This is a genomic window from Serratia sp. Ag1 (assembly GCF_000743355.1).
GTDB lineage: Bacteria > Pseudomonadota > Gammaproteobacteria > Enterobacterales > Enterobacteriaceae > Chania.
The window spans coordinates 54,127-99,771 of the sequence record NZ_JQEI01000021.1 but is presented as its reverse complement, the minus strand read 5'-3'; the positions used below and the strand labels follow the sequence as shown (position 1 = coordinate 99,771).

The window sequence follows — 45,645 nt, the reverse complement described above, 5'->3', positions numbered from 1 at the left end:
TATGCCGGAGGATATTTATTGATTACTTTCAATTAATTACCGTTTACTAATCTCGTCAAACGCGCCGCCAGTAGCAAAATGCACCTTCTGTGCGTTGGTCCAACCACCAAACGTATCATCTACGGTGAATAACTTCAGTTTCGGGAACTGCTCGGTGAATTTAGCAGCGATCGCCTCATCGCGAGGGCGATAGTAATTCTTCGCTGCAATGGTCTGGCCTTCATTGGAGTACAGGTACTTCAGATAGGCATTGGCCACGTCACGCGTCCCACGCTTATCAACCACTCTGTCCACCACCGACACGGTCGGTTCGGCCAAGATCGACTCGCTCGGCGTAATGATTTCAAATTTGTCCTTACCCAGCTCTTTCTCAGCCAACAGCGCTTCGTTCTCCCAAGCGATCAGCACATCACCGATCCCGCGCTCAACAAAGGTATTCGTTGCGCCACGTGCACCGGAGTCCAGCACTTCAACGTTCTGGTACAGGTTTTTGACAAATTCCTGCGCCTTGGCTTTATCGCCATTATGGTGATGCAACGCATAACCCCAGGCCGCCAGATAGTTCCAACGGGCGCCACCAGAGGTTTTAGGATTCGGCGTAATCACCGACACACCGGGCTTCACCAGATCGGACCAATCCTGAATCTGCTTTGGATTGCCTTTGCGTACCAGAAATACGATGGTGGAAGTATAGGGTGCTGAGTTGTCTGGCAAGCGCTTAATCCAGTCTTTTTCGATACGGCCCCGCTCGGCGATCGCATCCACATCATAGGCCAGCGCCAACGTCACCACATCGGCTTCAATACCATTAATCACCGAGGTGGCTTGCTTGCCGGAGCCGCCGTGTGATTGGCGCACCGTGACCTTATCGCCGGTCTGTTGCTGCCAGTATTTACCGAAAGCGGTATTGTATTCCTGATAAAACTCGCGGGTTGGATCGTATGAAACGTTCAGCAATTGAATATCTTTTGCCGTGGCACCGGATGCCAACAGCAGTAAAACCACACCTGCACCCCATTTACGCATTGCACACTCCCCCAGAAAAATGGCCGCAACCTCAGTAGGTTGATTTAGCATTAACATCAGAGCCTGCCAGAAATTTTCCTCACCATTAAAGAATAAAAAATTTTTGGCTAGACCATTCTGGAATATGAAGGGCTACACATAAAAAAAACCTCCGGTGAAGGAGGCTTATTGGCAGCAAACCGATGCGTATCAGTACAGTTTTTTCGCCGTTTCCAGCCAGTCGAGGTGGAATATACGCTTCATGTTTTCGATAGCATCAATGATGTCATGGTGCACCAGCTTCTCGTTCTGAATACCCACGCAGCGACCACCGTAGCCTTGCAGCAACAGGTCAATGGAGTATGCCCCCATGCGGGAAGCCAGAATACGGTCATAAGCTACCGGTGAACCGCCGCGCTGGATGTGGCCCAACACGGTGGCGCGCGTTTCACGGCCCGTTTCCTGTTCGATGTAGCGCGCCAGTTCATCAACGTCACAAACGTGCTCAGTGATCGCCACGATGGCATGTTTTTTACCTTTAGCAATACCGGCTTTGATTTCTTCAACCAGATCGTCACGACTGAATTCAATTTCCGGCAGCACGATAAATTCGCAGCCCCCGGCAATCGCGGCAGACAACGTCAACTCACCACAGTAACGCCCCATCACTTCAACGATAGAGATACGTTGATGCGACGAAGAAGTATCACGCAGGCGGTCAATCGCTTCCACCACGGTTTCCAGCGCGGTGAAGTAACCAATGGTGTAGTCTGTTCCCGCTACATCGTTATCGATGGTGCCCGGCAGACCAATACACGGGAAACCTTCTTCGGTCAGGCGTTTCGCCCCCATGTAGGAACCGTCACCACCGATGACTACCAGCGCGTCAATACCGCGTTTTTTCAGGTTTTCAATCGCCTTGGCACGTACGTCTTCATCTCTGAATTCAGGGAAACGCGCAGAACCCAAGAAGGTACCGCCACGGTTGATCATGTCAGACACGCTGTAGCGGTCCAATTTTTCCATGCGATCTTCGTACAAACCAAGGTAGCCATCGTGAATACCAAAAACTTCCAGACCCTCTGTGAGTGCAGCACGCACAACGCCACGAATGGCAGCGTTCATACCTGGCGCGTCACCGCCACTCGTCAGTACACCGATTTTCTTGATCATGACTACCTCTGAACTTGTAAAGAATTCTGTATTCGCCGATTGCCCTGGGCTCATCGCAACTGCGGAAAACCAGCTTTACGGCTTTATTGCTGGATATTATAACAAAAAGACTTAGCTGAATTGATTCAGGTCACGCAATATCGTGGAAAACCTGCGTGTATAGCACACCGAGCTAACGCAATATTCCCACAACGTCTATCTATTGACCCATATCAGTTAATTATAGTTCCCAATGCCCTTGCTGGTTCGCCGGCACCACAGAGCAGGGATCCTGGTGGATGATCACATCCGCCCCTGGAAAACGGTGTAACAACGCCTGTTCAACCTGTTCCGCCAGAAAATGCGCCTGCACCAACGGCAACGAATCTTCCATTTCCAGATGCACCTGAATAAAACGCGTTGGCCCAGACTGCCGAGTGCGCAAATCGTGTGCCCCTTTCACTCCGGGCCATGAGGATACCACGTCGATGATCACCTGGCGCTCTTCATCAGGCAAAGCCCGATCCAGTAAGGATTGTACCGCTTCATACCCCATACGCAGCGCACTGTAGAGGATATAAACCCCGATCCCCAAGGCAAACAACGCATCCGCGCGGTAAAATCCGTACCAGCTCAGCCCAAGCGCCACAAGAATAGCACTATTCATCAGGACATCTGACTGATAATGCAGCATATCTGCGCGAATGGCCTGACTGCGCGTTTTTCTCACCACCCAACGCTGATAGGTGACCAGGATCAGTGTACTCACCAACGCGACAAGGGTCACCGCAACACCGATGCCGGGCTCGTTAAGGGGCTGTGGCGAGAATAAGTGCTGAAAACCGGTCAGGAACAGAAACAATGCCGAACCGGAAATAAACATGCTTTGTGCCAGTGCTGCCAACGATTCAGCCTTTCCATGACCAAAAGCATGCTCCTCATCCGCTGGCTGTAGTGAATAACGTACCACCAGCAGGTTGGTTAACGAAGCTGCGATATCGACCAGCGAATCCACCAACGCCGCCAACAGGCTCACCGATCCGGTAAGATACCAGGCAACGGTCTTGATAATCAGCAAAGTAGAAGCCGTCGCGGTGGCGGCTAACGCTGCGGACTTCACCAGACGCGCATATTGCTGTTGCATAAAGAACCCCGACATAAATTCATGGCGTTAGTATAACGGAATGTCAGGTAAAAAAAGCCCCGCCGTAAAGGCGGGGAAGACAGGGATGGTGATACGAAAAACCATCCAACACAATGAGATAAAAGGATTTATCTCGGTCAGTGTCCACACGTTGACCACATCGAAAAAAATGCCCCGGACTTCCGGGGCACTTCGTTACATCAACATACTTTGCTGACCGTAATGGTTGGGGTGCGGCATGACCGGAATGACCGTGCCCGGCGACATAATGGATCGCTCGATGGTTTCCATGGTGACAAAGGTATGCCCGCAATTGATATTCTGACACTGGTGATAACGCTCTTTGGTGTTCTCGCTCAGATACCGGCTTGAACGCGCATGGGCCGCCGTGCCGCATAGATTGCAATGAAACATGCTCTTTCACCTCCACCGTTCGATTTCAATACGGTTATTTTATCATTTTATCCTTATTAAACAATGCATTAATCACACTTCAGCAAATTAACTTTCCTCTTCGTACTCCACATCAGAAAGCCGCACCTCAAGCTCTAGCGCCGTCGTGTAGCCGTTATTATTGAGCGAGTGGGTGACCCTGGTGATTGTCCACGCCTGCTCGTCTATGACGCGCTTAAACCCTTTTACCGCTACCGGCGTTTCTGGGTACAAATCCGCACGCCCCAGGGCGAGATTAAGCGAGAACTCCGCAACACCGCGCTGTAATTTATCCCACTTGGCCTGTGCGGCGCGCATCGCCTGCGCCTTGCTGGCGTAGACAGTGGTCAGCGCAAACACGTTGTCCGCCTCCCCCGCCATATACTCGCCCTCGCGCGCCTCCGGCGTCTTTTGGGCTTTTGCTGTCTTCACCGGCTTGGCTTTCGGGTGTTGCAGTGCGCGCAGGTGCTGCTCCTTTGGTTTGCGCTGGAGCTTGACCTTTTGCTTTTGCTCTTTCGGGTCTTTGGTGTGCAACCATTTGGCCGTGACGCCGGTATAAGCGCCCCGGTCAGCGATAGCAAACTGGTGCCGGTCACCGTCGCGGCGCTCAAGGGTGACGTGTGGAATGGGTTTGCCGCTGGCGGTCACGCCGTTCCCGGCCTTGAGGAACAGCAGTTTCCCCGCCTTGACCGACACCTCCGCCCCGTTGCGGGTGGCGAGTCGGGTCAGAAACTTGGCGTCAGACTCCTGCGACTGGTCAATATGCGGTATCGCAATGTTTGCAAATCCCGCCGCAACGCTGGCCGTCAAATGGTTGCGTGCGGCAATCTTCTCGACCACTGCGCCGAGCGTGGTGTCATGATAGGACGCCTCACGGCGTGAATTGAGCGTGCCGCGAAAATCTGCACTGCGCGCCCGGAGGGTCAGCGTGTCAGGCGCGCCCCGGTGCTCCACTTCATCGACGGTGAACGTGCCTTTGTTCACCAACGGTTGCCCCTGCCAGCCCAACAGCAACGAAATCACCGCCCCCCGCCCCGGCATCATCACTTGCCCGTCGGCGTCGTCCAGCTCAATATCCAACTGGTCAGCCTCAAAGCCGCGGTTATCGACCAGCGTCAGCGACAGCAAGCGCGGGCTGATATTCTGGGTAATATCTTTCCCACCCAGGGTGAGCATAAAGGCCGGGGCAATCTTTGCCCCCGCATCAAGCATCAGGCCCGTTATCATGAGAACAGCCCTCCGATAGCACTGCCTGCTTTATTTGCCATGGCACCGGCCTGACCGAGCAGATTGTCAGCCTGTGCCTGCAAATCCCCATAAAGCACCGTCAGGGATTCATCCACGCGGGTGAGGGTGAGCGAAAACTCAATACGCCGGGCGCTGCCGACCGCAAAAAACTCGGTGCGGGTTTCGCTGACGCTGTTCACAACAAACATGCCGTAAATGGTGCCAGTGCCTTCCAGCAGCGGCCACGCCCGGCCCTCGGCGGCCATCGCATCCAGTAACTGCAATGACACCTTGCCGCCAGTGATTTCCGGCAGCAGCACCCCGGATACGGTGACTTTCTCCTCCTCAACGCCGAGAAACTGCAACGCCGGGCGCAAGCCAACCCGGCTATTGGAGGGCCAGCGGTAATCAACATTGCGCTGCATCGTTTGGTAAGGCAGGGTCTGAAGCTGAAACACGAACAGCCCAAGGGTTAACATCATGATGACCGACTCCTCTTAATCACTCGCCAGACTGGAGCGCGCCGCCGCACGGTTCTTACGGTCACGCTCCTCCATCGCGGCCAAAACCATCCGTTTGGTTTCCGCCTCGTTGCTACCGCCGGTGCCATGGCTGGCGATGTGGAAATGATTCACGCTGCTGTCCACGTAGGATTTACCGCCCCCGGCACTCACCGGGACATAGGTGCCGGGCATGGTGCCGCCGTAAGCGTAATAACCGGCCCCGCCGCTCACCCCGTTGGCGTAGTCATTGGCCTTCTGCGCTTTCTGGTCAATGTCGCTGGATTCGCTGTTGATAATGCCGAGCTTCTCCAGCACCCAATCAATGCCCTCTCGCAGCTTGTTAAAGGCGTTAAGCGGCAGCATCAGCGCATCGGCCACCGTGCGGCCAAACGCTATCCCGGCATTCTTGCAACTGTCCAAGGTCTCTTGGCTGGCTTTCACCGGCGCAATCAGGTTGGTAAACCACTGCCACGCCTGCTTAAGCCAACCGCCCAGCGTGTCGAACATCGGTTTCAGCGGGGTGAACAGCGCACCGAGCGGGGCAAAGGCGTCCGTGATGCCGGTCATCACCCCGCCGAAAAAGGCGCTGATAGGCGCCCAATATTTGCGGATAAGCAGCGCCCCCGCCACGAAGGCGGCACCGACGGCGACAATCGGCCACGTCAGCGCCCCCAACACCGTCATGACCGCCCCACCGGCAACGCTGACCGCCGTTCCCAGCATGCCCGCCGCCGCAATGATGCCGTTAATGCCCATCATCACCGGCCAAGAGGCCAGGCCAATCGCCCCCAGCACGCCGACAACGGCCAGCCCGCCGGTCACCACCCTGGTGAGCGTGGTCGCCAATTCCGGGTTTTTCTTTATCCAGTTATCCAGCGTGAGGATGTACCGCGTTGCGCCCTGCGTCAGCTTACGGAACCCGGCTTCCTGTTGGTCAAACAGGTCAATCCCCACCGCCTCATACGCCGATTGGAATTCCTTGAAATCCCCGCCGAGGTTGTCCTGCTGGATGTTGACGAGCCGCTCGGTACTGCCGTCGGACTGCTGAAAGGTCTTGGTGAGCCGGTCTAACTTGCCGCTGACCGCATCGGCCATCAGCACCGCCGCCGCCGAGCTGGCCTCCTCGCCGAAAATCACCTTCATGTACTCCGCACGCTGCGCACTGCCGAGCTTGTTTTTCTCAAAGCTCTGTTGCATTTCTTTCAGGAGGGTGAACAGTGGCCGCATATTGCCTTTGCGGTCGGCGTGCTTGACCTTCAACTCCCCGAGCGCCGTGGCGGCGGTGCCGGTAGGAGCCTGCAAACGGGTAATCACTGCCCGGCTCCCCGTCCCGGCCATTGAGCCGGTAATTTTCGCATCGGCCAGCGCGCCCGCCATGGCGGCGGTCTGCTCCAGGCTAATCCCGGCGTTTTTCGCCACCGGGGCCGCGTAGGTCAGCGTGTCGCTCAACCCGTCAAAGTCGGCGGCGCTCTTGTTCATGGCCGATGAAATCACATCACCAATGTGCGCCACCTTGTCGTTGGTGAGCGCAAAGGCCGATTTCACCCCCATCAGCAAGGTGGCGTTTTCTTCCATGCTGCGGGTGTTCGCCAGCGCCATGTTTAGCGTGACCGGCGTGGCGGCCATGATGGCCTCTTTATCGCCGCCCCCTTTGGCGATGATGATTTGCGCCCCGGCGGCATCGTCGGCACTGGCGGCGGTATTGTCGCCAATCTGGCGCGCCTGCGTGCGCAATGCCAGCATATCCGCCGAGCCTTTTTCCAGACTGAGCACCCCTTGCAGGGTGGAGTTTTTCAGCGAGAACTCATAGCCGGATTTCAGCAACGCCGCCCCGGCCAAGCCGCCCGCCGTTGCCACCCCGACACCGGCAGCCCCGGCACCGACCACGCTGTCCGCCCGTTGCTTACCGGCTTGGTAACGCTGCTTGACGGCATTCAGGCGGGCCTGCTGCTGGCTGACGCGCGCCAGGGCGTCTCGCTGGCGGTTGAGCTGACCGGTGGTGTCACTGAGGGCGGTTTTCAGGCGGCGCTCGTCGGCGGCCAGTGTGCGGGTATTCATCCCGGCCTGTGCCAATTCCTGCCGCTGGCGCTGCACCGACAGGCACAGGCCGTTGTATTTGGTCTGTAACTCAGCCGCCGACCGCTTGGCCGCCGCCATCACCTGCACCTGTGCGCGGGTTGGCTGTTCGGTCTGCTTAAACTGAATAGCCAGTTCGGCAGCTTCCTGTTTAGCTTTCTTCAAGGCCTGACCGGTCACCGCAAGCTGCGCGCTCGACTTGCGAAAATCCTCAACACGCCCAGCCTGCGCACTCAGCGTTTTGAGTTTTTTTTGCGTATCACGGATATCGCCAGACAGCGATTGACTCGCTGCCTGGATGCTTTTAAACGGGCGGCTGGCTTGGTCGACGGCTTTGAGTAGCACCTGCAATTTAACGTTGTTACTCATTGGCGTGTCCACTTCGAAGGTGCGCTTTGTCGCGCCAGTTGAGAAGCTCAGGCAGGCTCATCGGGTAAAGCTCTGAGGGCGGCCAGTGGAATATCACCGCGATATCCGCCATCAGGTCATCCACCGACAGGCCCGCCGGAAAGGCTAGCGTTCCGCACTCGGTGACAAAAAACCGATAACCTGACCGGCCAGCGCCACCAGGTCAGACAAATCGAGCGTGGCGACCTCGCTTTCGGTCAATGCCGGGTAGGTCATGCGCGGCAGGACTTTAATCAACGCGTCAACCTCGGAGCTTGCCAGCGCCGCCAGCCCGACACCGCGCAGGGTGCCCGCGTTGGGCTTAATCAGCGTAATGGCGTCAATCAGGGTGTCACCGCGTTTAATCGGCGCGTCCAGCGTAACCACGTTCGGGGAAAGCGTTGCGTTTTTTGCCTTGCTCATGGGGGTTCTCTCAGTCGATAAAGGAAAAAGGGGCGGCCAGCCACGCTGACCGCGATAGGATTACAGGCCGATATTGCGGCGGTGCTGCTCCAGCATATCGACCCCGTTCACCCGCTCAATCATGTTGATGGTGTCGATTTCGATACGCTCTTTGCCGTCCACGGTCAGCTTGTAATAGGTGCATTGGGTGCTGATTTTGGTCTCGGTATCCTCACCCTGTTTCTGGTCGCCGAAATCCATCTCTTTATGACGGCCACGCAGCACAATCTCGACGGCCACCACATCGCCGGTGTCATCACGCTGGTAAGAGCCACAAAAACGCAGCGGTACGGTGGCCGCACTGGCGGCGGCGTACTGGCTCCACAAGGCGTCATCCGGCAGACCGCCGATTGTCCATTCCACCGTGAGCGCGTCGTCATCGAGCCCCAAATCCACCGGGGCCGCGCCGTTCATGCCGCCGCCGCGATAGTTCTCCAGCTTGCGGGTCAGTTTGGGCAAGGTAACCGAGCTGACCACGCCCATATAGCTCAGGCCGTCATTGAACAGGTTGAGGTATTTCAGTTTGCGCGGGAGTGCCATGGTGTAAAGCGTCCTCTTAGCTGTTGACGGAGGCGGCCAGATTCACCAGATACTTATCGGTGATGCGCTGGCGCAGGGTCAGGTTTTCCAGTGGTGGCACCGGGGTATAGTCGTAGTCGATATACAGTTTCCCGGCCTTCAGGGTTTCTTTGTCGTTGGCGCTGGCGTCAAACCAACAATCCGCGTCGATGAGGTATCCATTCGATTTCAGCTCGCGGAATTTCGCCTTGATGCCCTCGACAATGTCGCGGATAAGCGTGGCGGTGACCGGCTTGTCAACGGCCCACATGTGCGCCTCGGCCAGGGTGTCGGCCAACACCTGCGCGGTGCGGGTGTAGTTTTCAAACAGGAACAGCGGGTCATCCGAACAGGTGCGGTTACCCCAGAAGCGGAAACCGTCTTTACGGATAAGCGTCGTGACCCCGGCCTCATTCAGCAGGCTGGCATCGGTGCCGGAGGCCTGCAAATCCCAAAACACCGAGGCACTGATACCGGTCACACCGTTAACGCTGACGTTAGACAGGGTTTTATGCCACCCCTGTTCTTGGTCGATTTTCGCCCGTAAGCCAAGGGCGCGCGCCGTGGCGTAAGCCGTTTGACTGGCGTTGGTCGCGGTATCCCACGCGAGGAAATCCGGCCAAATCACCATCAGCTCACGCTGACCGAAATTGTCACGGTACTTGATGGCGTCGGAAATCGTCTTGCAGCCCCAGGCACTGACATAGCCAAAGGCGCGCAGGGATTGGCAGACCGTCGCCAGTGTGACCGCCACCTCTTTCGAGTCCAGCCCCGGCACGCCCAGAATGCGCGGCTTGACGCCGGTGACCGACTGCGCCGTCAGCAGCGCCTTGATGCCGGTGTACTGACCGGTAGCCGTTGCCCCGCCGATAATATTGGTGGTGGTTTCGGCAGCGTCTTTACCCTCCGCCACGCGCACCACAATCGTGACCGGCTTGCACTGGTCAGCAATCGCCTGCAACGCGGCGGCCAGGGTGCCTTTTTTACCGGCCTTGCCCACCGCTGCCTGCACGTCGGTAATTAACACCGGAACATTCAGCGGGAACAGGGCCGCATCGGCATCACTGGCGGTACACACCATGCCGATGATGGCGGTTGAAACGGTGGAAATAACGCGGGTGCCTTCGTTGATTTCAACGACCTGCACACCGTGATGATAATCACCCATGGGGTTACTCCGTGGTTGGTTGGTGTGGATAGCTTGCCGCCGTGCGCATCTGCACGCACGTCATCGGCGTTGGCAGGCTTGCCAGACAACAACACACGGCAGGTTATGGGGAGATTGCGGGGTAACGATCGTTTTCGCCGATCAATATCGGTTTATTGATCTGGCGAATCAATTGGACGGGTTTTAACCGCGTGGGATAGGGTTAAGTCCTCTCCGGCCACACCAGGGAACCCCAGAGAGAACACGGCCCGCGGTTTCCCGCGGGCCATTTTTTTATGCGTCGGGGGCCAGCGGCCACTCAATCTCCGGCGCAGTCTCCAGGTCAACGCGGCTCAACTGCACCCGGTACGCCTTCCACGCCAACAGGGCGGCGCTTTCATCCTCGGTCGCCATGCCCAGGCTGACCGCATCGTCCAGCATCGTAATCTTGTCTGTCGCCACGCGCTGACGCTGTGCCAGTTCATCGCGGGCGGCGTTAATGGCAACCGCCTGCTGCTGCGTCGTATCGGTCACCCACGCTTCGCCGTTCCAGGTGTCGTAGGGCGTGGCCGGGGCCAACAGTGTGACACCGTTACCCAGTTCACCTATCCGGGTGACGGTCTCCGGCTCACCGGTCTCGGTGCTGTACGCCGTCTGGCCGCGATAGTCGGGCAGGGTTTCCCAGGCGCTGCCGTCCCGGCTGCGCACCAGCGCCAGACCGGCCTTCGGTAGCGTCGGCTTATCGGCAAAGCAGAACGCGGGCAGGCCCACGCCCTCCGGCAGGTACTCAAGGGAAGCCTGCTGGTATTCCCGCTGCTCGGGTTCGATGTTGTAGACCGTCAGCCACCCGGCGGTGACCGCCAGACCGGCGGCATTGAGGGTGGCAGTCGGTAACGCAGTGCTGTAGTGGCTCATTAGGCGGCTCTCACAATGTAGTTAAAGGCGATATTGCGCGGACGGGTTTCCGTCGCGGTGCGGATTTGTAACGACGCGTCGATATTGATACGAAAAACACCGTTGCCGGTGCTGCCGGAGGTTTCCGTCAATCCGGTTGTGGCGGCGACGGTTTCCCCTTGAGCGATAATCCCCTGCGGGGTCAGGCCCGGTACAAAGTGCTGAATGCCGTTGGTTTTACCGGTGAATTTCTGCACGGCGTCAGTTTGTGCCGACAACAGCGTGCGCCCGGTGTCTACCCCCCTGCCCTCATCCCAGCCGCGAATAAACTCACCGCGCAGGTCAGGCAGCGTACCGGCAGGATAGGCCGCCGCCAGCAGGGGGTATTTCGCTTTATCAAAGGCAGCCCCGTTGCATTTCAACCAGCCCGCCGGGGCGGTATTGGTCGGCCAGGGTTGCGGGATACCGACAGGAAAGTCAGACCGGATGAGTGCCGCGCTGGTAGAGGCGGACGCTGACTTCAGGAATCCGTTTGCATCGGCAATCACATTCGCGGTTGTATAATGTTTATTCCAGGGAGTTGTGTCGGTATCCGGCGTGTCAGCCAATGAAAAACGGCTCGTTACCGTCCCATCCGTGGAGATGTACAGTTGAGCACGACGATTAGAAGCGTATGCCGATTGAAAACCGGCACCGTTGCCCGGTGCTAACCCCGTCTGTGCCGCTTGCGCAATGAAGCCCGTGGTTTTTGCCGACAGACTCATCCCCACCTGACCGAGTCCATAAGCCCCCATTTGCACATAGCGGGCGTCGCTTGCTGTCCTCGAATCAAACACCTCCCACGGAGACCACGTGGACGTAGAGGCGTCGTAATAACGCATATAAAAATTTTTATTCGCGGTATAAGGGTAATATTTTTGCGTGACATAGACTCGATTACCGACTCCCGCATTGGGCGGAAGCACAACCAGCGTCCCGGCATTCGCCACCGGGTAATTGTTGGCCGGGGTGGCATTGGCGTTATAGATTTGAAAATAGTTTTGCTCAACAAACAGCGTATTTAAATCTGTCGTCCCCAATGACATGGCGGACGTTAACACTTTAGCGTTGCCCGAAAAAATCGTGGAGGGAAAAGCAATGGTTCCATCCGGTTTAAATTGCGCCGTGTATGACGTACCGCTCCAACGCAGGTTAAGCTGCCCGGTATCCGTCTGGGCATAAATCGCCCCCTTATCCGCCCCGGCCTCGTCCCTGAAGCGAAATACCGCGTTCGGCTTGCCCGTTAAGGCTTGTACCATGACTTCGCCATAGGCATACGCGCCTGACTTAAAAATCACGGTGCTGGCGACCGACTGACTGGTCGTTACCGTCTTACTCAGCGCATCGGTGGCGATGTCATACGCGGCCTTCACCGCTTTCGGCGTGGCGGCCAAGACCTCGCTGGTGCTGTTGGTGGCGCTGCTCAGTTGCACAAACCCCTTGGCCGTGGTGCTGGCATCCGGGTGATTGCGCGATTGGGCATGTACGGTAATGGCCCTATCCACGTAATCACGCGTGGCGAGAACCACCGCCGGGTCAATCTTCAGCGTCACCGCCTCGGTGCTGCTGACAATCAGCACCATGCGGATGGTCTGCGTGCGCCCACTGCCCTCTTGTAACTGCGGCTTGTAGGTCTCCGGGCAGTTCGCCACGGCAATCAGGGTGCCGTCTTTATCCAACAGGCCGATTTCGCGTATCCACCACCCGCCCTCGTTCTCAGGGATAACCTGCTCGGCAATAATCTGGTTAGCGTTGGCCGGGTCAACGCTCAACATATTGATGGCCGCGCGGCGCTTCTCCCCTTTGAGCTTGGTCTGCGCCGGGTCAGGGGTGGGCAAGGTGCCGCCACCGTCACCGACGGCGAGCTGCGTCAGGTCGAGTTGGGTGCCGAGCGCGGTGGCGTTCGCCAGCTTGGCCGCGCCCTGCTGGGTCAGAATGGCAAAGAATTTCGCTGTCATGGGTTTACTCTCAGAGTGTCAATCAGATGGACAACTGCGCCCCGGTAATCGGGCACGCCAACGCTAATCACGTCCGGTAAATACGGGTAGACCGTCAGTTCATCACCGCTATAACTGCACGCCCCGACATGGAAGGGGCCGCCGGTGGAGAGGCTGATGGTCAGCCCGGTCAGGTGTCGGCTGGCGGGCTTGGCATCGCTAATCAGGCGCTCAAGTTCGCGGTGCATGTCTTCGGTAATGCCGGTTTCCAGCACGCCCACAACCAGCCGAAAGGTGCCGGGGGTTTCATTGAGCTGCCACCACTCGCGCACCGCAATCAGGTAACCGAGCGGCTCCACCACGCGCCGCAATGCGCTGATGGTGCCCTTGTGGCGGTGAACAAAGTGGGCATTCGTCACCACGCTGCGCTTGGTGGCCTCCGGCCAGTGCTCATCCCAGCGGTCAACCGAAAACGCCCAGGCCAGATACGGCAACAGGCTGACCGGGCAGGTGGCCGGATTCCACAGGGTGCGCAGTGGCACCGGCACCCGCGCCAATTCAGCACAGGCGCTGGCGGCAGCCACCTCCAGCGAGGAAGAACCGACCGGCAACAGGCGGTCACTCATCGGAACCCCCAATAGTCAGCGTATAGCGGGTACATTTCGACGCCTGCGTCTCGTCGAGCACCATGTCGGCTTTGGGGCTTTTCAGCTCCACACGCTGCACACCTTCTACGTGTAGCGCGGCATAGATGGCCGACAGACGAATATCTCGCCCCAGGCGGTGCTGCATACTGATGTAGGCTTTAAGCTTCTGCTCGGCGGCCTGTCGGATAGGTTCGACTTCCGGGCCGGGGAACAGGTAGAGCACGGCGTCAATCTCATACAGGACAACCTTGGCCGATTGCACGGTCACGCGGTCAGCTACCGGGCGCACCTCCTCGGCATTGAGCGCGGCGGTCACGATGCCGAGTAACTCCGGGCTGGCCGTGCCGTTACCCTCACGTGATAACACCGACACCGTGACGCAGGCGGGCGTTGGGCTGGTGACCGAGACGTCGGCGACACGTCCGTCAGCACTGCGACCATGAAACTGATACGCCCCCACCGACCCGGCCACGCTCAAGCCCTCAAAGGCTTGCTGAATACGCACGCGAAAATCACTGTCGCTTTCCATCACCGCCGGGGTTGGGGGCAAGGTGGTTGCCTCTGCCGGGGTGACAATCAATCGAGACACATTGAAATTGCCGCCCAACTGGTCAAGGTCTTGGCCTGCGGCATACCCCAACATGACCGCCTGCGCCGCCTCGTTCACACGCTGGCGCAGTATCAGCTCACGATAGGCGTTCTCTTGCAGCAACTTGACGATAGGCTCAGACTCAAGCGCCAAAGTGCGCGCAATGGCCGCGCGCTGCGCCTCCGGGTAGAGCGAAATCAGCGTGGCCTTGCGTTCGGCCAGCAGGGTTTCATAGTCCAGCGGCTCGACCACATCCGGGGCGGGAAGCTGGCTTAAATCAATGGTGGGCATGGTGTCAGCTCAAAGGAACGGTTAAGGAAAATGCGCCCGGTGTCTCCCTGCGCACGCCGGTCAGCTCAACCACCATTTGGCCGTTGAAGTGACTTTCAAAGGTGATGGCCGTCAGGCTGATGCGCGGCTCCCATTTCAGGATTGCCATGTAACAGGCGGCCATCACCTGCAAACGCGATGCGGGGTTTTGCGGCTGGTCAATCAGTGCCGACAACAGGGAACCATAGTCGCGGCGCATCACGCGGGAGCCGACGGGCGTGACCAGGATGTCACGCACGCTTTGGCGAATATGGTCCAGGTCGGTGATATCAAGACCCGTGTCGCGGCTCATGCCGTTGTAGCGCGCTGTCATGATGGGTTCCCCGTCTGGCTGCTGCCGCCCTGTACACCACCATGGACGTGACGATGAACAACCACGCCGTTGCTGGTCATGCTGCCGCCGGAATGCCGGATATCCCCTTTCATCTCGCCGCCCTGCTGCACCTCCAGCGTGGCGGTGGTCAGCTTGTGGGTGCAGACCAGCTCCGGCGTGGCAAGGGTGATTTTTTGGCTGGCGTTGACGGTCACAACAGGCACCGTGACGGTGACCGATTCAGAGGCGGTGATATCTGCTGTTTTAATGCCGCTGACGGTCAACGCGCCGGTGTCCGGCTCGTATTCAATGACCGCACCGTCAGGAAAGCTGACGTGATAGGCATCCGCCGAGGCAGACGGCGGCGGATTATCATCGGAATAAATGCCCGGCAGCACGAAGGCGGTATCCAGCTCACCGCCCAGGGACAACAGCAGCACCTGCTCACCGATGGAGGGTGCCCACCAGGTGCGCGAACGCCCGGCGCGGGAGGTCAGCCAGTGCAGCCAGTCGGTGGTATTGTCACCGGATTGCACGCGGCACAACGCATTAACCGTATCGACGTCAACAACGACGCCGATGCGGATAAGGTTGCGCACTGCACGCGCCAGCTCTGATAATTGGGCTTGTGTTTTCATTCCTCTAGAATGAAGTGGAGTAGAACACATCTCAAATAGCATCCGTTGGATGAAGGGTGATACACTAAAACAGTCAAAATCTCAGTGAATTTGCCATACAAAATTGCTGTTCCCTTATTGTGTAATTTTTTGTTTTTAATGTGATAACTGAAGGTATTATGAAGTTAGTAGACTTGTTTGCAGGGGCTGGCGGTTTATCTTGTGGATTAGAAATGGCTGGATTTGAACCAACATTTGCTAACGAACTAGTAGGACAATACGCTGAAACTTATAAAACGAATCACCCTGACACCCAACTTCTAGTTGGTGACGTACGTCAGCTATCAGAAATTGACTTAAAGTCATCACTTGGTCTCAAGAATGGTGAGTTGGATTTGCTAGCTGGGGGCCCGCCTTGCCAAGGTTTTTCCGTCAATGCCCCAATCAGGTCTCTTGACGATGAAAGAAATCACTTGTTTAAGGACTTCTTGAGAGTTGTAGGCACCCTTATGCCTAAGGCTGTTCTTATAGAAAACGTTCCTGGCATGGTTTCACTAGGTAAAGGAACAGTAATTGAACAAATATATGCAGAGCTGGAATCTTTAGGTTATACGGTTAAACATGCCATATTATTTGCTGGACACTATGGTATCCCACAAATGCGATTTAGGATGATGATTGTTGGTATTCTAGGCAACTCATCTTTCGAGTTTCCTAAACCAGAGTATCTTGCTAAATCAGTGGCTAACTTCGCTGGTGCTAAAGAGCTATGCATCAAAATAAACGAAGTTGATACTCATAAACTTAAAAAACACACTTCTGTTTGGGATGCAATGTCTGATTTACCAGCAATAATAGGCAAAGGATCTTCAGCCCCTACTGAGTATCTGTCCTTGCCAAAAACAGAGTACCAAAAATACCTCAGAGAAAAATCCGAACTTGTAATTAATCACGTTTGTAACAAAATCGCGCCAATTAACATGGAAAGATTAAAATACATACCTCAAGGTGGTAGCTGGCGAGATATTCCGTATGATCTTTTGCCTAAAGGGCTACAGAGGGCCCGTCGAAGTGATCACACAAAACGCTATGGTAGACTTCATCCTGAAGCCCTATGTTCAACGGTTCTCACTAAATGCGATCCTCACTGGGGCAGTTTTTTCCATCCATATGAAAGTCGAGTAATATCGGTTCGAGAAGCAGCTAGAATTCAATCATTCCCAGATGATTATGTTTTCACTGGCGGCATAACGCAACAATATGAGCAAGTTGGTAATGCTGTACCACCCTTGCTCGCGAAAGCCGTTGGACAGGAAATAAAAAAAGCAATAGGAGAGTAAAAATTATGTTCGTCAGGCCAAAGAGAGATTTAATAGAGGTTTTTGGTTATGCACCTGATGATTTATCAGTTGAGGCAAGAAGCCTGTGGCGCTTAGGCGCATGCCCTTTTACATCAAACCCTTGCGTAAAAGGGAACCATGATCAAACGATCATTTATGGCACCTGCAGCGTAACATCTCCATATGGTGATTGTATTATTTGTCCTAACAGGCTATATGAAGATAATTATTTATCTTTAAAACGTGTCGCAGCAGATGCATTTAACGAAAAAATCCCCTTCATGACATATAGTGAGTATGTAGCGAGCAGGGTTAACACTAATGAAAGCATCGTTGCTCTCGGGCTTTCATCAGGCAAAGAAGTGAAAGTGAAAAATTTATCTATGGATTGGATTTTAGCCCATATAATTGATGGTGAGCTAATATCATATGTTGGAGTTGAAGTTCAAAGCATTGATATAACCGGAAACTATAGAGACTCATGGCATAGTTATAAAAACCTCACAAGCGATACAACTTTAGTATCTAGCTCTGAGCATGGCTTAAATTGGGCAAACGTTCACAAGCGACTTATACCCCAAATAATCCGCAAGGGACTAATCTACTCTAAATCATCTCTAGTTAGCTCCGGGCTTTATTTTATCGTGCCTGACATTGTATATAAAAAGTTCGAAGATGTTATTGGAAAAGACATACCTCTAGTAAATGACAAAGCTTCAAACCACTTAACAGTACATACATATTCCTTGTCACCAAGGACGACAAGCGGAAAACAGAGAGTAATCATACCAGAGAGAAATATTAGATTCTCTCTTGAGGAGTTCAGTAAACGTTTTATCTCTGGAGTCAACTTACCTAGTGGCAATGATTTAGATAATGCAGTAAAAAGAGTTCTCGGAATTATTTGATTATTAGATGCAGCAGACTTGCTGCACCTAAAACTCAAAAATCACCGTTCATATATCTATTACATGTGGTTATTTAATCATCTAGCTCAACCAATTGCGTATCAAATTACAGATAGGAAATCACCACTTCCTCCACTATCTGGCGGTCTGCCTCGCTGAATCCCAACAAGGGCCGGGCGTCATACTGTACCTCCTTGCTGTGACGGTTTGGTCTGTCGCGCAAGCCCTCCTGATGCACCCGCGCAATCCGCTGCACGCGTCCGAGAAACTCAACCGCCGCCTCATCGGCGCTGCCGCTGGCCTTCATGTAGCGGTTGGTGCGCAGCTTGGCAAACATCGCCCGCTTAACCCGCCCTTTTTTGCCGCGTATCGGCTGGCGCTTACGGCTGGCATACGGCGTGCCATCCGGGGCTTGCTGGCGCTTGATGCGTTGCTGCTGGCTGACGCGTAGCCGCTTGGCAATCTCTGCAGCCATCTTGCGGCGGCTGGCGGGTGACAGGCTGGCAATCAGCCCCGCCAGCTTGTCATCAAAGGGTTTAAATTCATTCATCCCATTCACTCACCAGTTCGCCGTTGATGTAGAGCTGCATCGGGCGCACCACGGGCACCGGCGGTGGCGGCTCCGGGGCGTGTGACACATGCAGCGCGCGGTCAACTTCTTTGACCAGGGTGCGCTCGGTCAGCTTGAGGCTGATACTGATATCGTGGCTCTCATCGTTGTTGATGTCGGCGATATAGGTGAAGCCGTGTTTCTTGCCCTCGTCGGTGGTCATGATGTCGGGCTGGTTTTCCCGTAACCATGCCTCGATAGGCACCAACAGCAGGTCAATGTCACCCTGAAAATCCGTCACCATGATGTTGAGGGTATAACGGTTCTCAAACGACAGTGACGCGGCCAGTGTGGCGGCAATCGACCCACTGTCGATAAAAATGCGCAGCATCTCCGGGTTATCTCTCAGTACCGGCACCGCATTATTCAGCGCGTGGCGCAGGCTTTTCGGTTTTAACATCGTCTTGCTCCTGACACTGTTTCACGGCCTCCACCTGTTGCGCGCAACTCACCAGGGCGCGCTCCAGGGTGCGGATATCGTTACTCAGTTCCCCGTTGGTGGTCGGTTGGCTTGCCGGTATCGGGCAACTGCTGACCCTCGGACAACCAGCGTAGATAATCGTCGGGGGTGGCAAAGGCGGGGCGTCGGTGCAGCCGGACAATATCGTCAGGCAAAGGAGAGTGATACCACTGGCGCAGCGCGTCGTTTTCATGGAGTAACCTCGTGATGGTTTGATGGCGGCGGGTTGCCAGTGCCTCGGCAGCGTCTCGCTGCTGGCGTAAAAGCACCTGCGCCCCCTCATTGCGCCGTGCGTTGGCCTGCATGGCAGTGAGCGTGGCACTGGCGGTTTGCAGGTCTTTTTTCTGCTGACTGACAGTCTGGGTGGCGTCGGTCAGGGATTGGGTCAGGTCGCGGTTATCCCGCGCCAGCCACAGCACAGCCACCCCGGCCAGCACCAGCAAGGTCATCAGGATTTTCATGGCACCCCCTTCAAACAATGCGCGTTTTCTCTCACGCGGCGGTTTATCAGCCCCTGAGACTTCACGCCGTTGACGTATATCCAGCGCGAAAGCTGGTCACACGCCTGCCACCACTGACGGCGCTCGATGTAGGTCACCATGGTTGACCGACACACCGCGCCGGTGCCGACGTTAAAGGCCAGACTCACCAGCGCGTCATAGACCGATTGCGGCATCACCACCGACACACAGCCCCCGATACGCCGCTCGACGTTGAGCACGTCGCTGACAAGGTTGGCCGCCGCCTCGCGCTCGGTGATGTCACGCGTTGGCACCACGCCCGCCGTGTGGCCGATGCCCGACGTCCACACCCCGGCGCTGCACTGGTAGGGACGCAGGCGGCACCCTTCCAGGTCGGCAATCAGCGCCAGCCCCGCCGCCGAGGTGTGCAGCAGGCGAAAGTCGGGCATCAATGCCGCCAGCGCCAGCACAGCGGCGATGCTGCAACGCTTAACGATTGAGGACATCAATCACCTCCCGCTGCACCCCGGCACGCTTGAGCAACAGATAGCTTTTGCGGCGGTAGTACCAATTGACGGCGAAGGTGCCGACCCCCACCGCCGCCCCAATACTCAACGCGATATCCTGCGCCGAGTACTTGCCTACCCAGGCCAGCCCGACCGCCACGGCGTAGGCCAGGTATGATGTGATTTTCTCCATGCTTAATCCCATAGCTGAACAGTTTCAGACACCGGGGCCGTATCAATGACCGGCAGCACGACAGGCGTGCCATGCGGCAGGATGGCCCCTTTATCGGCCAGCCCCGGATTCGCCAACAGCACCGCCTCGACCACGCCCGCCGTGCGGCCCGTGTGCCGGTAGCACAGTGCGTCAAGGGTGTCGCCCTGCTGCGCAATCACGTTCATCAGATTTGCCCGACAATGCAGCGCGATTTACCTTGCAGCCGGGCGACAGACCAGCGCATATCCCGCCAATGTTCATCAATCGACACCTCAACGGCGTCGGCCTTTTTATCGCCCTTGGCGCTCGCATCCGCCCCTCGGTAACGCTCGTACAGCACAGCGGTCGCCATGGCGCAGACCGCGCTCAGGTAGTGAAAACACTTCTCACTCTCCCCGTCGATAACCTCGGCGGGGACGTCAGCCAACTGTTTGAACCCGGCGGCCATCTGCTGCTCGCGGTAGAGATACAGCTCGGCATTGGTCTCGGCGATACCGCTCTGAATGGCCCGGCGCAGGCGCTGCGCCGTGACCGTTTGCTCCATGCGCATCAACTCACGAATGTGCTTCGGGTCAACGTCGGGAAAAAAGAAGGTGTTTTTAATCACCGGCTCCCGCTCATCCGGTGGCGGAATGATGGCCGTCAGCCCATCCGACGGGGCCGGGTTATGCAAAATCACTGTTGTCATGACAACCTCAAAATAGGGGGCGGTGGACGATGGCGTTGATAAGCCCGGAGGCTATCGCGACCATCGTGCCGCCCAGCGCGGGGCGCGTTCGGTTAACCGGCGGTTCTCGCCTTGGGTGGGCGTCCGCGCTTGGCCGCTGTTGCGGTGGCCTTGCGCGGGCGCGAGGTTGTTCGTTTGGCAACGGGAGCCGGTTTGGGCTTGAGGGCGCTCTCGCAGCGTTGAATGTCTTTCTTCACGCCCGCATGCGCGTCGCGTCTCATGGCTTCGTTGAGGTGCTCCCGCGCCTGCGCAAAATCACCCGCCTCACTCAGCATCAGGCCGATAACCTTGTGCAGCTTGGCGCGCACCTCGTCGGGCATATCCTCATTCGCCACCAATGCCAGGGTGTCCAACAGGTCGCTGATAGCCACCGGTTTCCCGGCCTTGCGGCAGCGTTCGGCAGCCAGGGCGACATCCTCGGCCAGCAAATACGGCGTCGGGCGCTTGTTGTTCGGGGTGACCAGCCGGTGCTGCAAGGCATAGCGGGCAATCACCAGCGCGCCTGGAATATCATCGGCGTCCAGCCGCCACTGCATGACGGTCATCAGGATGTCATCCTGTGCGCCGCGCCCATCGGTCAGCACACCGGCCACCCACGGCGCATAGGCCGGGAGCATGGCGCGCTTGTGCTCGGCCTTAATCTCTTTGGAATAAATCTGTTTCAGCTTGGTGCGGTCTGCGGCCAGTTTGACGAGCATCTGCTCGTAGCCGGTGGCATAGCGCAGCGGGTTATCTTCCCGCTGCGCGGCCTCCATGGCCGAGACCCGCAACATGTGTCGCTGTGCGGGACTCGTCATGGTTTATGCCTCGCCGTCGTTTTGGGTTGGTGCTGGCGCATCCGCCGCCGTCTGCATTTCTTTCATCAACGCCCCCGCCAGCGCCTTGACCGCATCCTGTCCAGAGGTTGAGGCCGATGGCAGCAGCGCGATGTTTTCAATCAGGCAACCGAAGGCGTAATCCTCGACCACATAGTCGATGTTCATCGACTCGTAGTTCTCCACGCGGTCACGCTTGGCGTTCTCCTCCATGTGGCGGCGGTGGCTCTCATCCATAAAGTAGATGGAGAGGTTTTCCAGACTGGTGACCATGATGGCGTTGGCCGGGAAGAACGGCACGCGCACGGCAGGCAGGTTACCGATGCGCTTCTGGCTGACAATCACGTCGGCGGCCATCGCCTCGGTGTTGGGCTGCTCCTGATTCACAATCGGGAAATACTTGTCGGCCAGCAGCTTGCGGCCACAAATCACCACCAAATCCGGTGACTCTTGATGCCATGGCGCAATCAGGTTGTTGGTCGCATCCATCACCAGGGCGTCGAGGTTAGCGTAATCCCCACCCTTGCCGATGCGGATGACGTTAGAAATCACCTCACCCTCTTCACCGACAACCTTGCTCATGACGCGGGTAGGCGCTTCATTACGGTACTTTTGCAGCCAGCCGACCGCCACGTCCTGCAAGAGCGGGTTTTTGCTACGGTCAGAGGTGGCCGCACGCGTGATGCCATTGAACCCGGCCATGATGAAATCCAGCGATTGACGCTTCACGATGGCGTTGCGGATGCGCAACTGGAAATCCTGGTAACGCGCCCAGAGGTCGAGCTGCTTATAGCGCAGGTGGAAATCGAAGTTCATCTGCTGGCATTCATAGCCCTTGCTCTCCAGCGCGGTGAAATCGGCGGTCTGACGCTCTTTGCCGCCGTCGGTGTCCGTGGTGCTGGCAATGGAGCCATTGACGCCTACACCCACCTTTTCCCCTTTCAGCTCATGCACCGGCGTCATGTTGATGCGGGTGAGAAAATCCGAGCTTTCTTGCACGGTGTTCATCAAGGTTTGCGTGACCGACGGCTCCACGCTGAACTTGTTGCCAATGTCGCCGACCTCAATGCCGTTGAGCTTGGCAACCTGTTGCAGATAGGCGTTAAATTTAAAGCGGGTCTCTTTTTTCATCAGGGTATCCTGTTGCGGTCAATTCGGGTTTACGCCGGGGCGCACCGCACCCCGGTCAGGTTTATCAGCAGTTGGTCAGCAGGCTTTCCCCACCGTCGCCGCCGGTGGCCGGTGGGCGTCGCGACTGGCTAAAGCTCTCGGTGCTGTCGAGGGTGGCTTTCAGCGCGGTAATGTCCTGCTGCCCCGCCGCTACGCGCTCTTTCAGCCCGGTGATTTCCTGCTCAAGCCGAGAGAAGCGCTGCTCGGCGCTCTCGCCATTGGCCTGCACCTGCTCCACCACGGCGGTGACCGCCTCATGCACATCGGTGAAACGGGCGTCATCGCTGGCCTGCTTGCGGCTGAACAGGCTTTTCACCTTGTCGGAGAGGCTGGTCAGCAGGGTATCGGGCACCTCTTCGAATTCCAGTTCGGCCAGGGTGGCCACAGAAAACAGGTCATCAGGGTGTGCCTTGCGGCCTGCGAGGGGGTTGGTTTTGGCGCGGGCGCAGAATTCAAGGTATTCGGTGCCGAGGCTGGCCGGGTCATCGGTGACCGCCAAGCCGACGAGGTAGCATTTGCCGCTATTGGCGAAATTCGGGCGGATTTCCATGGAGGTGTAAACCTTCTGGCCGCCTTTCACCATCGCGACCAACTCGTCAATCGGGGCCATTTTGGCAAACAGCGCCCACTTGCCGTTGAGGACGGAATCATCTTCGATTTTCTCGGCCTTCAACTCGACGACGTCGCCATAACGTTTAAACACGCTGTCCGGCAAAATCCCTTTCAGGTGCTCCAGATTGATACGACAGCCGAAAACGCGCGGGTCAAAACTCTCGGCCATCTGTTGGATGTCGTTACCGTCAATCACACGCCCGTCACAGGTGTCACCCTCGACACCGATGCGGAACCATTTCGAAACTTTTTTTGCCATGGGCCATTGTCCTGAGTGGGAGGAAGTTGGGTCGGGGGTAGTTTCCCGGTCATCCCCCTGCGCGGCCAGCGATGGCCGACGGACTACCCTTGGCACAACACCCCCTTAGCGCACCACGGCGACGGCTTGCGTAGCCTTGCCCTCAAGACAGACACGAGGGCACAACATGCACATTCAGACCGACACCACACTCCTGAGCGACCCGCGCCGACAGGCGTCGTTGCTCTACTGGCAAGGCTTTTCCATCAAGCAGATTGCGGAGATGCTCAACCAGAAAGCCCCGACCGTGCAGAGCTGGAAACAGCGCGAGAAATGGGACGCCATCGCGCCGATTTCCCGTGTGGAAAGCAGCCTGGAGGCGCGGATTATTCAGCTCATCTTGAAGGGCAAAAAAGAGGGCAGCGACTACAAAGAAATCGACCTGTTAGGCCGCCAGATTGAGCGACTGGCACGCGTCAACCGTTACATGGCGACCGGCAATGAGGTCGACCTGAATCCCAATGTTGCCAACCGCAACAAGGGCGAACGCAAGAAGCCGAAAAAGAACTATTTCAGCGAAGAAGCTATCGAGAAGCTGGAAGCGGTGTTTTACGACGAGTCATTCGCCTACCAGCTCGGCTGGCATCAAGCCGGACTCGCGCACCGTATCCGCAACATCCTGAAATCGCGCCAGATTGGCGCAACGTTTTATTTCTCGCGCGAGTCGCTGCTGCGCGCCCTGAAAACCGGCCATAACCAAATCTTTTTATCCGCCAGCAAGACACAGGCGTATGTGTTCCGGGAATACATCATCCAGTTTGCGCGGTTGGTTGACGTGGAACTGACCGGCGACCCGATTGTGCTCGGCAATAACGGCGCAAAACTGATTTTCCTCGGCACCAACTCCAACACCGCGCAGAGCCATAACGGCGACCTGTTGGTCGATGAAATCTTTTGGATACCGAACTTTCAAAAGCTGCGTAAAGTCGCCTCCGGCATGGCCTCGCAGAAACACCTGCGTTCGACCTACTTCTCGACCCCGTCCACACTCGGACACGGTGCCTTTCCGTTCTGGTCGGGCGAACTGTTCAACAAGGGCCGCAAGAGCACCAAAGAGCATGTGGACATCGACATCAGCCACAGCGCACTCGCTGCCGGAAAACTGTGCGGTGACGGCCAGTGGCGGCAGATTGTCACCATTGAGGACGCGCTCGCCGGTGGCTGTGATTTGTTTGACCTGGATACGCTGAAACGTGAAAACAGCGCCGACGATTTCCGCAATCTGTTTATGTGCGAATTCGTGGACGATAAAGCCTCGGTGTTTCCGTTCGAAGAATTGCAGGTCTGCATGGTCGACAGCCTGGAAGAGTGGACGGACGTTAACCCCTATGCGGCCCGCCCCTTTGGTGACCGCCCGGTGTGGGTGGGTTATGACCCGTCACACACCGGCGACAGTGCCGGGTGTGTGGTGCTGGCCCCGCCGATGGTGGCGGGCGGTAAATTCCGCATCCTGGAGCACCACCAGTGGAAAGGCATGGACTTTGCCGCGCAGGCCGAGGCTATCGAGGCGCTGACGAAAAAATACCGCGTGGACTATATCGGCATTGACGCCACCGGCATCGGGCAAGGCGTTTTCCAACTGGTACGCGCGTTCTACCCGGCAGCGCGGGAAATTCGCTACAGCCCGGAGGTCAAAACCGCCATGGTGCTGAAAGCCAAAGACACGATTAGCAGTGGCCGCCTGGAGTACGACATCGCCCACACCGACATCACCAAGTCGTTTATGGCTATCCGCAAAACCATGACTGCCAGCGGGCGCAGCGCCACCTATGAAGCCAGCCGCAGCGAGGAAGCCAGCCACGCCGACGTGGCATGGGCAGCGATGCACGCGCTGTTAAACGAACCCCTCACCGCCGCCAACGGCCAGCCTGCAAAATCCATTCTGGAGTTTAACCCATGAGTAAACGCAACCGCCGCAAGACGCAAGCCACAGCGGCAGCAGCACAACCGGTGCAGACCACACAGGCATTCACCTTTGGCGAACCGTCAGCGGTGTTAGATCGCCGCGATATTCTGGATTACACCGAGTGCATTGGTAACGGCAGATGGATAGAGCCGCCGGTCAGCTTCACCGGACTGGCGAAAAGCCTGCGCGCCGCCGTTCATCACAGCTCGCCGATTTACGTAAAACGTAACGTATTGGCAAGCACATACATCCCGCACCCGCTACTTTCCCAGCAGGATTTCAGCCGGTTTGTGCTGGATTATCTGGTGTTCGGTAACGCCTTTCTGGAAAAGCGCCTGAGCGTCACCGGCAAACTGCTGAAGCTCACCACCTCCCCGGCCAAATACACCCGGCGCGGCGTGGAGCGCGGGGTGTACTGGTTTGTGCAATCCTTTGTCGAGCCGCACAGTTTCGCCCCGGACAGCGTGTTTCACCTGCTGGAGCCGGATATTAACCAAGAGCTGTATGGGATGCCGGAATACCTGAGCGCGCTTAACTCGGCGTGGCTGAATGAATCCGCTACCCTGTTCCGCCGCAAGTATTACCAGAACGGCGCGCACGCCGGTTACATCATGTATGTGACCGACGCCGCACAGAGCACCACCGATGTAGACGCCCTGCGCCAGGCAATGAGTAACTCCAAGGGGTTGGGGAACTTCAAGAATCTGTTTTTCTACGCGCCGAACGGCAAGCCCGACGGCATAAAAATCGTGCCGCTCAGTGAAGTCGCCACCAAAGACGATTTTTTCAATATCAAAAAGGTGAGTGCTGCTGACCTGCTGGACGCGCACCGCATCCCTTATCAGATGATGGGAGGCAAGCCGGAGAATGTCGGGTCGGTGGGTGACGTGGAAAAAGCCGCTAAGGTGTTTGTGCGCAATGAGTTAACGCCGCTGCAAGAGCGCATCAAAGAGGTTAATGACTGGCTTGGCCTTGAGGTGATCCGCTTTAAAAAATACAGTCTGGAGAATGACGACGAGTAACCCCATAGCCGCCATCACTGGCGGCTTTATTTTGCGCAAGATTAAGCGTGTTTTTCGATAACCAGATCAACGCCTTCATTAAGCTGTATAAGCTGAGACTTAACCTGACAGTTTTGGGCAGCATACAATCAAATCGGACCGTCGGCTTTGAGCGGACATTGAATTCACTGGATTATAGGAAGTCCTAAAAGTGACTGGCCCAGTTTTCCTGGACATTAACACTTACGCACATGTTTACGTAATAAACCCATTTTTATTCCTTTCAAATGGTTAAGTGTCAAATTAAATATGCCACCATAAACTAAGTAAGTCATTGCTTATCTTTTGGCATGGTTGCGTAATTTTACACGGAACTAAATAGCTCAATTGGGTTGATTACATTTTAGAAGATACCATGGAATAATATTGTTTTCAGGGCAAATAGAATAAGCAAAACTGGACAATCGTTCATCATTGGTTAAAATTGGCCTAGTTAATGCAATTTTCAATATATTGACATCCGTCAAACCATAACGAAAGAACTTATCATGATTTGTATCTTCTTGGGGCGAAACATCTATCACCTCTGCCATCTGAGAGACTAACCGTAGCGCTTTAAAGGCTTCATCAGCAGCAACGTCATGCAAATCAATGAGATTGGAAACCTCAGTTAAAATATAAGGGGTAGTGGCAAAATTTGGGGTTTTCTCAATAAAGTCAACCAGCAGCTTATAATCATAATAGGAAAAATCATTTAACCTCTTTGACGCCTCTATGAAATTTCCATTATCCACCGACCCTATTACAAAAAGTAGTAATAGGTTCGTATCAATCAAAGGGGATACTTTCACGACGCTATTTCCTATTCGGATGATAAGCTTTGAACCCTTTGAAAGTTTTTAAAGCCTTATCAATAATAAACACTCTCCACTTTCTTCTTTCACCTAGCAGAGACAAAAGCTGAACAGACCCTTTCGTTCCTTCAGGGAGACTATCCTCCGTGTAACTTAGAGTCACTTCGATGTTTGCACCATTAAATACAGCTTCCTCAACAGTTATGTCTTTAGCTTTAACACTAAGCTCTTTTAAGGATTCAACTGCGACATTTGTTGCATCAAGGATATCTCTAACAACCTGACTCATAACTTACCTTTATAAAAGAATGGCATTTTTATAAAGATTAACCCTTTACACGTCAATTTGTCCATGAAAAAGCGAAGTGATATCCCTCGTTTTACCAATGATGAGTTGGTGAGTTCTTACCAGCGTTAACGACAATACCCTGATGACCAGCGTCAGTGCGAGCGATCTCCAGGCGAGTTTCGTACTAACCAGTTCAGCGTTTAATGACCGCCGCTTTGCCGCTGTAGGTTTTATACGGCGCAATACCGTCTTTCTTGCACTCATCCAGGAAGATCTCCAGTGAGGTAGCCCCTCCTTTTTTGAGTTCTTCCACGCTGTCAGCGTAAAAATCTGCCCCGCCATTTAGCCCGATAAACTCGCCCCGAAACATTTCGATCTCCGAGTCAAAGCTGATCACAGCGATATGACCGCCGATTTTCAATGTGTTATTGATCATGATTTAATTCCTAAACTGTTCAACCAGATCCTGATGGCGTTACCAGGATGATGAGGGGCTACTTAAGCCGATCGCTCTGCCGCGCTCTGAGAGCGTCGTTATTGCGTCACACCACTGATTCACGTAAGGATTTAGATTCGATGATAAATAGCCATTACGAGTCGCTGACGGCGATTTTTAAATGATGTAAAACACCACCTGCGCGCAATGCTATCCCCGCCACGCCTGCCCGCTTCATGGGGCGGTTTTCATGCAGTTGCATTACCATATGAAAGCCGCATCAGCACAAACCAGAGCACCTTATGAATCTGTTTAAAAAACCATGCAATCTCATACAATAAAATGCACTGATATCGCAGTAATCTATGAATAATATTTACAAACCTCCTGCATTCATTATCATCATAAAAAGTAACCGTGTCTGGATAAACGCCTTCCCAAAAAAACGCACTCCGCTCTTTTAAGGAATTTGTATGAACATCATGAAATGCTTCGAATGTGAAACATGTAGTACGCATATTGATTGCAGAATTGGCCTTTCTAATAGAGATATACAACCTTTTCAATTTGCATGTCCATCTTGTGAGGAACAAATCACATTAAACGTTAGTGACGGGGATTTCGATCTTCAAGGAGCAACAGATATTGTTGACTTTGAATCACCATTTACAGGTAAAAATCCTTTCATAGATCTACACCTGGATTTCCCTGCATCGTTTGGAGAGTACAAGATGGGATATACAACTTTCATGAGAGTCAGTCAGGAAATAGGACATGAAAATTACCTTCACCTTAATGAGAGACTTAACGCCCTTAATTATTTATATCCTAAAAAAAGAGAGCTAAGGCGTTTAATTACCCAGTACAAAAGAGGTGAAGTCAACACATTTAGAAAAACCTGCAAAAAACTCCTTAACATACAATTAAAGTCTGACGAAAAAAAAGACGTCCTAGCAGCCTTGTACACAGCGACATCAATAATGTCATCACCGTTTACCTCACATAAACACAATAGAGAATTAAGTACTAAAATGCCTGAAATACTTGATTATCTAGATTTCTCTCACAAAGAAAAAACAAGAGCTTTTTTTGATCAAATAATCAAAACAAACTTCTTAACAACCTTACATCATGAATGTCTTTCTTTATATCCAAAAATAATTGATTTTGACCTCCCATTACGCCCAGCCCTTTACTTTGATTACAAATCATTAAGTAATGATAAAATATCCGGAAGAGTTTCAACCGCTGACTTTGATAGCTGCAGCAATTTATACAAGGATCTATCTGAGGTTTTCTCCCGCTTACTAACATTAGTTGCAGGTATTAATAATTTACTTAAACGTGGGGATTACGATCTTTTTAATGACTCAGTTCGTTTAAACAAAAAGAAGGAAATAATAAAAGATCTTGCATCTTTAGATAACTTCACAAATATGGATTTTGGGAAAAAAGTCGAGTGCATTGATGATTCTTTCTATCATATCGATGAAAGTGCCATAAATCACAAATTACGAAATGCAATTGCACATTACAAATATGAATATGAGGAATCCGCACAAATGATTTATTACTATCCAAATAAAGAAGGTATGAAGCGTGAAAAACTATATGAAATATCATTCCTAGAATTCCTGCGCAATACTCTAATTCTATTTCGCGAAGTGCATTCACTAAATCACATCATAAAATCATTACTTTTTTACGCTGTAATAATCTTAAAAAAAGATATTTAGCAATCAAATGCATGGCAATCCGCCATGCATTTGTAAAAATACTCATGATTGAAGCCGAATTTGCTGCCTAATTTGTATCGGTTGTAGAGTCTGATATCTCTGTCGGATATTGTTATACAACTCAGGTGTATCCTTAGCTTTAAGGGAAACGATGAGAACGTAAGGCAGGTCAGGTAAATCATCAACTTCTACTGGCAAACCACAATCACGTCCGTGATAAACCACATCGAAACATGGATCTTTCAAGATATCTTTATTAAAAGTATGTTCACTGCGTAACGTTGTCTCCCAACGATGCGAATCTTCACGTAATTCTTCTTCTGTCGCATAAATATTTTTACGATTAAACAATGGATAAGTCTCACCCTCATCATCTTGAGGATTTTTTCTCAAAGTCACCATCAACCCACTTTTTGTATAGTTTACCGGGTGTTCAACATCAACTGGAGTGGCAAAACAAAATGTCGCTTTTAATGTTACTCTTCCATTTACAGAGGTATCAGGGAAGGGAATCAACGCTCGCAAATGCTGAGTTGGTTTCAAAACGCCCTGATATACAACCTTAACCTCGTCATCATCACTGTATATTAAATCTGTTATCTCATTTGGAAACTTACCCCAACCAACATGACTGCGCTCGTATCCCTTATTTTCAGCGTGATGTACGAGCAATGCTTTCGCTGTAAGAGGTGTAATTTCGTACTGTAAGCTTGCCGCTAGTCCTATTGCCTGCCGCAGCACCAATGGTGACGAGAAGCTTGTCCCACCAGTTTGAACCACTCCACCTAAAAAAGGGCTATATACCTTAAAGGGTTCATCCTTTGTTCCACCGAATGCAACGCCATCAGGTTTAACAAAACCGGGACTTCTGCCGGGTCCAATGCAACTGTAATCACTTTTTTCCCACTTATCCGATAATGAGCTAGCAGAGCCTATCGCCAAAGCATTCACAAGGTCTGATGGCGTTTGAATTCTATTCAATCCATCACTCAAACAACCATCATTACCAACCGCTACTGTACACAACGTTTTCCCTGAGGAGAAATACTGCTCTAGTGTTGATGTCCAAACATGAACATCATCATCTTCTATAGGAAATCGAGGACCTAAACTAAGATTGATATAATCATAGCTCATGGAGTCCAAAACAGATTTTATTCTAATAAGGACATCAAATAAGTCCTCATCATCAGCATCAATAGATGAATCAACCACACGATAATGATCTATATTCGCATAAGGTACAGGTAGCTCTTTTTGGCCTTCGACTATTGCGCCAAATAGAATAGTAGATGTTACATCTTGGCCATGAGATAAAAGTGCTCCACTAGTTTTAGAGTCTTTTGAAAATGTATACTCCCTTACCCATGACTCAAAATCCGTATTGCCAATTCCACCATCAAAAACAGCAACTTTAATATCACTATTAAGCGCATTATCATGCGGGAGGGTTAATTGACTTTCTTCTATTAATGAACGAGTAAACACAGGGTTATTAATACGTAAACTTGGCAAATCACGAATAACACGCAAGAAGGAGAACTCCGCAACTTGAGCCGCCGCTTTAGCATTCGCCATAATTGGAAGAAAGGTTAATCCTTTTACCGAGATAACCTTGCTCTCATCAACCTTAGCACCACAAGATAATGCATAGTTAATAAATGCTCTAAGAATAGAACCACTTTCATTAGGTGTGTGTAGTGCAACCTCTATTTTTCTAAGGTTATTAGAGTCTTCAATTTGTTTTATTTTTTCATTTGGCTCAAAGAATGAAATGCTTTCAAAGGTAATAATCTCGTTCTTTTCCCCTGCTTTAAGCTTATTCTTTTCCATAGCCGCGTAAAGCGCCTCAAAGCTCTTTACTTTACCAGCCACATATATACATGCACTCACATGCTCTTCTTTTTCCTTTCCTCTGCTACTTACATTTTTTCTTGGTTTAACTTTTACTGATTTACTACCTATACTACGCAAAGAAAAATGCTTAAAAACATCTACAGGAAAATACGATTTAGCCAAAAAAGCCGGATGCAGGGTGACTTTAGCAACAGCCTCACCATTTGGTTTTGCTTTTTCAGGAATATCATTAAAATCTTTAACCAACTCCTGTAAATCTCGCATTATTACCGGCTTATTTTCCTCATAAGTATATGGCTTATTTTTACTACCACCACCACGCTTCAGGATAACCTCGCGAGTTAATGTTTCTCCGTAACCAAGAAGTAAGTTCTTATTTTTCATTTTCGGCCCCACCAATCTCAATCAATTTTTTAACTAACGGACGAGATAAAGAAAGCTCTGAGGATATCAACCGTTGAGACATCCCTTTCTCATGCATTACCTTGACTAATTTCTCAAGTGACTCTCCCTCGAATAATTCTTCTATCATAGCCTTGTTAACCGGAATTCCTTCAAGAATAGAATTCCTTTTTGCTTGATTGATAGAGCGTTCGATGACCGCAAAGGAACGTCCAACCAACCTATCACTGATATTCCCTGCCACACCTTGAGGAATGTCATTTTTAATCAAAAATTTTCTAATTAAATCCTCAGAAGGGTAGTCGAAACCAACAACGCGATCAAAACGTCTCCATACCGCTGGGTCCAGCAAATCACCATGGTTCGTTGCCGCGACTAAAATAGAAGTATGAGGCCACTCATCGATAGCTTGCAATAACACTGTCACCAATCGCTTCAACTCTCCCACATCAGAGGCGTCATCTCTTTTTTTAGCGATCGAGTCAAACTCATCTAGCAAAAGAATGCATGGAAAAGAGCGCGCATAATCTAAAACAGCACGAATGTTATTGCCCGTTTTCCCCAAAAAGCTACTCATGACACTTGCTAAATCGAGAGTCAAAAGAGGTAAGTTTAATTTTTCAGCAAGCCATTTAGCCGCTAAAGTCTTACCAACACCGGGAGGACCATCCATCAATAAAGAACGCGATGGCAGCAAGCCATTATCTAATAATTTTTTTCGCTTTTCCCATTCCGATACAAAACGGGTTAATGAGGTCACAATGTGCTCAGGCCACAGTGGGTCTACTGATAGATGAACCGGGTAAGTTTCCACCAATAATTTTTGACGAGTGTCTGCATCAACAGGTGCTGGCTGCCGGTTAACGGGCATCCCTCTAACTACGCTCAGCGAATCCACATTACGCATCAGCGCATCACTCAGCTCTGAAGCCAGTTCAGGTGAATCTTTCTTAAGCTTCCTAATAATGATGCGTAGACGCATTTCTAGGTTTTCGCGCTTTCCCTGTAATGCATCATTCATCACTTCAACAAACATATCTTTAGTGATGTTAATCATAAAAACCACTCCGAAGAGAAAATGAGCCAAACCGACCTAAATCATATACCATAGTGTCCGAATAACCAGTGTTTTAATCCAGTATTGCAAAAAATATTACCAAAAAACGAAAAAACATTACCACCCTACAACGTCAAAACGAATCCGGGCCACTCATCCTGCGGTGGATATGAGAACGTATGGCCACCAAATGTTACCGTTGCCCCTCGGGCCAACGCTTTCAATTCCCATCGCTCCAGGGTGATGCTCTTCAGTGACAGCTCTGACCGTATTTGCGGAACCCTTGCCCATTCTGCCGGAGTCAGACGTGCCGAAGGCGCATCATTTCGGGATTTTTCCCGATTCTTGGTGATTTCTTGGCGATTACTATTCGGTGACTGCTGCCGTATAGCGTCTCTAATCGCCTTAGCGACGTCAGCGTCATCCCAGCTAACATCGCCGCTCTCAATCAAATTCATCACCGCTGTGACATACTCAGGCGGTGTAACAGTCAAAACTGGCTCCGGTTCTTGCTCAACCTCCCCACAGTTATTGACAGGACTCCGAGGCGCGCCAGAGGCGCTTTTTAAAGTCAAAGGCTCAACGTCAACGGCTTTACGGACAATGCGCCATTCTGTTGTACGGGTTTCAAATACGTGGCCAGAGCCAAGATGCGGCGCGAAGATACCGACCACCTTCTGCACCTCTTCGTCATAGGCGTTCGGCTCATCGGCCACCTTGCGCGCGACTCGTACCGTCTGAACGTCACGCGGGACATTTGCACCACCCTGCCCGGCAATGTATGCCGCAAAGTCACCGGCAGAAGCTGCCGCGCGAACCGCTTCGACTCGCTCGTCAAAAATCTCGGCCAGACTAATCCGGCGTAAGCAATCAGCACGGCACTCGCGGTAAGCGCCCATGGTTGGCACACCGAGAGATTTAAACTGAGGAATACGCCACGTAGACGCCCAGGAAGTGACAGCGGCGGCCATATCCCGCAGCGGCTTACCCGTATCGTGATCGATCTCGCCATCGAGCGCATAACCGTCGATATTCTTGGCAATGTATTTAGCGATGTAGCCAGCGGCCCCGCCTTTGTTCAAGTGCTTGCAGTCAAAGCGGTTCTTTGCCGCGCCGCGCTCGTCACCATCTTCTTTCAGTGCATACCGGCGCATGATGTCGATGATCGGCTGGCGCTGCTGGCGTTCGCAAAACAGCATCATATGCCAGTGCGGCGTCCCGTCATGATGCGGCTCAACAACGCGCATACCGTAAACACTCAGACCACGGTCTTTAAACGCGGTGCGGATCTTGCTCCAAATGCCGACAAGATAGCGCTGGCCGTCTTTGGGCGAGAACGCCTCTACGTCCCAATTGTGGTTAAACTGGATTTTGGTGCTGTCTTTCTTGCCGACAACACGCGTCGGGTGGTATTTGGAAGGCGTGGTGATGGTGATAAACATGCCGACATGTTTCTGACTGGCGGCATACTTCTCTATGCCTGCAATGGTGCTCATCAGTTCCATGCGGCGGATCTCCGGGTTAGAGATACTCGCCATCACCTTATCAATCAGGTCAAAGCGCTCACCGGTTGCAACGTTCTCCAGGTCACACCCTTTCAGGTATTCCATGTTAGCAAGCCGCCGGGCCTGTACGTCCCTGATCGCCTGCTTGCTGGCATACGGGTGCTTATTGCGATTCACCTCACCGGCGGCAATCAGCAACGCTTCACGCCAGCGCGTGCGCTGTGCTTTTAGCTGACGTTCCCACCATTCGGAATTTACCATCCGCGACAAACTGGCAATCGCCGAACCCGCATCCAGTTTGCCTTTACCGTATTTACGCCAGTGCATCGGCGTGACATTGAACGCGCGTACCATATTGCCAACGCGGCCATAAAAATCAGCCTGCACGCTATCGCTGATTAACCCGGTATTGTCGCCGCCGTTGGCCTCGATAAACTCCTCACAATAGCGGTCATAGTTCTGCATCAACTGCCCGGCGATACGGTCAGCAAAACGCCGCAGATCTCTGTCGTCCATACCGGACAAACGCGCATAGTTGTCCACCTCCGCCATAAAGCACGGTGAGGCATTGAGATTCATGGCATTTTTAGCGTTAACGATTTCAATACGCGGCCAGATACGGCGCTGAAACTGGAGCACCAGCCACTTGTTGGCATCGTGCAACCCTTTCTCTTTCAACAGATAGGCATGACGCGCCAGAAAGATCGCGCCGAGAAAATGCGGTAAGGAATGGATATTGCGTAAAACAGCTTGCCCCTGAGCGTGTTCCTCACGGGTAAGCGGTCTTTCTTTGCCGATGGCTTGCTTTGGAGCATTCCAGGGGAAAACACCGACGAACGGTTCGCCGGTGTTTTCCTTAAAGGCCGGGGGCGGTGAAGGAACTACCCGCCCTCTTGCTGGCCTGGATTGGCTACCGATGGTCATTTGAGCCACGTCTTAATACGCCGTTCTAAACCAACCGCAATAAATACCGCAACCATAAACCCGGTAATCGCTGCCGGAACTCCCCACAGCAGAGAGAAAACCTGCCACCACGATGCATCAGGAAGAACACCCGCCCCTTTTACGATGACCAACAACAGCGTGGCTATAAATGCCGATGAACTAAAAGGCACCAGAACATGAATCAATAGCTGTAATGGGGTCATAATTTTTCCTTTGGATATTGGAAGGAAAAAGCCTCCTGACACAGTGCGCCAATGCGCTCAATCTCAGCCGCGAGATCGGCCACGCTGGTAAGGGTTGAATTACGGATATCGTGATGAATCAGGCCAGAAACCAGTTGCGGCAGCGTTGGGTAATAACCCACGGCGTCGAGCCACTCGCCGCCCGCCTTAGTGCCGGTTTTAATCGTCTTCTTTCGGTTCAGGATGAATTGATAAACATCACTGGTGATCACCCAATCTTTACCTATAGCGATACGCAGCATGATTACCCCCGGAAATGTTTGGCTTGCTGCTCGTGAAGGGTCTGACATGACACACAGCGCACAACACCAAGAAAAGCCGCGCGCCGCGCCGCCGGGATTGGCTGGTCGCAATCCTCACAGGTCGATGCCGATACACCATCGCGCGGACGTGCGGCATTAATCTGCATTGCGAGGGTTTCTTGCTGGCGCTGCTGTGCCAAGTCCATCAAATCAGGCATGGTTATCGCTCCGTTTTATTCAGTTGATTAAGTGCCTGTTGGCACAACTCGGCAATGCGGTGACTTTCGCTCATCACTTCGCGAATACAGGTAATGGTTCTGAGAAATACGCCACGCTTGACGCACAAGTTGACAATATCGGCGGTGAGTCTTAATTCGTTGGAATACACCGCGACCGTGGGGTAATAAACCTGATGTGATTCTTTGTCTTTTTTGACGTCGGCCAGAATAAAATCACCGTCATTCAGCTTGATAACGGCGTAACAATCATTAATCACCACCCGGTTATTATCAGTCATGATGTAATACCGTTTTCTGTTCGCGCCCTGCGTTGTTGTATTTCTCTGATTCCTGCCGTAGTAGTTCAATAATCTCAACGCTGGAAAGCTGGTTAACGGCGGCGTGTGTCGCCAGTTTGTCCAGGTGTGCAGAGAAGCTGACTGCCGCATCGGCCTTCGCTTCGCTACGCGCGTTATTCAACATCCAGTTGCGCGAATCATTGTCAGCCTTATTGCGCATCGCCTGACCGACGGTTTTATACATGTGCATACAAACTCCAGATAAAAGAATGCCCGACGCAGTGAAGCGCCTTTAAAAAGAAACGGGATTAATTAATGCAAATATTGTTCGGGCTTGACTGCTGTCAATATGGTTGGGGCGTACTCAAACAAGCTGAATAATTCGCGCAGCGCTCTGAATAATGCCTCGCGCCATGCGCAAGTTTCATCATCAATATACCAATAAGGTTGATTAAATTCGGCTTCCGTCAAACCAGCATGAAGAAATAACGTGCGGCGTTGGCTAACCGTCAAACGACCAATAAAACCAGATTGGCTGATACCGTGTTTACGGTATTTAGCGAAAGCGCTGCGTAACTCATCGATAGCGCAAACAATACGCTCACGGTCACTTTCGTTCATTTCTTCCAGCGTCATAACCGCATGGCGCTGTTTAAGTTCTGCATGAAAGCAAATGGTTAGGCGCTCACGCTCCATCATGCGATTGTAAAAATTGCAGGTATCACGCCAGCGCGGTGCAGCCAAGTGCTGACCAATAAGGCCACGTAGTCCGGCTGGCTGGTTACGAACGAGTGCAACGGTCATGACTGTCATTTAATCCCCCTCTGTAAAACAGATTTGATGGCAGGAAACCAACGGCTAGCACGACGGGTGCGAATGATGATGCCTTTGCGCCCTTTGCCGTGGGTGATGGTGATATCTAGCTTGTGTACTGTTTGATGGTTCCAGAGCAACGGAGCGATAGAGATAGGTTGTTGCATTCTCTCCCCTCAAAGGCCAATCCAGAGCAGCCACGCATCGCGCTGTTCAATTGGTCTATTCATGAATGCTGCCCGCAGCCCCTGATTGAAAGCAGGGATATAAACAAACTTGTCGCCGACGCGTGCGCCAACTTTGTCTGGATCACGCAACTCAATAACCGGTAGTTTATTTTTCTTCACCATTTCGAAAACAGCCGTGCTTGGTTTTCCCAGTAATTCGGCGAATTTCTCGACCGTCACGCCATCAATTGGGTAGCGGATCGCATAATCTTCAATGTTCATCTGTGCTAATCTCCTTTAATCCAACCCTTTGCAAACCGTTACAGACCGTTTGTATCGGGTTGGTTTTTCATACCCCGAAAGGTTCCAATATACAGACCTTCATGGGGAATATAGTCTGTGACTAGGAACCATGTCAAATGAATATGTCAGAGAAGATACGAGCCATCAGAAAAGCTGAAGGACTAACCCAAGTTAAATTTTGCGAAATCAGTGGATTAGCTCTTAGCACCCTTAAGAACTACGAAGGGGGGCATGCTGAACCAGGCTTACAAGCAATTCTTCAACTCACAAAGAGCCAACGGTTTGAAAAATATACACTTTGGCTAATGACGGACAAAACCGCACCAGAATCCGGGCAGATTGCACCGGGTTGCGCACACTCTGGGCAAGGCAGCAAAGACTCTGGCCTCTCAGAAAGGAATGTTGGCTAACCGTTTATAAAATATACATTTTCACAATTTGCTATCAAGATGATCAAATCATCGGAGGGCTATCTTATGTCGATTAAGAAGCTCGATGATGGTCGTTACAAAGTGGACATCAGACTTGGTGGGCGCGAAGGACGTCGCATCCGCAAGTGGTTTGACAGAAAGACCGAGGCTATAGCATTCGAACGTTATGCGCTGTCAAACACCAATAAAAAAGAGTGGGCTGGTAAACACGTAGATCGCAGGATGTTGAGCGCGTTAGTTGATACCTGGTGGCTATATCACGGGCAAAATCTCAAAAATGGTGAGATTGAAAAACGGCATTTGCTGAAAACCATCGCAGCCATCGGTGATATGCCTATCAAGCAACTCAACAAACGGGTACTAATGGAGCATCGCAGCAAGCGCTTATCTGACGGCATCAGTGCAGCCACAATAAACCGTGACCTCTACAGATTTTCGGGCATGTTTTCCGCGCTGATAAAACTGGAAGAGTTCGCCGGGCAAAACCCGTTACATGGATTGCCGCCGTTAGCAGAAAAGAACCCTGGTATGACGTTCTTAGATGCTGAAGAAATCGGAAACCTACTATCAACTTTAGTGGGTGATGAAAGATTAATAGCGCTGCTCTGCTTAAGCACTGGTGGACGCTGGGGAGAAGTTAGCACTCTGACATCAGCGCAAATCGTGAATAGTCGGGTTACTTTTCTAGAAACGAAGAACGGGAAAAAACGAACTGTCCCAATTTCGCCAGAACTGGAAGAAGAGGTGAAGGCTCAGGCCAGCAGTAAACTATTCAAAGTGGATTACGAGAAGTTTTGTACCAAGTTACGTGATGTTAAACCTGACTTACCGCGTGGTCAGGCAACTCACGTATTGCGGCATACCTTTGCGAGCCATTTTATGATGAATGGCGGCAACATTATCGCACTGCAACAAATCTTGGGACATGCCAACATACAGCAGACAATGGCCTATGCACACCTAGCGCCGGACTACTTGCAAAATGCGGTCATGTTAAATCCACTGAGGGGAGGATTAAACATTTGAGAGTGTCCACATAGTGCCCACACTCAAACGTTTTTGAAAACGCCCCAAACCTTTGTAACTCTACTAACAGGCTGTTTTTTAAGGATGTAGATTATAAAGGGTTGAAAAAAAAGCCCCGCCGTAAAGGCGGGGAAGACAGGGATGGTGTCTATGGCAAGGAAAAAACAGGGATTACTCAGTCGTACTCAACTTCTGGGCAGAAGTTTGCTGCAAACCAGAAGTCTGTTGCTCCATCAACTGCATACGCTGCTGATGCTTCTGGTCTAAAACACTTTTTTGCTCTGGCGTCAGCAGGTTATACATCTGGTTGCGTATGCGGGCCATTTCGACCTGGCGCTTAACCTGTTCCTGAGCCATCTTTTCCGCCTGGGCATACACGGCGGCTTCATCAAATTTGTCTGCGATCACCAGCCGGTGCATAGCTTCGATTTCCGCTACCTTAACATCAGGTAGATCGTGACGAGCCTGGCGCATTAAATCGCGCATTTGCTGGCGCTGCTGTTCGGTAAGGCTGACCCCTTCAAACATATGGTACTGGCCAGGGGTTTTAATCATCGCATCATTGGCATGAGGCTGAGCAATTTCCAGTGTAGTATCAGCGGCAAGGGCAGTGGAAGAACCCATCGCCAGCATTGATGCCATTACTACCTTGCTCAACTTACGCATTTGAACTCCTCAACCATTCTCTCTTTGCGAATCAACGAGGAACAGTGTACTGCTGCACCTGCAAACATGCGTCAGTGCATGTAAAACTAAGTAAAGTCATGGAATGTCAACAGTTGATGACGTATTTTGCGTCAGGAGGTAAATCATAATGAACAAAATTCTGTTAGTTGACGATGACCGCGAGTTAACCTCGCTACTGAAAGAACTGCTTGAAATGGAAGGTTTTAACATCGTTGTGGCCCACGACGGTGAACAGGCGTTGTCGTTACTGGACAGCTCCATCGACCTGCTGCTGCTCGATATCATGATGCCGAAGAAAAACGGTATCGATACATTGAAAGAACTACGCCAGCATCACCAGACTCCGGTGATCATGCTGACCGCACGTGGTAGTGAATTGGATCGGGTACTTGGCCTGGAACTGGGGGCCGACGATTATCTGGCGAAACCCTTTAACGATCGCGAACTGGTGGCCCGCATCCGTGCCATCCTGCGCCGTTCCAACTGGAGCGAGCAACAGCAGAATGTGGATACCAGCGCCCCAACGCTGGACGTAGACTGCCTGCAGCTCAACCCAGGCCGTCAGGAAGCCACTTTTGATGGCCAAACGCTGGAACTCACCGGTACCGAATTTACCCTGCTCTACCTGCTGGCGCAGCATCTCGGCCAGGTTGTTTCGCGTGAATTGCTGAGCCAGGAAGTGCTGGGCAAGCGCCTGACACCGTTTGATCGGGCCATTGACATGCACATTTCCAACCTGCGGCGTAAATTGCCGGATCGCAAAGACGGCCACCCGTGGTTCAAAACCCTGCGCGGGCGAGGCTATTTGATGGTATCAGCAGCATGATCAACAGTTTGACGGCACGTATCTTCGCCATTTTCTGGTTTACATTAGCGTTGGTGCTAATGTTGGTGCTGATGGTGCCCAAGCTAGACTCCCGTCAGATAACCTCGCTGCTGGACAGCGAGCAACGGCAGGGGTTGATGCTGGAACAACACGTTGAGGCCGAGTTGCAAAACGATCCGGCCAACGATCTGATGTGGTGGCGCCGCCTGTTTCGCGCCATCGATAAATGGGCCCCTCCCGGCCAACGCCTGATTCTGGTCACCAGCGAAGGGCGGGTGATCGGTGCCCAGCGCAACGAAATGCAGATTGTGCGTAACTTTATTGGCCAGTCAGATAATGCGGATTATCCAAAGAAGAAAAAGTATGGTCGTGTTGAGCTGGTCGGGCCATTTTCGGTGCGTGATGGCGAAGATAACTACCAACTTTACCTGATCCGCCCGGCAAACAGCCCGCAATCCGATTTTATCAACCTGATGTTTGACCGCCCGCTACTGCTGCTGATTGTTACCATGCTGATCAGCGCTCCGCTGTTGCTCTGGTTAGCCTGGAGCCTGGCAAAACCGGCACGTAAGCTGAAAAATGCTGCCGACGATGTGGCTCGCGGTAACCTGAAACAGCATCCGGAACTGGAGTCTGGGCCGCAGGAATTCCTGGCAACCGGTGCCAGTTTCAATCAGATGGTGAGCGCTCTTGAAAGAATGATGACGGCCCAGCAACGGCTGATTTCCGACATCTCCCATGAACTGCGTACCCCGTTGACCCGCCTGCAACTGGCTACTGCATTAATGCGCCGCCGCCACGGTGAAGGCAACGAACTGGCCCGTATTGAAACCGAGGCCCAACGGCTGGATTCCATGATCAACGATCTGCTGGTCCTGTCGCGCGGGCAACAGAAAAGCGAGCTGGTTCGCGAATTGCTGAAAGCCAATGAACTGTGGGCAGAAGTGCTGGACAATGCTCGCTTCGAAGCCGAACAGATGGGTAAAAATCTGGAGGTTACCTCCCCGCCCGGCCCTTGGACCCTTTACGGCAACGCAGGGGCGCTAGACAGCACGCTGGAGAATATTGTGCGTAACGCTCTGCGTTACTCCCACACGCGCATTGAGGTGGCATTCAGCACCGATAATCAAGGGATCACCATTGTCGTTGACGACGACGGCCCTGGCGTCAGTGCAGAAGATCGCGAGCAAATATTCCGCCCGTTTTATCGCACTGATGAAGCGCGCGATCGCGAATCAGGCGGCACTGGCCTGGGGTTGGCGATCGTCGAGGCCGCAGTCAACCAGCATCGCGGTTGGGTGAAAGCCGAAGACAGTCCGTTAGGCGGCTTGCGTTTGGTGCTGTGGCTGCCGTTGCATCAGCGCTAATCGCCAGCAAGCCAAGAGTTTGCTATTCTGCGCCCCTCATCATGAGGGGCCTGTTACATGCTGAATATCGTTTTATTTGAACCCGAAATTCCACCTAACACCGGCAATATTATCCGCCTGTGTGCCAATACTGGCTTCCAGTTGCACTTGATCGAACCAATGGGCTTCCCATGGGACGACAAACGCCTGCGCCGCGCCGGGTTGGATTATCATGAATTTGCCAGCATCAAGCGCCATGCCGATTATCCGGCGTTTCTCGCCAGCGAAAAACCGCAGCGGCTATTTGCCCTGACCACCAAAGGCACCCCGGCACACAGCGCGGTGAGCTATCAGGCTGGCGATTATCTGTTATTCGGCCCAGAAACCCGTGGCTTGCCCACCAGCATCCTTGATGCACTGCCTGCGCAACAAAAAATCCGTATCCCCATGCAGGCCCAAAGCCGCAGCATGAATCTGTCGAATGCGGTTTCCGTCGTAGTGTACGAAGCCTGGCGCCAGCTAGGTTATGCCGGCGCATTGCTCAAAGAATAAAACCTGCCACCTCAAGGCGATGCCCTACCGTACAGACATCGCCCTGCATCATTCTCGCTCAATCTGTGATCGCCAACATACGCACCCGCTGAATTTTGCCACGCTCTTGCGCCCTCCGGCAGCCACCCGAAGGTTCCCTTCATCGCCTCTGTTTAGACTTCCTGTTCATCCGTGGTCTTACCGCGCCAATAACAACGAAGGATAACAAGATGAACAATGCCATCATGCTAGGGATATTCTGGCACCTGGTCGGGGCAGCCAGCGCCGCCTGCTTCTACGCCCCATTCAAACAGGTAAAAAACTGGTCCTGGGAAACCATGTGGTCGATTGGCGGCTTTATGTCATGGCTCATCCTCCCTTGGGGAGTCAGCTACGTGTTGCTGCCTGATTTTTGGCACTATTATGGTTCCTTCAGTACAGCGACTCTGCTGCCCGTGTTCCTGTTCGGTGCCATGTGGGGAATTGGTAACATCAACTATGGCCTGACTATGCGCTATCTCGGCATGTCGATGGGGATTGGTATCGCTATCGGCATCACACTGATCATCGGTACGCTGATGACCCCATTACTGCAAGGCCGCTTTGAATTACTGTTCGGCACTGCCGGGGGCCGCCTGTCGTTGCTGGGGGTATTGGTTGCGCTGATCGGCGTGGTGATCGTCAGCTATGCGGGCTTGCTGAAAGAGCGGGCCATGGGGATCCGCGCCGAAGAGTTTAACCTGAAGAAAGGGCTGGCTCTGGCGGTGATGTGCGGCATTTTCTCTGCCGGGATGTCGTTTGCCATGGATGCCGCCAAACCGATGCACGCAGCGGCAGGAGCCTTGGGCATCGATCCGCTGTATGTCGCCTTACCAAGTTATGTGGTGATTATGGGCGGCGGCGCACTGATTAACCTCGGTTACTGTTTTATCCGCCTGGCAACCCTGAACAATCTGTCGGTCAAAGCGGATTTCTCACTGCCGAGACGGCTGCTGGTCATCAACGTACTGTTCTCCGTGCTGGCGGGCCTGATGTGGTATCTGCAATTCTTCTTCTACGCCTGGGGTCATGCCAAGATCCCAGCACAATACGATTACATGAGCTGGATGCTGCATATGAGCTTCTACGTGCTGTGCGGCGGTATTGTCGGGTTGTTGCTGAAAGAGTGGAAATGCGGCACCAGAAAACCGGTTGCCGTTCTGTGCCTTGGTTGCCTGGTAATTATTCTGGCAGCCAACATTGTTGGCATGGGGATGGCATCTTAAGGATTCACAAACCGCTGGCGATATTCGCGTGGGGTCATTCCAGCCTCACGCGCAAATACCACAGAAAAATAGTTACTGTCCTCAAACCCGCAACGGGCGGCAATATCACTGATGCGAAACTCGCTACGGCGCAGCAAGCGCTTGGCCTGGCATAGCCGGATCTGCCGCAGATAGTGGTTGATGGTCATACCGGTTTGCTGGCGGAACAACAGCTTCAACGCTCGCTCCGTTAAACCATGCTGTTGGCAGAATAGCGCCAGCTCAAACTGCCCATCAATGCCGTTTTGCAGTGCCGCCATCAACAAATCCAACTGTTCGCCATCTGGCAACATATGTGCTTTATCCACCGCATAGCGGTGGCGTTTTAGCACGATCGCCAGTTGTAACAGCAAGACTTCGGTTAACTGCAGCGACAGCGCATCGGTTTTGCGACTCTCCTGCGAAAGCTGAGCGATGATGGGCCGCGCCTGCGCCATCCCCTGAGTGGATAGCCGCCAGTAGCGCTCGTCTGCCGCAGCAAACGGCGGCAGTAGGTTGTCCCATTGGGCATTCAACCGCAGGCGCTCGGGGCAGTAAATGATGTTATCCAGTACCAGATCGTGTACAGATTCATAGCTATGGCAATCGCTGGCGCGCAGATAAAAAAGATCCCCGCAGGTGATGCGATAAGGGCGATCGTTCAACACGTGCAAGCCGTTACCGCGCCAAACAATCACGATCTCGCAAAACTGGTGGGTATGGGTGGCAAAGCCCTCTTGAGGGTAACGTTCCGCCACCGCTACCGGCATCTGCTCAGAAGGCAGATAATCGCGGCTCTCCAACAGCAATGTTTCCCTCATCTGCACACCTTTTCTCTTTTTCACTCCCCGTATTATTGCCGAACGTCAAGCCAGGGAAATTGACGCCATCGCGATTTCACACCGCTAACACAACCCACGCAGTGCCCGTGGCGGGCAGGCAAACTCACGCTTAAACAACGTGGAGAAATGGTTACTGTCACCAAAACCACAGCGGAACGCGATATCGGTAATACTGCTGTCACTATGGCACAGCAGGTGGCGCGCCTGTAATAAGCGCAGGTGGGTCAGGTAACGCTGCGGCGTCATATTGGTATGGCACTTCAACTGCCGGTGCAGCGTGCGTAAGGGTATGGCGAAGCGCTCTGCCAGTTCCGGCCATTCGATTTGCTCAGCATAATGGCTTTGCAACCAGTCCAGCAGTTGGTGCAGACGCCCTTCCTGATCGTCGCCCTGTCGTGCCATACACCCGCGCCATAACTGCACCAGTAGCTGCATAAACCAGCTTTCATGCAGCGCAATCTCTTCAGGCTGATCGCCTGCTGGCGTAGTCATCAGTAATGCCATCAGCCGTTTAGCCTGCTGTAACACCTGCTGGTTGATACGCCAGTGCGCAGGGTAAACGCCATCGCGCTCGCGGGGCAGGAATTGCTCCACGCCGGAAACAAAGCGGAACGCATTCGGGGCGCGGAACAGGATATTGGTCAAAATCAAACCATCGGTCTGTTCAAACAGATGGCGATCGTGATCGCGCACAAAGCAGACGCAGCCACTGTTGAGGGTATAAGGGTTGCCGTTGAACACATGAACACCGGCCCCCTGCTCGACAATCACGATTTCGTAAAAATCATGATGATGCTCCGGAAAAGCCTGCTGCGGATCAC

56 protein-coding genes and 1 pseudogene (1 of these 57 only partly in view) are annotated in these 45,645 nt (G+C 53.0%); 12 read left to right on the top strand and 45 right to left on the bottom strand.

Annotated elements, in window-relative coordinates; genetic code table 11:
- Nucleotides 1–36: 36 nt before the first annotated feature.
- The 11 genes from IV04_RS13090 to IV04_RS13045 form a co-directional block, all read right to left on the bottom strand.
- A complete protein-coding gene (locus tag IV04_RS13090) occupies nucleotides 37–1,026 on the bottom strand; it encodes a sulfate ABC transporter substrate-binding protein (protein WP_037402154.1) in 990 nt (329 codons plus the stop codon).
- Nucleotides 1,027–1,215: 189 nt separating this feature from the next.
- Nucleotides 1,216–2,178, bottom strand: a complete 963-nt coding sequence (gene pfkA / locus IV04_RS13085; RefSeq protein WP_037402106.1) for a 6-phosphofructokinase — start codon at nucleotides 2,176–2,178, stop codon at nucleotides 1,216–1,218.
- A gap of 220 nt (nucleotides 2,179–2,398) precedes the next feature.
- Nucleotides 2,399–3,301, bottom strand: a complete 903-nt coding sequence (fieF, locus tag IV04_RS13080; RefSeq protein WP_037402152.1) for a CDF family cation-efflux transporter FieF — start codon at nucleotides 3,299–3,301, stop codon at nucleotides 2,399–2,401.
- Between the two features lie 195 nt (nucleotides 3,302–3,496).
- Complete coding sequence (locus IV04_RS13075) at nucleotides 3,497–3,715, bottom strand: DNA-binding transcriptional regulator (RefSeq protein WP_037402103.1); 219 nt, start codon at nucleotides 3,713–3,715, stop codon at nucleotides 3,497–3,499.
- 87 nt (nucleotides 3,716–3,802) lie between these two features.
- Nucleotides 3,803–4,960, bottom strand: coding sequence for a phage late control D family protein (locus IV04_RS13070; protein WP_037402100.1), 1,158 nt, complete (start codon nucleotides 4,958–4,960; stop codon nucleotides 3,803–3,805).
- Entirely contained in the window at nucleotides 4,957–5,442 is a 486-nt protein-coding gene (locus tag IV04_RS13065) for a phage tail protein (protein WP_037402098.1), read from the bottom strand. The genes IV04_RS13070 and IV04_RS13065 overlap by 4 nt, the downstream gene beginning before the upstream one ends.
- A 15-nt stretch (nucleotides 5,443–5,457) precedes the next feature.
- The gene (locus tag IV04_RS13060; protein ID WP_037402095.1) at nucleotides 5,458–7,908 is read right to left on the bottom strand and encodes a phage tail tape measure protein; all 2,451 of its coding nucleotides are present in this window, start codon (nucleotides 7,906–7,908) and stop codon (nucleotides 5,458–5,460) included.
- Nucleotides 7,901–8,020, bottom strand: coding sequence for a GpE family phage tail protein (locus tag IV04_RS25245; RefSeq protein ID WP_072010883.1), 120 nt, complete (start codon nucleotides 8,018–8,020; stop codon nucleotides 7,901–7,903). Before IV04_RS25245 ends, IV04_RS13060 begins: the two co-directional genes overlap by 8 nt.
- 32 nt (nucleotides 8,021–8,052) lie before the next feature.
- Entirely contained in the window at nucleotides 8,053–8,349 is a 297-nt protein-coding gene (locus IV04_RS13055; RefSeq protein ID WP_037402094.1) for a phage tail assembly protein, read from the bottom strand.
- Nucleotides 8,350–8,409: 60 nt separating this feature from the next.
- Complete coding sequence (locus tag IV04_RS13050) at nucleotides 8,410–8,928, bottom strand: phage major tail tube protein (RefSeq protein ID WP_037402092.1); 519 nt, start codon at nucleotides 8,926–8,928, stop codon at nucleotides 8,410–8,412.
- A gap of 16 nt (nucleotides 8,929–8,944) precedes the next feature.
- Nucleotides 8,945–10,114 carry a phage tail sheath protein gene (locus tag IV04_RS13045; protein WP_037402091.1) on the bottom strand — a complete coding sequence of 390 codons (1,170 nt, stop codon included), beginning with the start codon at nucleotides 10,112–10,114 and terminating at the stop codon, nucleotides 8,945–8,947.
- Between IV04_RS13045 and IV04_RS26115 the strand changes: the two genes are divergently transcribed.
- A complete protein-coding gene (locus IV04_RS26115) occupies nucleotides 10,113–10,301 on the top strand; it encodes a hypothetical protein (RefSeq protein WP_152562875.1) in 189 nt (62 codons plus the stop codon). The two genes, IV04_RS13045 and IV04_RS26115, sit on opposite strands and share 2 nt — an antisense overlap.
- A gap of 86 nt (nucleotides 10,302–10,387) precedes the next feature.
- Here the strand turns inward: IV04_RS26115 and IV04_RS13040 are convergent, their stop codons facing one another.
- Genes IV04_RS13040 through IV04_RS13010 form a run of 6 tightly spaced genes read right to left on the bottom strand, consistent with a single transcriptional unit; the run spans nucleotide 10,388 to nucleotide 15,480 of the window.
- Nucleotides 10,388–11,008: a tail fiber assembly protein gene (locus IV04_RS13040; protein WP_037402090.1), complete on the bottom strand. Its 621-nt coding sequence runs from the start codon at nucleotides 11,006–11,008 to the stop codon at nucleotides 10,388–10,390.
- Nucleotides 11,008–12,984 (bottom strand): phage tail protein, encoded by a 1,977-nt coding sequence (locus IV04_RS25835; protein WP_081893212.1) that lies wholly within the window; start codon nucleotides 12,982–12,984, stop codon nucleotides 11,008–11,010. Before IV04_RS25835 ends, IV04_RS13040 begins: the two co-directional genes overlap by 1 nt.
- Nucleotides 12,981–13,589, bottom strand: a complete 609-nt coding sequence (locus IV04_RS13025) for a phage tail protein I (RefSeq protein WP_037402088.1) — start codon at nucleotides 13,587–13,589, stop codon at nucleotides 12,981–12,983. Before IV04_RS13025 ends, IV04_RS25835 begins: the two co-directional genes overlap by 4 nt.
- Nucleotides 13,582–14,490: a baseplate assembly protein gene (locus tag IV04_RS13020; RefSeq protein ID WP_037402086.1), complete on the bottom strand. Its 909-nt coding sequence runs from the start codon at nucleotides 14,488–14,490 to the stop codon at nucleotides 13,582–13,584. The genes IV04_RS13025 and IV04_RS13020 overlap by 8 nt, the downstream gene beginning before the upstream one ends.
- Nucleotides 14,491–14,494: 4 nt before the next feature.
- On the bottom strand, nucleotides 14,495–14,842 hold the full coding sequence (locus IV04_RS13015) for a GPW/gp25 family protein (protein WP_037402084.1): 348 nt from the start codon (nucleotides 14,840–14,842) through the stop codon (nucleotides 14,495–14,497).
- A complete protein-coding gene (locus IV04_RS13010; RefSeq protein ID WP_037402081.1) occupies nucleotides 14,839–15,480 on the bottom strand; it encodes a phage baseplate assembly protein V in 642 nt (213 codons plus the stop codon). The genes IV04_RS13015 and IV04_RS13010 overlap by 4 nt, the downstream gene beginning before the upstream one ends.
- A gap of 158 nt (nucleotides 15,481–15,638) precedes the next feature.
- Between IV04_RS13010 and IV04_RS13005 the strand changes: the two genes are divergently transcribed.
- Both IV04_RS13005 and IV04_RS13000 read left to right on the top strand, forming a co-directional pair.
- Nucleotides 15,639–16,799 (top strand): DNA cytosine methyltransferase, encoded by a 1,161-nt coding sequence (locus tag IV04_RS13005; RefSeq protein ID WP_037402078.1) that lies wholly within the window; start codon nucleotides 15,639–15,641, stop codon nucleotides 16,797–16,799.
- A 5-nt stretch (nucleotides 16,800–16,804) separates the two neighbouring features.
- Nucleotides 16,805–17,707 carry a NotI family restriction endonuclease gene (locus IV04_RS13000; RefSeq protein ID WP_037402075.1) on the top strand — a complete coding sequence of 301 codons (903 nt, stop codon included), beginning with the start codon at nucleotides 16,805–16,807 and terminating at the stop codon, nucleotides 17,705–17,707.
- 106 nt (nucleotides 17,708–17,813) lie between these two features.
- On the opposite strand, the gene IV04_RS12995 is transcribed toward IV04_RS13000, so the two are convergent.
- From IV04_RS12995 to IV04_RS12950, 11 genes and pseudogenes are all read right to left on the bottom strand, one after another.
- Nucleotides 17,814–18,257, bottom strand: coding sequence for a phage virion morphogenesis protein (locus IV04_RS12995; RefSeq protein WP_037402072.1), 444 nt, complete (start codon nucleotides 18,255–18,257; stop codon nucleotides 17,814–17,816).
- Nucleotides 18,250–18,717: a phage tail protein gene (locus IV04_RS12990; protein ID WP_037402069.1), complete on the bottom strand. Its 468-nt coding sequence runs from the start codon at nucleotides 18,715–18,717 to the stop codon at nucleotides 18,250–18,252. Before IV04_RS12990 ends, IV04_RS12995 begins: the two co-directional genes overlap by 8 nt.
- Nucleotides 18,680–18,970, bottom strand: a complete 291-nt coding sequence (gene lysC, locus IV04_RS26780; protein ID WP_231566299.1) for an Rz1-like lysis system protein LysC — start codon at nucleotides 18,968–18,970, stop codon at nucleotides 18,680–18,682. Before lysC ends, IV04_RS12990 begins: the two co-directional genes overlap by 38 nt.
- Nucleotides 18,891–19,226 (bottom strand): annotated as a pseudogene (gene lysB / locus IV04_RS12985) (Rz-like lysis system protein LysB); the annotation flags it as partial. The pseudogene lysB and the gene lysC, both read right to left, overlap by 80 nt.
- Nucleotides 19,227–19,234: 8 nt before the next feature.
- Nucleotides 19,235–19,744, bottom strand: a complete 510-nt coding sequence (locus tag IV04_RS12980; RefSeq protein ID WP_037402063.1) for a lysozyme — start codon at nucleotides 19,742–19,744, stop codon at nucleotides 19,235–19,237.
- Nucleotides 19,728–19,937, bottom strand: a complete 210-nt coding sequence (locus IV04_RS12975) for an HP1 family phage holin (protein WP_037402060.1) — start codon at nucleotides 19,935–19,937, stop codon at nucleotides 19,728–19,730. Before IV04_RS12975 ends, IV04_RS12980 begins: the two co-directional genes overlap by 17 nt.
- 2 nt (nucleotides 19,938–19,939) lie before the next feature.
- Nucleotides 19,940–20,143: a tail protein X gene (locus IV04_RS12970; protein WP_037402056.1), complete on the bottom strand. Its 204-nt coding sequence runs from the start codon at nucleotides 20,141–20,143 to the stop codon at nucleotides 19,940–19,942.
- Nucleotides 20,143–20,646, bottom strand: a complete 504-nt coding sequence (locus IV04_RS12965) for a head completion/stabilization protein (RefSeq protein ID WP_037402053.1) — start codon at nucleotides 20,644–20,646, stop codon at nucleotides 20,143–20,145. Before IV04_RS12965 ends, IV04_RS12970 begins: the two co-directional genes overlap by 1 nt.
- Nucleotides 20,647–20,738: 92 nt before the next feature.
- Nucleotides 20,739–21,482 (bottom strand): phage terminase small subunit, encoded by a 744-nt coding sequence (gene gpM, locus IV04_RS12960; protein WP_037402051.1) that lies wholly within the window; start codon nucleotides 21,480–21,482, stop codon nucleotides 20,739–20,741.
- Nucleotides 21,483–21,485: 3 nt separating this feature from the next.
- Nucleotides 21,486–22,631, bottom strand: a complete 1,146-nt coding sequence (locus IV04_RS12955) for a phage major capsid protein, P2 family (protein WP_081893211.1) — start codon at nucleotides 22,629–22,631, stop codon at nucleotides 21,486–21,488.
- A 64-nt stretch (nucleotides 22,632–22,695) separates the two neighbouring features.
- Nucleotides 22,696–23,541: a GPO family capsid scaffolding protein gene (locus IV04_RS12950; RefSeq protein ID WP_037402049.1), complete on the bottom strand. Its 846-nt coding sequence runs from the start codon at nucleotides 23,539–23,541 to the stop codon at nucleotides 22,696–22,698.
- Nucleotides 23,542–23,707: 166 nt separating this feature from the next.
- On the opposite strand from IV04_RS12950, the gene IV04_RS12945 reads away from it, so the two are divergent.
- Entirely contained in the window at nucleotides 23,708–25,480 is a 1,773-nt protein-coding gene (locus tag IV04_RS12945) for a terminase ATPase subunit family protein (RefSeq protein WP_037402044.1), read from the top strand.
- Nucleotides 25,477–26,508 carry a phage portal protein gene (locus IV04_RS12940; protein ID WP_037402042.1) on the top strand — a complete coding sequence of 344 codons (1,032 nt, stop codon included), beginning with the start codon at nucleotides 25,477–25,479 and terminating at the stop codon, nucleotides 26,506–26,508. The genes IV04_RS12945 and IV04_RS12940 overlap by 4 nt, the downstream gene beginning before the upstream one ends.
- Nucleotides 26,509–26,870: 362 nt before the next feature.
- Here IV04_RS12940 and IV04_RS24705 read toward each other — a convergent pair whose 3' ends face one another.
- From IV04_RS24705 to IV04_RS12925, 3 genes are all read right to left on the bottom strand, one after another.
- Nucleotides 26,871–27,338, bottom strand: a complete 468-nt coding sequence (locus IV04_RS24705; RefSeq protein ID WP_051916790.1) for a hypothetical protein — start codon at nucleotides 27,336–27,338, stop codon at nucleotides 26,871–26,873.
- 4 nt (nucleotides 27,339–27,342) lie between these two features.
- Nucleotides 27,343–27,630: a hypothetical protein gene (locus IV04_RS12930; protein WP_037402039.1), complete on the bottom strand. Its 288-nt coding sequence runs from the start codon at nucleotides 27,628–27,630 to the stop codon at nucleotides 27,343–27,345.
- A gap of 193 nt (nucleotides 27,631–27,823) precedes the next feature.
- Nucleotides 27,824–28,066: a type II toxin-antitoxin system HicB family antitoxin gene (locus IV04_RS12925; RefSeq protein WP_051916789.1), complete on the bottom strand. Its 243-nt coding sequence runs from the start codon at nucleotides 28,064–28,066 to the stop codon at nucleotides 27,824–27,826.
- 473 nt (nucleotides 28,067–28,539) lie between these two features.
- Between IV04_RS12925 and IV04_RS12920 the strand changes: the two genes are divergently transcribed.
- Complete coding sequence (locus tag IV04_RS12920; RefSeq protein ID WP_051916788.1) at nucleotides 28,540–29,802, top strand: hypothetical protein; 1,263 nt, start codon at nucleotides 28,540–28,542, stop codon at nucleotides 29,800–29,802.
- 42 nt (nucleotides 29,803–29,844) lie between these two features.
- On the opposite strand, the gene IV04_RS12915 is transcribed toward IV04_RS12920, so the two are convergent.
- The 11 genes from IV04_RS12915 to IV04_RS12870 form a co-directional block, all read right to left on the bottom strand.
- Entirely contained in the window at nucleotides 29,845–32,043 is a 2,199-nt protein-coding gene (locus tag IV04_RS12915) for a S8 family peptidase (protein ID WP_037402036.1), read from the bottom strand.
- A complete protein-coding gene (locus tag IV04_RS12910; protein ID WP_037402034.1) occupies nucleotides 32,033–33,118 on the bottom strand; it encodes an AAA family ATPase in 1,086 nt (361 codons plus the stop codon). Before IV04_RS12910 ends, IV04_RS12915 begins: the two co-directional genes overlap by 11 nt.
- Nucleotides 33,119–33,243: 125 nt before the next feature.
- Nucleotides 33,244–35,547: a replication endonuclease gene (locus IV04_RS12905; protein ID WP_037402032.1), complete on the bottom strand. Its 2,304-nt coding sequence runs from the start codon at nucleotides 35,545–35,547 to the stop codon at nucleotides 33,244–33,246.
- A complete protein-coding gene (locus IV04_RS12900) occupies nucleotides 35,544–35,771 on the bottom strand; it encodes a hypothetical protein (protein WP_037402029.1) in 228 nt (75 codons plus the stop codon). The genes IV04_RS12905 and IV04_RS12900 overlap by 4 nt, the downstream gene beginning before the upstream one ends.
- A complete protein-coding gene (locus IV04_RS12895) occupies nucleotides 35,768–36,055 on the bottom strand; it encodes a DUF5405 family protein (protein ID WP_037402125.1) in 288 nt (95 codons plus the stop codon). The genes IV04_RS12900 and IV04_RS12895 overlap by 4 nt, the downstream gene beginning before the upstream one ends.
- Nucleotides 36,055–36,270: a TraR/DksA C4-type zinc finger protein gene (locus IV04_RS12890; protein ID WP_037402026.1), complete on the bottom strand. Its 216-nt coding sequence runs from the start codon at nucleotides 36,268–36,270 to the stop codon at nucleotides 36,055–36,057. The genes IV04_RS12895 and IV04_RS12890 overlap by 1 nt, the downstream gene beginning before the upstream one ends.
- Before the next feature lie 2 nt (nucleotides 36,271–36,272).
- Nucleotides 36,273–36,569, bottom strand: a complete 297-nt coding sequence (locus IV04_RS12885; RefSeq protein ID WP_051916787.1) for a DUF5405 family protein — start codon at nucleotides 36,567–36,569, stop codon at nucleotides 36,273–36,275.
- Nucleotides 36,562–36,819 (bottom strand): DUF2732 family protein, encoded by a 258-nt coding sequence (locus IV04_RS12880; protein WP_037402023.1) that lies wholly within the window; start codon nucleotides 36,817–36,819, stop codon nucleotides 36,562–36,564. The genes IV04_RS12885 and IV04_RS12880 overlap by 8 nt, the downstream gene beginning before the upstream one ends.
- 62 nt (nucleotides 36,820–36,881) lie before the next feature.
- Entirely contained in the window at nucleotides 36,882–37,382 is a 501-nt protein-coding gene (locus IV04_RS12875) for a hypothetical protein (protein ID WP_037402021.1), read from the bottom strand.
- Complete coding sequence (locus tag IV04_RS26575) at nucleotides 37,379–37,549, bottom strand: hypothetical protein (protein ID WP_197062186.1); 171 nt, start codon at nucleotides 37,547–37,549, stop codon at nucleotides 37,379–37,381. Before IV04_RS26575 ends, IV04_RS12875 begins: the two co-directional genes overlap by 4 nt.
- Nucleotides 37,550–37,558: 9 nt before the next feature.
- Nucleotides 37,559–37,831 (bottom strand): Cox family DNA-binding protein, encoded by a 273-nt coding sequence (locus tag IV04_RS12870; protein WP_037402018.1) that lies wholly within the window; start codon nucleotides 37,829–37,831, stop codon nucleotides 37,559–37,561.
- A gap of 137 nt (nucleotides 37,832–37,968) precedes the next feature.
- On the opposite strand from IV04_RS12870, the gene IV04_RS12865 reads away from it, so the two are divergent.
- Entirely contained in the window at nucleotides 37,969–38,262 is a 294-nt protein-coding gene (locus tag IV04_RS12865) for a helix-turn-helix domain-containing protein (protein ID WP_037402015.1), read from the top strand.
- 66 nt (nucleotides 38,263–38,328) lie between these two features.
- Entirely contained in the window at nucleotides 38,329–39,309 is a 981-nt protein-coding gene (locus IV04_RS12860) for a tyrosine-type recombinase/integrase (protein ID WP_081893210.1), read from the top strand.
- A 171-nt stretch (nucleotides 39,310–39,480) separates the two neighbouring features.
- Here the strand turns inward: IV04_RS12860 and cpxP are convergent, their stop codons facing one another.
- The gene (cpxP, locus tag IV04_RS12855) at nucleotides 39,481–39,975 is read right to left on the bottom strand and encodes a cell-envelope stress modulator CpxP (protein WP_037402012.1); all 495 of its coding nucleotides are present in this window, start codon (nucleotides 39,973–39,975) and stop codon (nucleotides 39,481–39,483) included.
- 148 nt (nucleotides 39,976–40,123) lie between these two features.
- Between cpxP and cpxR the strand changes: the two genes are divergently transcribed.
- The 4 genes from cpxR (at nucleotide 40,124) to rhaT (ending at nucleotide 43,964) form a co-directional block, all read left to right on the top strand.
- Nucleotides 40,124–40,822, top strand: coding sequence for an envelope stress response regulator transcription factor CpxR (gene cpxR / locus IV04_RS12850; protein ID WP_037402009.1), 699 nt, complete (start codon nucleotides 40,124–40,126; stop codon nucleotides 40,820–40,822).
- Complete coding sequence (gene cpxA, locus IV04_RS12845) at nucleotides 40,819–42,189, top strand: envelope stress sensor histidine kinase CpxA (protein WP_037402006.1); 1,371 nt, start codon at nucleotides 40,819–40,821, stop codon at nucleotides 42,187–42,189. The genes cpxR and cpxA overlap by 4 nt, the downstream gene beginning before the upstream one ends.
- 57 nt (nucleotides 42,190–42,246) lie before the next feature.
- Nucleotides 42,247–42,720 carry a tRNA (uridine(34)/cytosine(34)/5-carboxymethylaminomethyluridine(34)-2'-O)-methyltransferase TrmL gene (gene trmL, locus IV04_RS12840; protein ID WP_037402003.1) on the top strand — a complete coding sequence of 158 codons (474 nt, stop codon included), beginning with the start codon at nucleotides 42,247–42,249 and terminating at the stop codon, nucleotides 42,718–42,720.
- 209 nt (nucleotides 42,721–42,929) lie between these two features.
- Nucleotides 42,930–43,964, top strand: coding sequence for an L-rhamnose/proton symporter RhaT (rhaT, locus tag IV04_RS12835; RefSeq protein ID WP_037402001.1), 1,035 nt, complete (start codon nucleotides 42,930–42,932; stop codon nucleotides 43,962–43,964).
- Here rhaT and rhaR read toward each other — a convergent pair.
- Nucleotides 43,961–44,803 carry an HTH-type transcriptional activator RhaR gene (rhaR, locus tag IV04_RS12830; RefSeq protein ID WP_037401998.1) on the bottom strand — a complete coding sequence of 281 codons (843 nt, stop codon included), beginning with the start codon at nucleotides 44,801–44,803 and terminating at the stop codon, nucleotides 43,961–43,963. The two genes, rhaT and rhaR, sit on opposite strands and share 4 nt — an antisense overlap.
- 84 nt (nucleotides 44,804–44,887) lie before the next feature.
- Nucleotides 44,888–45,645, bottom strand: partial view of an HTH-type transcriptional activator RhaS gene (gene rhaS / locus IV04_RS12825; RefSeq protein WP_037401995.1) — the 3' portion only. 64 nt of this gene lie beyond the right edge of the window; 758 of the gene's 822 nt are visible here — the last part of the coding sequence; the start codon falls outside the window, past its right edge; its stop codon occupies nucleotides 44,888–44,890.

Excerpts from the sequence above, each read along its gene's own strand:
- IV04_RS13090 (WP_037402154.1), bottom strand. The coding sequence starts at position 1,026 with ATGCGTAAATGGGGTGCAGGTGTGGTTTTACTGCTGTTGGCATCCGGT.
- pfkA (WP_037402106.1), bottom strand. The coding sequence starts at position 2,178 with ATGATCAAGAAAATCGGTGTACTGACGAGTGGCGGTGACGCGCCAGGT.
- fieF (WP_037402152.1), bottom strand. The coding sequence starts at position 3,301 with ATGCAACAGCAATATGCGCGTCTGGTGAAGTCCGCAGCGTTAGCCGCC.
- IV04_RS13075 (WP_037402103.1), bottom strand. The coding sequence starts at position 3,715 with ATGTTTCATTGCAATCTATGCGGCACGGCGGCCCATGCGCGTTCAAGC.
- IV04_RS13070 (WP_037402100.1), bottom strand. The coding sequence starts at position 4,960 with ATGATAACGGGCCTGATGCTTGATGCGGGGGCAAAGATTGCCCCGGCC.
- IV04_RS13065 (WP_037402098.1), bottom strand. The coding sequence starts at position 5,442 with ATGATGTTAACCCTTGGGCTGTTCGTGTTTCAGCTTCAGACCCTGCCT.
- IV04_RS13060 (WP_037402095.1), bottom strand. The coding sequence starts at position 7,908 with ATGAGTAACAACGTTAAATTGCAGGTGCTACTCAAAGCCGTCGACCAA.
- IV04_RS25245 (WP_072010883.1), bottom strand. The coding sequence starts at position 8,020 with ATGGCGGATATCGCGGTGATATTCCACTGGCCGCCCTCAGAGCTTTAC.
- IV04_RS13055 (WP_037402094.1), bottom strand. The coding sequence starts at position 8,349 with ATGAGCAAGGCAAAAAACGCAACGCTTTCCCCGAACGTGGTTACGCTG.
- IV04_RS13050 (WP_037402092.1), bottom strand. The coding sequence starts at position 8,928 with ATGGCACTCCCGCGCAAACTGAAATACCTCAACCTGTTCAATGACGGC.
- IV04_RS26115 (WP_152562875.1), top strand. The coding sequence starts at position 10,113 with ATGGGGTTACTCCGTGGTTGGTTGGTGTGGATAGCTTGCCGCCGTGCG.
- IV04_RS13045 (WP_037402091.1), bottom strand. The coding sequence starts at position 10,114 with ATGGGTGATTATCATCACGGTGTGCAGGTCGTTGAAATCAACGAAGGC.
- IV04_RS13040 (WP_037402090.1), bottom strand. The coding sequence starts at position 11,008 with ATGAGCCACTACAGCACTGCGTTACCGACTGCCACCCTCAATGCCGCC.
- IV04_RS25835 (WP_081893212.1), bottom strand. The coding sequence starts at position 12,984 with ATGACAGCGAAATTCTTTGCCATTCTGACCCAGCAGGGCGCGGCCAAG.
- IV04_RS13025 (WP_037402088.1), bottom strand. The coding sequence starts at position 13,589 with ATGAGTGACCGCCTGTTGCCGGTCGGTTCTTCCTCGCTGGAGGTGGCT.
- IV04_RS13020 (WP_037402086.1), bottom strand. The coding sequence starts at position 14,490 with ATGCCCACCATTGATTTAAGCCAGCTTCCCGCCCCGGATGTGGTCGAG.
- IV04_RS13015 (WP_037402084.1), bottom strand. The coding sequence starts at position 14,842 with ATGACAGCGCGCTACAACGGCATGAGCCGCGACACGGGTCTTGATATC.
- IV04_RS13010 (WP_037402081.1), bottom strand. The coding sequence starts at position 15,480 with ATGAAAACACAAGCCCAATTATCAGAGCTGGCGCGTGCAGTGCGCAAC.
- IV04_RS13005 (WP_037402078.1), top strand. The coding sequence starts at position 15,639 with ATGAAGTTAGTAGACTTGTTTGCAGGGGCTGGCGGTTTATCTTGTGGA.
- IV04_RS13000 (WP_037402075.1), top strand. The coding sequence starts at position 16,805 with ATGTTCGTCAGGCCAAAGAGAGATTTAATAGAGGTTTTTGGTTATGCA.
- IV04_RS12995 (WP_037402072.1), bottom strand. The coding sequence starts at position 18,257 with ATGAATGAATTTAAACCCTTTGATGACAAGCTGGCGGGGCTGATTGCC.
- IV04_RS12990 (WP_037402069.1), bottom strand. The coding sequence starts at position 18,717 with ATGTTAAAACCGAAAAGCCTGCGCCACGCGCTGAATAATGCGGTGCCG.
- lysC (WP_231566299.1), bottom strand. The coding sequence starts at position 18,970 with ATGAAAACGACGCGCTGCGCCAGTGGTATCACTCTCCTTTGCCTGACG.
- IV04_RS12980 (WP_037402063.1), bottom strand. The coding sequence starts at position 19,744 with ATGTCCTCAATCGTTAAGCGTTGCAGCATCGCCGCTGTGCTGGCGCTG.
- IV04_RS12975 (WP_037402060.1), bottom strand. The coding sequence starts at position 19,937 with ATGGAGAAAATCACATCATACCTGGCCTACGCCGTGGCGGTCGGGCTG.
- IV04_RS12970 (WP_037402056.1), bottom strand. The coding sequence starts at position 20,143 with ATGAACGTGATTGCGCAGCAGGGCGACACCCTTGACGCACTGTGCTAC.
- IV04_RS12965 (WP_037402053.1), bottom strand. The coding sequence starts at position 20,646 with ATGACAACAGTGATTTTGCATAACCCGGCCCCGTCGGATGGGCTGACG.
- gpM (WP_037402051.1), bottom strand. The coding sequence starts at position 21,482 with ATGACGAGTCCCGCACAGCGACACATGTTGCGGGTCTCGGCCATGGAG.
- IV04_RS12955 (WP_081893211.1), bottom strand. The coding sequence starts at position 22,631 with ATGAAAAAAGAGACCCGCTTTAAATTTAACGCCTATCTGCAACAGGTT.
- IV04_RS12950 (WP_037402049.1), bottom strand. The coding sequence starts at position 23,541 with ATGGCAAAAAAAGTTTCGAAATGGTTCCGCATCGGTGTCGAGGGTGAC.
- IV04_RS12945 (WP_037402044.1), top strand. The coding sequence starts at position 23,708 with ATGCACATTCAGACCGACACCACACTCCTGAGCGACCCGCGCCGACAG.
- IV04_RS12940 (WP_037402042.1), top strand. The coding sequence starts at position 25,477 with ATGAGTAAACGCAACCGCCGCAAGACGCAAGCCACAGCGGCAGCAGCA.
- IV04_RS12930 (WP_037402039.1), bottom strand. The coding sequence starts at position 27,630 with ATGAGTCAGGTTGTTAGAGATATCCTTGATGCAACAAATGTCGCAGTT.
- IV04_RS12925 (WP_051916789.1), bottom strand. The coding sequence starts at position 28,066 with ATGATCAATAACACATTGAAAATCGGCGGTCATATCGCTGTGATCAGC.
- IV04_RS12920 (WP_051916788.1), top strand. The coding sequence starts at position 28,540 with ATGAACATCATGAAATGCTTCGAATGTGAAACATGTAGTACGCATATT.
- IV04_RS12915 (WP_037402036.1), bottom strand. The coding sequence starts at position 32,043 with ATGAAAAATAAGAACTTACTTCTTGGTTACGGAGAAACATTAACTCGC.
- IV04_RS12910 (WP_037402034.1), bottom strand. The coding sequence starts at position 33,118 with ATGATTAACATCACTAAAGATATGTTTGTTGAAGTGATGAATGATGCA.
- IV04_RS12905 (WP_037402032.1), bottom strand. The coding sequence starts at position 35,547 with ATGACCATCGGTAGCCAATCCAGGCCAGCAAGAGGGCGGGTAGTTCCT.
- IV04_RS12900 (WP_037402029.1), bottom strand. The coding sequence starts at position 35,771 with ATGACCCCATTACAGCTATTGATTCATGTTCTGGTGCCTTTTAGTTCA.
- IV04_RS12890 (WP_037402026.1), bottom strand. The coding sequence starts at position 36,270 with ATGCCTGATTTGATGGACTTGGCACAGCAGCGCCAGCAAGAAACCCTC.
- IV04_RS12885 (WP_051916787.1), bottom strand. The coding sequence starts at position 36,569 with ATGACTGATAATAACCGGGTGGTGATTAATGATTGTTACGCCGTTATC.
- IV04_RS12880 (WP_037402023.1), bottom strand. The coding sequence starts at position 36,819 with ATGCACATGTATAAAACCGTCGGTCAGGCGATGCGCAATAAGGCTGAC.
- IV04_RS12875 (WP_037402021.1), bottom strand. The coding sequence starts at position 37,382 with ATGACAGTCATGACCGTTGCACTCGTTCGTAACCAGCCAGCCGGACTA.
- IV04_RS26575 (WP_197062186.1), bottom strand. The coding sequence starts at position 37,549 with ATGCAACAACCTATCTCTATCGCTCCGTTGCTCTGGAACCATCAAACA.
- IV04_RS12870 (WP_037402018.1), bottom strand. The coding sequence starts at position 37,831 with ATGAACATTGAAGATTATGCGATCCGCTACCCAATTGATGGCGTGACG.
- IV04_RS12865 (WP_037402015.1), top strand. The coding sequence starts at position 37,969 with ATGAATATGTCAGAGAAGATACGAGCCATCAGAAAAGCTGAAGGACTA.
- IV04_RS12860 (WP_081893210.1), top strand. The coding sequence starts at position 38,329 with ATGTCGATTAAGAAGCTCGATGATGGTCGTTACAAAGTGGACATCAGA.
- cpxP (WP_037402012.1), bottom strand. The coding sequence starts at position 39,975 with ATGCGTAAGTTGAGCAAGGTAGTAATGGCATCAATGCTGGCGATGGGT.
- cpxR (WP_037402009.1), top strand. The coding sequence starts at position 40,124 with ATGAACAAAATTCTGTTAGTTGACGATGACCGCGAGTTAACCTCGCTA.
- cpxA (WP_037402006.1), top strand. The coding sequence starts at position 40,819 with ATGATCAACAGTTTGACGGCACGTATCTTCGCCATTTTCTGGTTTACA.
- trmL (WP_037402003.1), top strand. The coding sequence starts at position 42,247 with ATGCTGAATATCGTTTTATTTGAACCCGAAATTCCACCTAACACCGGC.
- rhaT (WP_037402001.1), top strand. The coding sequence starts at position 42,930 with ATGAACAATGCCATCATGCTAGGGATATTCTGGCACCTGGTCGGGGCA.
- rhaR (WP_037401998.1), bottom strand. The coding sequence starts at position 44,803 with ATGAGGGAAACATTGCTGTTGGAGAGCCGCGATTATCTGCCTTCTGAG.